Raw genomic sequence first — 54,965 nt, forward strand, 5'->3', positions numbered from 1 at the left:
CCCCCCCCCGCGGCCCGCCCCTCTTGCTCCGGCAAGCGGGGCGGGCCGCTCCGCATATCGGGCGTGACGGTCCGATTGTCGGGTCGTTACTCCGTTTAGGCCGCGAACGCGTGGCCGGGACGGAGGGGAACGATGCCGGTCAGTCCGTACACCAAGGAGCGCCTGGAGGAGGCCGCCGGCTCGTCGCGGACGATGTCCGAGGCGCTGCGCAAGCTGGGGGTGGATCCGCGGACCACGACGCGCCGCTACGTGCGCGAGCGCATGCGGAGGCTGGGAGTGGACACGTCGCACTTCCAGAGGGAGGGGACGCGGTGGACCATCGAAGCCCTCGAAGCCGCGGTGGCCGCGTCGACGAGCGTGAACGGCGTATTGCCGTATCTCGGTATCGAGCTCGTGGGAGGCCACCACACGAACATCACCCGCCGCATCAAGGCCCTCGGGATCGACACGTCGCACTTCGCACGGCCCTCACCCACCGGAGGCACCGCGCGGGGCAACCGTCGCAGACGCACGCCCGCGGAAGTCCTGGCCCCGGATTCGCCCCGTCGCATGCCCAGCGGTCTGCTCAAGCGAGCCATGACCGAACTGGGAGTGCGGGAGCAATGCGCGTGGTGCGGAACCGGGCCGCTGTGGCGAGGGCGTCCCCTGCCGCTGGAGGTCGATCACATCAGCGGCGACTGGCGCGACAACCGGATCGAGAACCTGCGGCTGCTGTGCCCCAACTGCCATGCGACCACGGACACCTACCGCGGCCGCGGCAAGGGGCGGCGGTCATGAGCGAGCCGCTCCGCTACACACGGGAACTCCTGTCGGAAGCCGCGGAGAACTGCGAGACCATCGGGGAGGTCATCGCCTTCGTCGGAGCACGCCCCTACCGCGATCTCCGCCGCCACCTGTTCAAGCGCTTCGATGACCACGGCATCGATGTCACCCACATTCCGCGCGCCCGCAGCGGGCCTCGCCCCAGGCCCACGCCGGACGAGGTCGGAAGAGCGGTGGCCGAGAGTACGTCGATCGCTGGGGCGCTGCGCGCCCTGGGGCGGCCGGAGAACAGCCGATCGCGCGCTCTGCTGCGGCAGTGGATCCAGGTAGACGGGTCCAGCACCGCCCATTTCCTCGGCCAGGCCCACCAGCGGGGCAGACCCGGGCCCACCCCCGTCAAGGCCGCCGCCGACATCCTCGTCAGGCACGACGGGCCGCATCGCACGAGAACCGCCCTGCTGCGCCGAGCGCTGCGCGAGGTCGGCGTACCCGAACTCTGTGCCGAGTGCGGAACCCCGCCCGAATGGCGCGGGCGGGCCATGACGCTGGAGGTGGACCACGTCAACGGTGACCGGCACGACGACCGGCGCGAGAATCTGCGCCTGCTGTGCCCCAACTGCCACGCGACCACGGACACCTGGTGCCGGGGCGGCCGCAGGGCTCTGTAGGGCGTCACGTGCGACATCACCTCACGTTCCGCCGTCGCCGCGTTGCCTATACGATGCTGGCAGCTCTGGCGGCCGTTGCTGAATGGTATAAGCGGAGGTTTTAGGTGCCTCTGGGCGGAAGCCCATGTGGGTTCGAATCCCATCGGCCGCACCAACCTTGCAAACGAAGGCTTGGATCTCGCCTCGCGGGACCCAAGCCTTCGCCGTAGGTACGAGCCTCAGCCCAGCAGTTCGCGCACCACCGGCGCCAGCGCCCGGAACGCCTCCCCGCGATGGCTGATCGCGTTCTTCTCCGCGGCCGAGAGCTCCGCGCACGTGCGGGTCTCGCCGTCCGGCTGGAGGATCGGGTCGTAGCCGAAGCCGCCGGAGCCCGCAGGGGCCGTGCGGAGGGTGCCGCGGAGCCGGCCCTCGACGACGCGTTCCGTGCCGTCGGGCAGGGCGAGGGCCGCCGCGCAGGCGAAGTGGGCCGCGCGGTGCGGGGCCGCGATGTCGCCGAGCTGGGCGAGGAGCAGCTCCAGGTTCGCGGCGTCGTCGCCGTGGCGGCCGGCCCAGCGGGCGGAGAAGATGCCGGGGGCCCCGCCGAGGACGTCCACGCAGAGCCCGGAGTCGTCGGCGACGGCGGGCAGCCCGGTGGCCCGGGCGAGGGCGTGCGCCTTGAGCAGGGCGTTCTCGGCGAAGGTGACGCCGGTTTCCTTGACGTCGGGAATCTCGGGATAGGCGTCGGCGCCGACGAGTTCGTGCGGGAGCCCCGCGTCGGCGAGGATCGCCCGCAGTTCGGTGATCTTGCCGGCGTTACGGGTGGCGAGGATGAGGCGGGTCATGGCGTCCAGTATCCCCACCACCCGGCCGCGGGCGCGGCCCCGCTACGGCGTGCAGACCTTCGTCAGCTCCCCCGCCGCGTCCGTGACGGGGCTGACGTCCGGTGTGGAGTCGCCGTTCTCGATGGCCTCGCGGACGTTGTCGACGGCCTTGTCGAGGTCGTCGACGGCCTTGTCGACGTCGGTGTCGTCGGTCTTCTCACCGATCTTGTCGAGGTTCTTGCCGATGTCGTCGAGGGCGCGGTCGGCCTCGGCGGGGTTGTCGGCCGCGTTCTCGGCGGCCTGCTGCAGGTCGGTGACGCTGTCGGCGATCACGTCCGCGGTCTGGACGCAGTCCATGGCCTTCGAGACGGCGTCGCAGCCGACGAGGCCGACGCCGGCCGGGACGACGATGAGAGCTGTGGCGACAGCGGTGGCGATACGGCGGTGGCGCGCGGCCATGGTTCGGTCCCTCCCCAGGGTACGGACGAGCGCACGGTTCTGCCCGTGCGCCCGTACTCGTAAGAACGTGCTGCGAGGGGGTATTGGTTGCCTCGCGCGGCCGACGTCGTCCCCCATCGCCTGCCGGTGCGGCTAGAGCGTGGCCTCCAGGGCCGCGCGCTGGTGGGCGGCGAGGTCGTCGCAGCCGGCGACGGCGAGGTCGAGGAGCGCGTTCAGTTCCTTGCGGTCGAAGGGCTCGGCCTCGGCGGTGCCCTGGACCTCGACGAAGCGGCCGTCGCCGGTGCAGACGACGTTCATGTCGGTGTCGGCGCGGACGTCTTCCTCGTAGCAGAGGTCGAGGAGCGGTTCGCCGCCGACGATGCCGACGGAGACGGCGCTGACGGTGCCGGTGAGGGGCTTGCGGCCGGGCTTGACGAGCTTCTTGCCCTGGGCCCAGGTGACGGCGTCGGCGAGGGCGACGTAGGCGCCGGTGATGGCGGCGGTGCGGGTGCCGCCGTCGGCCTGGAGGACGTCGCAGTCGAGGACGATGGTGTTCTCGCCGAGGGCCTTGTAGTCGATGACGGCGCGCAGGGATCTGCCGATGAGGCGGCTGATCTCGTGGGTGCGGCCGCCGATCTTGCCGCGGACGGCCTCGCGGTCGCCGCGGGTGTTGGTGGAGCGGGGCAGCATCGAGTATTCGGCGGTGACCCAGCCCTCGCCGCTGCCCTTGCGCCAGCGGGGGACGCCTTCGGTGACGGAGGCGGTGCAGAAGACCTTGGTGTCGCCGAAGGAGACGAGGACGGAGCCCTCGGCGTGCTTGCTCCAGCCGCGTTCGATGGTGATCGGGCGGAGTTGTTCGGGGGTGCGGCCGTCGATTCGAGACATGGCGTTGAGCCTAGCCTTTCAGCGGTCTGCGGGGTGCCGCCCGCCGTGGCTTCGCCCCTGGCCCCCCGGGGGCCCTCGCCGCCCCTCGCCCCCTCTTGCCGCCGGCCCTTGTCGCTGCCCTTGGTGGCGGTTGTCTCTTGCCGCCGTTCCTCGTTGCTGCCCTGGTGGCGGCTTCCTCTTGCCGCCGGCCCCCGTTGCTGCCCTGGTGGCGGCTTCCTCTGCGGTCGGCCCTCGTTGCTGCCCTGGTGGCGGCTTCCTCTTGCCGCCGGCCCTTGTTGCTGCCCCTGATCGCGCTGCGCGCTCGTCCTCAATCGCCGGACGGGCTCCATCATCGCGCTCCGCGCTCGTCCTCAAACGCCGGACGGGCTCCAATTCGGCCGCGGCCCGCGCGCGCCCCACACACCGGACCGGCTCGATCCCCCTGCCCACACCCGTCCTCACGCACCGGACCGGCCCGATTCCCCTCGCCCCTCGCACTCATCCCCACACACCGGACCGGCTCGATCACCAACTCGACCCGCACCCGTCCTCGCACACCGGACCGGCTCGATCCCCGCCGCGCCCGCACTCATCCCCGTACCCACCAGACCGGCCCGGCCCCACCCCTGCCCACGCTCACCCCCACACACCAAACCAGCCCCACCCCCGCTGCGCCCCCGGACTGGCTTGTCCCGTCCCCCTCGCGCGCTCGCGCGGAAGGCCCCCGCCGCGGCTTGCGGCGAGGGCCTTTCGGCGTGGGAGGGGTCAGGCGGTCACATCATGTCTTCGATGTCCGCGGCGATCGGGTCGGCGTCGGTGCCGATGACGACCTGGATCGCGGTGCCCATCTTGACGACGCCGTGGGCGCCGGCGGCCTTCAGGGCGGCGTCGTCGACCAGGCCGGGGTCCTTGACCTCGGTGCGGAGGCGGGTGATGCAGCCCTCGACCTCTTCGATGTTGTCGATGCCGCCGAGCCCGGCAACGATCTTCTCAGCCTTGGTGGCCATGGTGTTTCTCCCTGAGTTGCTTGTGGCGCGGGTCCGGGGTTCGCCCGGGAGCGCAGCCAGAGGACGCGGCCTCGACGCACCGTAGGTCCGCGTCGTCACGGTAACGCACGGTTGGACCATCTTCGCGGGCGGTTGCGGCAGTCGTGCCCAATGATGACGGTCATGGTGTCGGCCCGTTCCGGGGTCGGCACACCCACCGTGCCGTGACTGGTCTACACCAGTTTTCCACGACCGCCGACGACCGCCAAACCTGGCCCGTCCGGGAGGACGCCGATGAGTTCCGACGCCACCGCGGCGCCACGGAAGAAGTGGTGGAACGGCCTGTTCCAGGGCCTGCAGAAGATGGGGCGGAGCCTTCAGCTGCCCATCGCCGTCCTGCCGGCCGCCGGCATCCTCAACCGGCTCGGCCAGCCGGACGTCTTCGGCGACGACGGTCTGGGCTGGACGAACGTCGCCAAGGTCTTCGCCGCGGCGGGCGGCTCGCTCCTCGACTCCTCGCTCGGGCTGCCGCTGCTGTTCTGCATCGGCGTCGCGATCGGCATGGCGAAGAAGTCGGACGGCTCGACGGCGCTGGCGGCCGTCACCGGTTTCCTCGTCTACTTCGCGGTGCTCCGCGCCTTCCCCGACGACTGCCCCGAAGACACGACGTTCGGCGGCGCCGGGATGTGGGGCGGGGTCTGCGTCGCGGAGGACGGCACGGTCGCGCAGGCCGCGTACCAGAATCCGGGGGTCTTCGGCGGCATCGTGATGGGGCTGCTCGCGGCCTGGTTCTGGCAGCGCTACCACCGCGTGAAGCTGGTGGACTGGCTCGGCTTCTTCAACGGCCGCCGCCTCGTGCCGATCATCATGGCGTTCGTCGGCCTGGTCTTCGCCGGGCTCTGCGTCTGGATCTGGCCGCCGATCGGTGACGCGCTGACCAGCTTCTCCAAGTGGCTGGTGGATCTGGGGTGGCTGGGCTCGGGCATCTTCGGCGTCGCCAACCGCGCGCTGCTGACGGTCGGACTGCACCAGTTCCTCAATACGTTCGTGTGGTTCCAGTTCGGGGACTACACGAAGCCGGACGGCACGGTCGTGCACGGTGACATCAACCGTTTCCTCGCGGGCGACCCGACGGCGGGGCAGTTCACCTCGGGGTTCTTCCCGATCATGATGTTCGCGCTGCCCGCCGCGGCCCTCGCGATCACGCACTGCGCGCGCCCGGAGCGGCGCAAGGTGGTCGGCGGCATGATGCTCTCGGTGGGCCTGACGTCGTTCGTCACGGGGATCACCGAGCCGATCGAGTACTCGTTCCTCTTCATCGCCCCCCTCTTGTACGCGATCCACGCGGTGCTGACCGGCGTCTCGATGGCGGTGACGTGGGCGCTGGGCGTGAAGGACGGTTTCAGCTTCTCGGCGGGGCTGATCGACTACGTCATCAACTGGAGCCTGGCGACGAAGCCCTGGTTGATCATCCCGATCGGGCTCTGCTTCGCGGTCGTCTACTACTTCCTCTTCCGGCTGGTCATCACCAAGTTCGACCTGCACACGCCGGGCCGCGAACCGGAGGAGGAGTCGGAGGCGGAGGACAGGGCGCAGACCAAGGCCTGATCCGGCGTCCGGGCCCCGCCTTTGCCCTGGCCACCCCTGGCTACTCGGGCCGGCGCCCGACGGGGCATGACACCATGGGGCAGAGGCTTCCCCGCCGTAAGCGGAAGGTCCTCGGACTTCGGGTCCGAGGACCTTTCGTCTGCCATGTCGGGATATGGCCGACCCCACAGGAATCGCGGGTTCCTTACGTCACCTTCACCGTGCTACAACAGGTCTACACCAGTGAGTGGTGTAGACCACGGCGTGCTGTCCACCCCCAACTGTCCCCGACAGCGCCCGCACATGGAGGAAGTCATGAGTACGGCCACCGCCAAGGCGGCGCCCGCGAAGAAGCGGGGCTCCGGCCTGTTCCAGGGCCTGCAGAAGGTGGGCCGCAGCCTGCAGCTGCCCATCGCCGTTTTGCCCGCCGCCGGCATCATGGTCAGGCTCGGGCAGGACGATGTCTTCGGCAAGGACGGCCTCGGCTGGGACAAGGTCGCCGCGGTCTTCAACAACGCCGGCGGCGCGATCACCGGCTCCCTGCCGATCCTCTTCTGCATCGGCGTGGCCATCGGCTTCGCCAAGAAGTCGGACGGCTCCACCGCGCTCGCGGCCGTCGTCGGCTTCCTCGTCTACAGCAAGGTGCTGGAGGCCTTCCCGGTCACCGAAGCGGTGGTCAAGAAGGGCGAGGACGCTCCGGCGGTCTTCAACAACCCCGGTGTCCTCGGCGGCATCATCATGGGTCTGCTCGCCGCGGTGCTGTGGCAGAAGTACCACCGCACCAAGCTGGTCGACTGGCTCGGCTTCTTCAACGGCCGCCGCCTCGTGCCGATCATCATGGCCTTCGTCGGCATCATCGTCGGTGTCTTCTTCGGCCTCGTCTGGGAGCCCATCGGCCACGGCATCGAGAACTTCGCCGAGTGGATGACCGGCCTCGGCGCCGGCGGCTCCGCGCTCTTCGGCGGCATCAACCGCGCGCTGATCCCGATCGGCATGCACCAGTTCGTCAACACCATCGCCTGGTTCCAGCTCGGTTCGTTCAACGACGGCGGCGACGTCGTCCACGGTGACATCGCCCGCTTCCTCGCCGGTGACCCGTCCGCCGGTATGTACATGTCGGGCTTCTTCCCGATCATGATGTTCGGTCTCCCGGCCGCCGCGATAGCCATCGCGCACTGCGCACGCCCCGAGCGCCGCAAGGTCGTGATGGGCATGATGGTCTCGCTGGCGCTGACCTCGTTCGTCACCGGTGTGACCGAGCCGATCGAGTTCACCTTCATGTTCATCGCCCCGGTCCTGTACGTGCTGCACATCGTGCTCACGGCCATCTCCATGGCGGTGACCTGGGCGCTCGGAGTGCACGCCGGCTTCAACTTCTCGGCCGGCTTCATCGACTACGCGCTCAACTGGAGCCTGGCGACCAAGCCATGGCTGATCATCCCGATCGGCCTGGTCTTCGCGGCGCTGTACTACTTCGTCTTCCGGTTCGCGATCCTCAAGTTCAACCTCACCACCCCGGGCCGCGAGCCCGAGGAGGAGATCGAGGACCTCACGAAGGCGTAGCCCTCACCGCGTCACCTCGCACCGCAGGGGGAAGGCCCCGGAACCGGCTCGGTTCCGGGGCCTTCCCCCTGCGTCGTGCCGGGCGTCGTGCAGGTCCCGTACGGGTCAGATCTCGTACGTCGCACCCGGCGCCGCCAGGGCCACCGGCCCGGCGTACGCCGTTCGGGCGTCCGCCAGGTTGACCTGGGGGTCCGTCCATGGGGGGATGTGGGTCAGCACGAGGCGGCCCGCACCGGCGCGAGTGGCGCACTCGCCTGCCTCGCGGCCGTTCAGGTGCAGGTCCGGGATGTTCTCCTTGCCGTCCGTGAACGCCGCCTCGCAGAGGAAGAGGTCGGTGCCCGCGGCCAGGTCGTCCAGCGCGCCGCAGGTGCCGGTGTCCCCGGAGTACGTGAGGGACCTGCCGCCGTGCTCGACGCGGATCGCGTACGCCTCCACGGGGTGCCGCACCTTCTCGGTGCGCACCGAGAACGGGCCGATGTCGAACGAGGCGGGCTTGACCGTGTGGAAGTCGAAGACCTCGCTCATCGAGGACGCGGAGGGCGTGTCGGCGTACGCGGTGGTGAGCCTCTGCTCGGTGCCCTCGGGACCGTAGACCGGGATGGGGGCGCAGCGTCCGCCCTCGTGCCGGTAGTAGCGGGCCACGAAGTACGCGCACATGTCGATGCAGTGATCGGCGTGCAGATGGCTGAGGAAGATCGCGTCGAGGTCGTAGAGACCGACGTGGCGCTGCAGCTCGCCGAGGGCGCCGTTGCCCATGTCGAGCAGCAACCGGAAGCCGTCGGCCTCGACGAGGTAGCTCGAACAGGCCGAGTCCGCGGACGGAAACGACCCCGAGCAGCCGACGACGGTGAGCTTCATGAAGCTGGGACCTCCGCGCTGGCGTGGACTGACAAGGGAGCTGTGGACCGACAAGGGGAGCCGGGGGGTGCGGTCCGTCGAGCGTAAGGCGCAAAAGGCCTGGTCGCTCCTCCGCCGTGGGCCGTTGTGGGCGAACTCACCTGCGGTGTCACCGGTTCGGGGGGCGTACGGACGCAGTGGGGCGGCGTGAAGCGTGTGACCGGGGGTGTTGTCGGCCGGGTTGGTGTATGCGCAGGTGACCGGGGGTGGCGGGCGGTGCGGTGAGCGCGCCGGTACCGTCGGTGCCATGGACACGTCTTGGTGGCTCGCGCTGGCGGCCGTGGTGGTGCTCGCCGTGGTCGCCACGGTGGTGGACGGCTGGGGGCGCGGGGCCCGGAAGCGGAGTGCCCGGCCGCCGGGTCCTTCCCGGCCTCCGCGGGGGCCGCGGGGGCGGTTGCCCGCGCCGCGGCCGGCGGAGATCTGGTGGGCGCGGGTGCCGTACGAGGACGGGCCGGGGGCGAAGGACCGGCCCTGTCTGGTGCTCTCGGTCCGCGGTCAGCGGGCGCGCGTCGCGAAGATCACCAGCCGGTACCACGAGGAGCGGGCGGGGGTGGTTCCGCTGCCGCCGGGTTCGGTGGGCGACGCGCAGGGCCGCGCGAGCTTCCTGGAGACCGACGAGCTGCGCGACGTACCGCTGTGGGACTTCCGGCGCAGGGTCGGCACGGTGGACCCGGCGCTGTGGGACCAGGTCAAGTACCTGGCCAGGTGACGACGGCACCGGACGCACCGAAACATGCAACTGTTTCGGCCCGTCCCTCCGGCATTCACGCCAGAACCGGGCCGAGCCAAGCCCAGCCCGCCCGGCGTCCACGTCAAAACCGGACGAACCAAGACGTCCCAGCCCGCCCGGCGTCCACGCCAAAACCGGGCGGAGCCAACAGTTCAGCCCGTCCGGCGTTGGAGGACGAACCGGCGGAGCCGGTGATACGACCGCCGGTCAGCACCGGCACCGGAAGCGCCGACCGCCGGAAGCGTGCCCCCGTCCCCCCGGGCGGTCAAGCCCACAGCTGGCCCTGGAGCGTCTCGATGGCCGCCTCGGTCGTCGGCGCGGTGTAGACGCCGGTCGAGAGGTACTTCCAGCCGCCGTCGGCGACGACGAAGACGATGTCCGCCGCCTCCCCCGCCTTGACGGCCTTCCGGCCGACGCCGATCGCGGCGTGCAGGGCCGCGCCGGTGGAGACGCCCGCGAAGATGCCCTCTTGCTGGAGGAGTTCGCGAGTGCGGGTGACCGCGTCGGCCGAGCCGACGGAGAACCGGGTGGTGAGGACCGAGGCGTCGTACAGCTCGGGGACGAAGCCCTCGTCGAGGTTGCGCAGGCCGTAGACGAGGTCGTCGTAGCGCGGCTCGGCGGCGACGATCTTGATGTCGGGGTTCTGCTCGCGCAGGTACCTGCCGACGCCCATGAGGGTGCCGGTGGTGCCGAGACCCGCGACGAAGTGGGTGATGGAGGGGAGGTCGGCGAAGATCTCCGGGCCCGTCGTGGAGTAGTGGGCGCCCGCGTTGTCCGGGTTGCCGTACTGGTAGAGCATCACCCAGTCCGGATGCTCGGCCGACAGCTCCTTGGCCACGCGGACCGCGGTGTTGGAGCCGCCCGCCGCGGGGGACGAGATGATCTCGGCTCCCCACATGGCGAGCAGGTCGCGCCGCTCCTGGGAGGTGTTCTCCGGCATGACGCACACGATGCGGTAGCCCTTGAGCTTGGCCGCCATGGCGAGCGAGATGCCGGTGTTGCCGGAGGTCGGCTCCAGGATCGTGCAGCCGGGCGTCAACCGGCCTTCCTTCTCGGCCTGTTCGACCATGTGCAGGGCCGGCCGGTCCTTGATGGAGCCGGTCGGGTTGCGGTCCTCCAGCTTGGCCCAGATGCGGACGTCCGCCGAGGGCGAGAGCCGCGGCAGGCGTACGAGCGGCGTGTTGCCGACCGCGGCGAGCGGGGAGTCGTAGCGAGGCATCCCTGATCGGGCCTAGACCATGCCGCCGGCGACGGCCGGCAGGATCGTGACGCTGTCGCCGTCGGCGAGCTTCGTGGAGATGCCGTCGAGGAAGCGGACGTCCTCGTCATTGAGGTACACGTTCACGAAGCGCCGGAGCTTGCCGTCGTCGACGATGCGCGCGGCGATGCCCTCGTGCCGGGAGTCGAGGTCGGTGAGGAGCTCGGCGAGGGTGTCGCCGCTGCCCTGCACGGCCTTCTCGCCGTCGGTGTAGGTGCGGAGGATGGTCGGGATGCGGACCTCGATGGCCATGCTGAGGGCTCCTGTCGGGAGTCGAGAGGCGGGGAGTCGAGAAGCGGAGATTCGAGGAGTTCGGGGTGGCGGGCGCGCGTGCGGCGCCGGCCGGGGGTGCCGCGCGCGGTGCGGGCGTGCGGCGGCGCGGCCCCCGGGGCCGTGCGGCGGAACGGTTCAGCCGGAACAGATGGCGCTGGCGAGGCGGCACAGGTCGACGTGCAGCCGCGCCACGAGCAGCAGGGCGCTCGGCGTCTCTTCGCTCACGTCATGGGGAACCATGCGGTCATCGTATCGATTCCCGGTCCGGGTCCTGGAATGTGATCTCGTATCGCGGACGGTCGGTGTTCAGCATGCGGGCGCGCGCCACCCGGGAGGGGCTCTGCGGCGGGCTCAGTACGCCTCGACCACCCGCACCTCTTCCTCCGTGATCTCGCCGTCCACGATGCGGTACGAGCGGAACTGGAAGGGGCCCGCGTCGTCGGTGTCCGCGGTGGAGACGAGGACGTAGTGGGCGCCGGGCTCGTTGGCGTACGTGACGTCGGTGCGGGAGGGGTACGCCTCGGTCGCGGTGTGCGAGTGGTAGACGATCACCGGCTCCTCGTCCCGGTCGTCCATCTCGCGGTACAGCTTGAGCAGGTCGCCCGAGTCGAACTCGTAGAACGTGGGCGAGCGCGCCGCGTTCAGCATCGGGATGAACCGCTCGGGTCGGCCGGCGCCCGCCGGGCCCGCGACGACGCCGCATGCCTCGTCGGGGTGGTCCTGGCGCGCGTGCGCGACGATCTGGTCGTGGAGGGCCTGGGTGATGGTCAGCATGGGAGCCAGGATAAGCAGAGGGCCCGAACCGTACCGGAGTGTGGTACGGCCGGGCCCACATGCTGGACAACAGCCTCTGTGACCAGGCCTTTCGCGGCCAGGTCGGTCACGACCAGGTCAGGCAGGACCAGGTCGGCCGGGGTCAGTCCTTGGTGACGGGACCGCCGTCGGAGGAGGCGGCCACGCCGGTCTTGCGCTTGTTGAACGCGGCGGCCTGCGGGTTGCGCTTCTTGAGGACCAGGTAGGAGACGCCGAGGATCGCGGCCCAGAACGGGGCGGCGTACAGCGAGATCCGCGCGTCCTTGTCGATGCCCATCATCACGATGACCATGCCGATGAAGAGCAGCGCGAACCAGCTCGTGTACGGGGCTCCGGGCGCCTTGAAGGTGGACTGCGGCAGCTCGCCGCGGTCGGCCTTGCGGCGGTAGCGGATCTGGCTGCACAGGATCATGATCCAGGCCCACATGCCGGAGATGGTCGCGAAGGAGACGACATAGTTGAACGCCTCGCCCGGCCACTGGTAGTTGATCCAGACGCCGACCAGCATGAAGGCGGCCGAGGCCGTGGTGCCGATCAGCGGCAGGCCGTTCTTCGTGAGCCTGGTGAAGAACTTCGGGCCCTGGCCGTTGAGCGCCAGGTCGCGCAGCATGCGGCCGGTGGAGTACATGCCGGAGTTGCAGGAGGAGAGCGCGGCGGTGAGGACCACGAAGTTCACGATCGCGGCGCCGACGCCGAGGCCCATCTTCTCGAAGGCGGCGACGAACGGCGAGACGCCGGGCTGGAAGTGCGTCCACGGGACGACCGACAGGATCATGATCAGCGCGCCGACGTAGAAGACGGCGATGCGCCACGGCACGGTGTTGATGGCCTTGGGCAGGACGGTCTTCGGGTCCTTGGACTCGCCGGCGGTGACGCCGACCAGCTCGACGGCGAGGAAGGCGAACATCACGATCTGCAGCGTCATCAGCGTGGAGCCGATGCCGTTGGGGAAGAAGCCGCCCTGGTTCCACAGGTGGGCGACGGTCGCGGTGTCACCGGCGTCGGAGAAGCCGATGGTGAGGATGCCGACACAGATCAGGATCATGCCGATGATGGCGGTGACCTTGACCATCGAGAACCAGAACTCCAGCTCGCCGAAGAGCTTCACGGAGATGAGGTTCGCGCCGTACAGGATGACGGTGAAGACCAGCGCGTAGGCCCATTGCGGGAACGAGTCGTGGGTCCAGTACTGCATGTACTGGGCCGCCGCGGTGACTTCCGTGATGCCGGTGACGACCCAGAAGAGCCAGTACGTCCAGCCGGTCACGAATCCGAAGAACGGACCAATGAACTCGCGCGCGTACTCCGCGAAGGAGCCCGACACGGCGCGGTACATGAGGAGCTCGCCGAGCGCCCGCATGATGAAGAAGATGACGAGGCCCGCGATGGCGTACGCCAGGATGAGGCTGGGGCCCGCCTTGTGGATGGCCTTGCCCGCGCCGAGGAAGAGGCCGGTGCCGATGGCGCCGCCGATGGCGATCATCTGGATCTGCCGGGCGCCCAGACCGCGCTGGTAGCCCTCGCCCTCGCCGGAGGAGCCCTGGACGACACCATTGCCGCCGTGCTCGTCGTGATGCTCTTCGACCTGCACTGAGGTCATGGTGACGCCTTTCTCCATGCTGATCCGCGCCGCTTCCTGCGGTGTGCCGCGGATCAGGTCCTGATCCCCCCGGATATGGATGGAGTGCTACCGACGGTCTGCCGGCCCGAGCGCCCCCGGCGACATGGGTGGCGTCGCCGAGCGGTCGTGAAGATTTATCACGGTGGCAACAGTGAGGGAATGAGCCACTTGTGGCACACACCACAAGGAAAAGCGGACAAGATGCCACACATGCGGGTGAAAGTGGGCAACGACTTGACGCGATCGTTATCCGGATTTGAGCATCCGATGAGCGAACGGCCCGCCGCGTGAACAGAAGCTGTCCACTACAACAACTTTTGCTGCATTCTGCACCGAACTCGCGTCGGACCTAGTTCATCAACGTCCCGACCAGCGTCTCCTGCAATCCGCCCAGCCAGAGGTAGGCCATCACCATCGGCTTGCGCGGGTCGGAGTCGGGCAGCCGGTACAGCAACTCGGCGTCGTCCTCGTCGGCGACTTCCAGCCGCGTGCCGATCGCGAGCCGGAGGTCGTTGAGGGCTCCGAGCCAGTTCCGGGACTCCTCGACCGTCAGTTTCAGGACAGTTTCGCCCTCGCCCGCCGACATCGCCGCGTCGAGCGAACGGATCACGACGAGGGCGTCGTCCCGCTTCTTCGCCCGCAGGTCGTTCTCCGTGAAGCGGCGGAACTCGGACGAATAGGCGCGCAGCTCGTCCTCGTCCCCGGCCTCGCTGCCGGGCCCGCCGTACGCGTCGGGCAGCAGGCGCCGCATCACCGGATCGGCCGGCGGCTCACTCGGGCCCTCCGCGAACAGCTCGGCGAGGGGGTCGTCCGACGGCTCGCCGCCCGGCCCGGGGCCGATCAGCTCCAGGAGCTGCACGGCGAGGGAGCGGATGATCGAGATCTCGACCTCGTCGAGCGCGACGGCCGCGCCGCCCCCGGGGATCGGTTCGAAGTGTCCTGGCATCAGATGCGTCGCTGCTTCCGGTCCGTCCGCCGCCGACGGGTCCGCCCGTCCGCGGTCCCCGCCCTCACGGCCCTCACTTGCGGTCCTGCTGGAGCGTGGCCCACAGGCCGTACCCGTGCATGGCCTGCACGTCGCGCTCCATCTCCTCGCGCGTGCCGCTGGAGACGACCGCCCGGCCCTTGTGGTGCACGTCCATCATCAATTTGTCGGCCTTGTCCTTCGAGTACCCGAAATAGGTCTGGAAGACGTACGACACGTAGCTCATCAGATTGACCGGGTCGTTGTGCACGAGCGTGATCCAGGGAACGTCCGGCTCGGGGGCGACGTGCGCCTCTTCGTCCGATTCCGGGCGGGTGATCTCTGCGGGAGCCGTACTCACATGGCCCATGCTGCCACCCCGGAGGGCCCCTCGCACAAACGGGCCCGGGAAATCGTCAAAGTGACGAGATGCGGGTAGCATCCTTCGTATGAACACAGCGGACCTAGGGCTGCCGGTGGATGTTCCGTCGACGGCGCTCTTCACGGACCAGTACGAGCTGACGATGCTGCAGGCCGCGCTGAAGGCGGGCACCGGCGACCGGCGCTCGGTCTTCGAGGTCTTCACCCGCAGGCTGCCCGAGGGGCGGCGCTACGGCGTGGTGGCCGGAACGGGCCGGGTGCTCGACGCCGTCGAGAACTTCCGCTTCGACGCCGGCGTGCTGGGCTTCCTGCGCGAGCGGAACATCGTCGACGAGACGACGCTCGCCTGGCTCGCCGACTACCGCTTCACCGGCGACATCTGGGGCTACCCCGAGGGCGAGGTCTACTTCCCCGGCTCGCCGATCCTGCGGGTCGAGGGGTCCTTCGCGGAGTGCGTGCTCCTGGAGACCGTGATCCTCTCCATCCTCAACCACGACTCGGCGATCGCCGCCGCCGCCTCGCGGATGTCCTCCGCCGCCGGCGACCGCCCGCTGATCGAGATGGGCGCCCGCCGCACCCACGAGCTGGCCGCCGTCGCCGCCTCCCGCGCCGCCTACGTCGGCGGCTTCGCGACCACCTCCGACCTGGCCGCCGGGTTCCGCTACGGCATCCCGACCGTCGGCACCAGCGCCCACGCCTTCACCCTGCTGCACGACAACGAACGGGACGCCTTCCGGGCCCAGGTCGACTCGCTCGGCCGCGGCACCACCCTGCTCGTGGACACCTACGACGTGACCGAGGCCGTCCGGATGGCCGTCGAGGTCGCGGGGCCCGAGCTCGGCGCCGTGCGCATCGACTCCGGGGACCTGCTCCTCGTCGCCCACCGGGTGCGCCAGCAGCTCGACGACCTCGGGGCGACGGAGACGAAGATCGTCGTGACGTCCGACCTCGACGAGTACGCCATCGCCTCGCTCGCGGCGGCGCCCGTGGACGCGTACGGCGTGGGCACGCAGCTCGTCACGGGCTCCGGGCACCCCACGGCCTCGATGGTCTACAAACTGGTGGCCCGCGCGCACTCGGCGGAGCCCGGGGCCCCGCTCGAACCGGTGGCGAAGAAGTCGCTGGGCGCCAAGAGCTCCATGGGTGGCCGGAAGTGGGCGGCGCGGCGCGAGGACGCGTACGGCGTGGCCGAGGCCGAGGTGATCGGCACCGGAGCCGTGCCGGACGGGCTCGTCGAGCACCAGCTCCAGGTCGAGCTGGTCAAGGGCGGTGAGGTGCTCGCCCGTGAGCCGCTGGACGCGGTCCGCGACCGGCACGCCGCCGCGCGCGCCCGGCTGCCCCTGTCGGCGACGCAGCTCTCGCGGGGCGAGGCGGTCATTCCCACCGAGTACGTCTGAGTCCCTCTTCCCGCAGGGCACACGCAGTCTCTACGCTCGTAGTCTCTCCAGCAGAAGGAATCCGCCATGCGCCGCGCGCTGATCGTCGTAGACGTCCAGAACGACTTCTGTGAGGGCGGCAGCCTCGCGGTCGCCGGTGGCGCCGACGTGGCCGCCGCCATCACGGAGCTGATCGGGCAGGCCCCGGCCTGCTACCGGCACGTGGTGGCCACGCGGGACCACCACGTCGACCCGGGGGCGCACTTCTCCGACCACCCCGACTACGTGGACTCCTGGCCGCCGCACTGCGTGGCGGGCACGGAGGGCGTCGGGTTCCACCCGAACTTCGCTCCCGCCGTCGCCTCCGGCGCCATCGACGCCGTCTTCGACAAGGGGGCGCACTCCGCCGCCTACAGCGGGTTCGAGGGGGTCGACGAGAACGGCCTGTCCCTGGCGGAGTGGCTGCGGTCGCGGGAGATCACCGAGGTGGACGTGGTGGGCGTCGCCACGGACCACTGCGTGCGGGCCACCGCGCTCGACGCGGCCCGGGAGGGGTTCGGGACCACCGTGCTGCTCGACCTGACCGCGGGGGTCGCTCCCGCGACCACGGAAGCGGCTCTGGTCGAGCTCCGCTCCGCGGGGGTCGAGCTCACGGGCAAGCCCGTCGTGTGACCGCCTCGGGGCCCGGCCCGGTCCGGCGCTTGAGCGCCCGCACCGGATGCCACAGCTCCCGCGCGTCGTCCGGGGCCGTGCGCCATATGAGGCCGTCCGGGTGGTGCAGGACCGCCGTGACCTCGTCCGGGGTCGGGGGCGCCGCGTTGCCCCGGAGGTAGACCGCCCGCAGGCCGAGGTTGCGGACCCGGGTGAGGGCCCTGGCGCGGTTGACGGCGTGGACGATCACCCGGACCGCGCCGCCGCGCGGCGCGGGTCCCGGCAGGGTCAGCGCCACCACCACGCTGCCGTTCGGCAGCTTGCAGAAACCTCCTGCGGACATCCCCGGTCACACCCCTGTCAATAAGAGAACCACACGACGCACCTAAACACGATCGGCCGCCGCCCGCTAGAGGGCGACGGCCGATCATGGTTTGACCTGCGGAAACGCTACTTACTTCGTGGAGGGGCCGACCTGGACCGTGATCGTCGAGCCGTCCTTGGGCTGCTCGAGGATCTTGATCCGGGTGTTGGTGTCAGTGACCTTGACACTTCCCGTGGGGTTCTCCTTGTACCAGTAGGTGCCCTTGTGGTCGTCGAAGACCGAGACACCCTTGCGCTTCAGGAGCTTCAGCGGCACGTCCGCGTTGTGGAGCGTGAACGAGTCGGTGCTGTACTTGCTGAACGGCGCGTCGTACGGCTGGATCTTGTTGCGGAGGAGCGTGCCGTCCTTCCACTTCATCGGCTTGGCGTGGGCGTCCACCGGAAGGATCAGACCCTGGCCCGGGTGGGCGCTGGTGTTGTTGTCCTTCTGCGAGGTGTCCCACTGCCAGACCATCAGACCGGTCTGGTACGGGTAGTGCTCGACCCAGTCCGGACGGGACTTGGAGAAGCCGAAGTTGTACGGGCCGACCTCAAGGGTCTTGTCGTACGACACGTACTGGCGGTTCTCGGCCAGGTAGTACTGGTCGTACTTCTTGGTGAAGGACTCGCCGATGCGCGAGAAGCCCTTCGACGTCCAGCCGTTGTCGTCGCCCTCGGCGCCGTCCTCGAAGACCTTCGCGCCGTCCGCGGTGACCGCCAGGGCGTCGGCCGCGAAGCCCTTGCCGCCCGCGCCGCCGTCGGTGGCGTAGCGGAAGCGGATGTCGATCTTCTTGCCGGCGTAGCCGTCGAGCGGGAAGGCCAGCTTCTTGTACGCGCCCGAGACACCGGTCAGCGCGGGCTTGTCACCGGCGTCGCGGGTGATCGGCTTGCCGTCGGCGGTGCCGTCCACCGGCGTCCAGTTGGCGCCGTTGTCCGTCGAGACCTCGGTGTAGAGGTAGTCGTAGTTGGCCTCGATGTCCCACCAGCCCTGGAGCGACAGCTCGGCCTTGGACTTGCCGGTGAGGTCGACGGAGCGCGTCAGGGTGTTCTTGAGGTCGTCGCCCTGGTCGCTCCACCACTGCTTGGAGCCCTCGGCGGGCTTCACGACGGTGGTCTTGACGGACTTCTTCGGCAGGTCGACGACGAGCGCCTGGCGGTGCCGGGTGTTGTACGCGGAGACGCCCAGCTTGTGCTCGGACTCCGTCGCGGCCTTCGCCTTGGCGTAGTCGAGCCAGCCCAGCTGGAACTTGTCCCAGGCGGTCATGTCGCCCGGCATGTCACCGATGGCGTCCTTGCCGGTGCCGAGCCAGGAACCGGCCGACATCAGCGACCAGAAGCCGACCGAGTTCTCCCCCTTGCCCGAGGTGTCGTACAGGTCGGGCAGGCCGAGGTCGTGGCCGTACTCGTGGGCGAAGACGCCGAGGCCGCCGTTCTCCGGCTGCATCGTGTAGTCGCCGACCCAGATGCCGGTGTCGCCGATCTGCGTGCCGCCGGCCTTGTTGTTGCCGGGGCCGGTCTTGCCCGCGTCGTTGCCGTAGGCGTACCAGCGGTGCGCCCACAGGGCGTTCTCGCCCTCGGCGCCGCCGCCGGCCGACTCGTCCTCGCCCGCGTGGACGATCTGGAAGTGGTCGATGTAGCCGTCGGACTCGTTGAAGTCGCCGTCGTTGTCGAAGTCGTAGCGGTCCCAGAGGTCGTACTTGGCCAGGTCCGCCTTGATCTGCGCGTCCGTGCGGCCCTGGGCCTTCTGGTCCTTGGCCCAGGCGCTCACGCCGTCCTTGACCGCGTCCCAGACGTTCGGGCAGTTGGTGTCGCCGCAGTAGTTCGAGCCGTAGCGGGCCTCGTTGTAGTCGACCTTGACCCAGTCGGAGACCTCGCCGTCGACCGAGTAGCGGCCGGAGGAGGTCTTCTCGTAGTAGGTCTTCAGCGAGTGCTTCTGCTTGCCCTTCTTGTCCTTGCCCTCACCGAAGTACAGGTCCTGGAAGTGGGCGCGGTCGTAGTCCTTCTGCCAGGCCGTGCTGTTGTCCTTCTTGCGGTCCGGCTTGGCTATCTTGTTGTGCAGCGGGCCGGGCTTGCCGCCGTACTTCTTGACCGGCGCCTCGGGGCCCTCGGGGCCGTCCGGGTCGTACATGGTCGTGTCGTCGACCTTGTCCCCGAACTCGACGAGGATCGTGAAGATCTTGTCGGTCTTCTCGCGGCCCAGCTCGACGTACTTCTTGTCGTCGAGCTTGACGACCTGGGAGCCGCCCCGCTTCTGCACCTTGGCGTCGCCCGCGACGACCTGCTGGAGGGCCGCCTTGCGCTGCTGCGCCTGCTGCTTGCTGAACGGACCTTCGAGGTCGTGGTCGACGTGCGCCTTCGGGCGCGCAGGGTCCTGCCGGTCGACGGCGGGCGCCCCGGAGGGGCTCCCGTCCCCCGGTGCGGCCGTGGCCGTGCTCGCCGAGTAGGTGGCGGCGGCAGCGGCCACCGCCACGGCCACCGCCGCGGCTCTGAACGTCCGTGTTCTCGTTGTCACTTGATCTGGTTCCTCCCCACGCGCCCGCGCGAATGGCGGACCGAAATCCCGGTCGGAGGAGGTCCGCGCGCGATGTACGCGTCACAAGTGACGACATTCGACCGGAAGTACGGGAGAAAAGACAGACCTTGACTTGAACAGGCCAAGTGCACTATGCAGTCCCGCGCATCCGGTATGCGGACAGGACGCGCCCCCCACGGGCAAGGCCAACGGGCGCGCCCGCCCGTCCACTTGGTGGACGCCATGAACCCGTGCGCCCCCCATGCTCCGGCACCGTGGGTTAGGTCACGCTTACCGCCCGTTCCCGTAGGGCATGCAGCGTCATAGAGTCAATCGACGGTGCGTCACAGCGCGCGGCGGCACATCCCAAGTCGCCACCGTCGGGCCCCCTTTGATTCGTGTACAGCCGTACCCACATCCACCTTCACCCCCGTGGTCAAAAGCCTGGGGGACCCCTGCCGAGGACGGATCACGTCATGCCTCGTCCCATGCCACGTCCGACCACCGCACAGATCGCCTACGGATCGCTGACCGTCGTCTTCTCCACCCTCGCCATGCTGCTGCTGTCCCGGACCGACTCGGGCGCCGGTGTCGCGGTGATAGCCCTGGCCGCGCTCGGCCTCGGCCTGCTGGTGGCGATGACGGTCCCGCAGCCCCGGCCGGTGGCGCCCGCCGTGCGCACCGTGCCCGCGGCCTCCCCCGCCGAGCGGCGCGCCCCCGTGCTCGCCGAGTCCGTACGCGAACCGGCGGGCCCGTAGTCCACGGACCCGCCGGCGGGGGACGCCACCGCATGAGCAGAGCTACGTGCTGACCACCACCGTCTTCGCGGCCTTGTCGTGCAGGCCCTGCTTGTAGGGCTTGTCGAAGAAGCTCCAGCCGCCGCAGATCGCCGTCCAGATGCACGCACAGCAGAAGGCGAACGGCAGCCAGAGCACCGCTGCCCTGGCCAGCGCCGTCTGCATGCTCGGGGTCGCGCCGTCGTTGAGGTTCGCGACGCGCATCCCGAGCCACTTCTTGCCGAGCGTCTGCCCGGTCCTGGAGATCATGAAGGTGTCGTAGGCGATGTAGAGCACGGCGGCCAGCAGCGACTGGCCGAACGAGCGGCCCGAGTTCACCTCGTCCGGGTCGATGTCGTACTCGGACGTGCCGAACGCCCAGGACAGCAGGCCCACGACGATGCCCACCAGAATCATGTCGATGATGCGGGCGAGCACACGCTTTCCGCTGTCGGCCAGGGGCGGCATCCCGGCGAGGGGGTCCTGGCCGCCGTAGCCTCCCGGCCCTCCGCCGTAGGGCCCACCGTCGCCCGGCCCCGGAGGGACGCCCCCGTAAGGCGCGCCGCCGCCCGGCGGCGGGGTGTCGTAGGGGGAACCGCCGCCGGACGGTGGCGGCGTGTCGTACGGGGAGCCGCCGCCGGGCGGTGGCTGGCGCGGCGGCTGTTTCCTGAACGGGTCGCTGTCGTCGCCCGGTGGCGGCGGGTACTGCGGCGGTTCGGTGCTCATGGCCCGAGTCGACCGCCTCGGCCCCCGCTCCGCATCCGGCGAGCGGCTGACCGGGTTACCCGCCGTTCCACGTGGGGTCCGGCCGCGATCGGCGTATCCGCTCCCCGTACGGACGGCGTGCGGCCGACGGGGGCCCGCCCCGAGGTCAGCCCGCCACGAACGTTCCTGCCGCCTTGTCGTGCCAGCACTGCCGCCACGGGCGGTCGAAGAGGCACCACAGGACACCGACGACGCCGATGACCAGGACGCCCGGCACGCTGTACACCAGCCAGCGCCGCAGCGCCGCCCGGAGGGTCGGCGTCTCGTGCTCCTCGATGTCCCGCACCTCGATCCCGCACACCTTCTTGCCCAGGGTGCGGCCCCACTTGGCGGTGGGCAGCGCCTCGTACACGACGCCGAAGAGCAGCAGCACGGCGAGGACGATGCCGAGGTGGCCCGCGGTGGTGCCGTCGAGCAGCCAGACCGTGGTCTTCTCCCCCGACAGCTTCGCCGCGTCGATCTTGCCGTCGATGTGGTCCGCCGCGTCGGCGCCGAGCGGCAGCGCCGCCGCTCCGGTGACCGCGGCGAGGACGGCGGTGTCGATGAGCCGCGCCGCGAAGCGCCTGCCGAGCCCGGCGGGCCGTGCCGACGCCTGGGCCCGTGCCGCCGCGAGGAACGGGTCCTCGGTCACCGGCTTCCACGGCAGGACCGGCTGCGCCTCGCCCGGGGCGGCGGGGCCCGAACCGGCGAGCTGGTGCACCTGCTGCGCCCACGAGGCCGACCCGCCGCCGGGCCCCGAGGTGACGGGCGCCGGGGCGCCGCCCTGCTGCGGGACGTGCGGCTGCGGCGCGGCGGGAGCCTGCTGCGAGGCCGCGGCCTGGGGCGGCACGGAGGCCTGCGGAGCCGACGCCTGCGGGGCGGCCGCCTGGGGCGGCACGGAGGCCTGCGGGGGCGTCGGCTGCGGCGGCGTCGCGGGCGCGCCCCGCTCTGCCCCGCCGTGGCCGCCGGCGCGGATCGCCATGGTGCCCTCGGCGCCCGGCGAAGCGGCGGGCGTGGACCCGGCGGCCGGCCGCGCCGGTCCCGACGGGCGGCGGAACGTCACTGTGCCCTCGCCGGTGGGCGGCTGCGCGGAACCGGGCGCGGCGTCGCCCGGCTTGACGGCGCGGAGGGTGACGGTCCCCGGGTTGCTCCCGTCCTCGCCCGGCTCCGGCTGCCCGGCGGGCTCCGGGGGCTTCGCCGTCCCGGCGCGCGGCGCGGGCTCGCTCGGCACACGCGGGTCGGGCTGCCCCGGGGCGCCCCACGCGACGCGGCGCTCCTGCTCCGCGCCGAGGCCGTCCTGCCGGGTGGCGTCGGCCTGCCAGGCGGTCGCGGGCTCGGGGCGCGCGCCGTGCCGTCCGGCCTCGGGGTCCTGCTGGGCGGGCCGTTCGGCGGGGGCCGCCGGGGGCTCCTCGTCGAAGAAGTGCGGGCCCGTCTCCTCGACGGGGTGCGCGACCGCGGCCGTCGCGCCGGGCGGGACCGGCAGGGGCTCACCGTCGGACGGCGCGGGACGGCTCGTACCGGGCACCCAGGCGGCACCGTTCCAGTACCGGACATATCCGGGAATGGACGGGTCGGGGTAGTAGCCTTCGCGGGGCCTGTCGTCGCCTGGGGCCGGAGTAGGGGCGCTCATGTCCGTCGTCCCGTATCTGTTCGGGGGTCTGTTGAGAGGTCCACATCTATCAGACCTCCGTATCCCCACGGGCGGCTCCCGTCCTACGGATCACCTTCCGGGCACGCTCCCCACACGACCCCCACGGGCTCCGCACGCCCCGCGCCACCGCCTCCTCACGCCCGTCCGGAGAAAAAATCCGCGTACTCGCGTAACGCTTCGGCGATCTGGCGCTCTCCACTCGTACGGGTCCGTTCCAGGACCCCGTACCGCGAAAGGAAGCGCACCGACATGCACTCCGTGGTGGAACGCGAACTCGAACTCAAACTGGTCGTGTCACCGGGGCAGGCCGTGCCCGTCCCGGCCCGGCTCACCTACCGCACCGACGATCCCTACGCCGTCCACATCGTCTTCCACATCGGTTCCGAGTGCCCGGTGCGCTGGACGTTCGCCCGCGAGCTGCTCGTGGAGGGGGTGTTCAGGACGTGCGGCCACGGTGACGTGCGGGTATGGCCCTCGAAGGTGGACGGGCGCGGGGTCGTCATGATGGCGTTGACCTCGCCCGACGGCGAAGCCCTCCTGGAGGCTCCGGCGTCCGCCGTGTCCGCCTGGCTGGAGCGCACCCTGCGGGTGGTCCCCCCGGGTTCTGAGGGCGAGCGGCTCGGTATCGACAGCGGCCTCACCGAGCTGCTCGCTCCCACTTCGGGCCGCGCGGACGAGCGGTGGCCGCGGGAGCCGTGGCCCTCGGACGAGTCCACGGACGGGTGAATCTGTCCCGCCGTCACGGGGGCGGCGGGGCACGTCCTCAGAACAGCTTGCCGGGGTTGAGGAGCGAGTGGGGGTCGAAGGCCGCCTTGACGGCGCGCTGCATCTCCACTCCCACCGGGCCGATCTCGCGCGCCAGCCATTCCTTCTTCAGCACCCCGATGCCGTGTTCGCCGGTGATCGTGCCGCCGAGTTCCAGGCCGAGGGCCATGATCTCGTCGAAGGACTCGCGGGCGCGCCTGCCCTCGTCGGGGTCGGCCACGTCGAAGCAGACGGTGGGGTGGGTGTTGCCGTCGCCCGCGTGCGCGCAGACCCCGATGGTCAGGCCGTACTTCTCGCCGATGCGTTCGACGCCGTCGAGCATCTCGGCGAGCTTCGAGCGCGGCACGCACACGTCGTCGATCATCGTGGTGCCCTTGACGGCTTCGAGTGCGGTGAGCGCGAGCCGCCGCGCCTGGAGCAGCAGTTCCGACTCGGCGGCGTCCTCCGCGGGGACGACCTGGGTGGCGCCCGCGGCCTCGCAGAGCGCGCCGACGGCGGCGAGGTCGGCCGCGGGGTCGGGGGTGTCGAAGGCGGCGAGCAGGAGCGCCTCGGTGGTCTCGGGCAGGCCCATGTGGGCCAGGTCGTTGACGGCCTTGACGGTCGTGCGGTCCATGAGTTCGAGCAGGGAGGGGACGTGACCGCCCTCCATGATCGCGCAGATGGCGTCGCAGGCGGCCCTCGACGAGCCGAACTCGGCGGCGAGGACGAGCTGTTGCGGCGGCTGCGGCTTCAGGGCGAGGACGGCGCGGACGACGATGCCGAGGCTGCCCTCGGAGCCGACGAAGAGGCGCGTGAGGTCGTAGCCGGCGACGCCCTTGGCGGTACGCCGTCCGGTGCTCATGAGCCGTCCGTCGGCGAGGACGACGTCGAGCCCGAGGACGTACTCGGCCGTGACCCCGTACTTCACGCAGCACAGGCCGCCGGACGCGGTGCCGATGTTCCCGCCGATGGTGCACGTCTCCCAGCTGGAGGGGTCCGGCGGGTAGTGGAGGCCGTACTCGGCGACGGCTCGGGAGAGCGTGGCGTTGACGACGCCCGGTTCGACCACCGCGGTCCGGTCGACGGGGCTGATCTCCAGGATGCGGTCCATCTTGACGAGGGACAGCACGATGCAGCCGTCCGAGGCGTTGGCGGCGCCCGACAGGCCCGTCCGGGCGCCCTGGGGCACCACGGGGACGCGCAGTTCGGTGGCGGTGCGCATGACGTGCTGCACCTGTCCGACGGTGCGCGGCAGCACCACGGCGGCGGGCACGCCCGCCTCGCAGAAGCTCGCCATGTCGTGGGAGTACGCGGACGTGACGTCCGGGTCCGTGAGGACGGCCTCGGCGGGCAGGCCCTCCTGGAGGAGTGCGACGAGGTTGCGGCTCATGATCACAGCCTCGCACCCGGGGCCATCGGTGTGAACCCGTGTGCGACGCCGATCCACGTGCCGGGGTGTGCTCTTCGTATTGACGCACAGTGACGTCATGAAGCTCTCGATGAAGCAGGTGCTCGTCGCCTCCGTCGCGGGGAGTCTCGTGCTCGGCGGCGTCCTGGTGCTCTCGTCGTCCGGCGGCGACGATCCGGTCCGGCCCGCGCTCGGCCCCTCGGGGCGCGCGATGGCGGCCGTCGGCGCGGGCAGGCCCGCCGCGCTGCCGGATCTGGCGGCGCTGATCCGGGAGCGCGAGGCGCATCTGCGGGCGCACCCCCGTGACGGGCACTCCTGGGCGGTGCTCGGCTCGGCCTATGTGGCGCGGGGTGAGCGGACCGCCGACTTCCGGTACTACCCGAAGGCCGAGAAGGCGCTGCGGACCTCGCTGGAGGCCGGGCCCGAGCGCAATCCGGAGGCGCTGACGGGCCTCGCCACGCTCGCCAACGCCCGCCACGACTTCCGTGCCGCGCGCACCTTCGGCGAGCGGGCGGCGCGGCAGGCGCCGAAGCGGTGGACGGTGTACCCGGCGCTGATCGACGCCTACAGCGGCCTGGGTGACGTCAAGGCCGCCGACAAGGCCCTGGACAAGCTGAAGGCGCTGGGTCCGCGCTCCGCCGTCAAGGTGCGCGCCGGGTGGTTCTACCGCGACCGCGGCTGGCGCGAGGACGCGAACTCCGCCCTCTCCTCGGCCATGGCGCTCGCCGACACCCCGGCGGAGCGGGCGGCGGCCGCCTACCGCCTCGGGCAGACGGCGTGGGAGCGGGGCGAGCCGCGGGTGGCCCTGCGGTACTACAAGGCCGCGCTCGCCGCCGACGCCGACCACCATCCCTCGCTGGCGGGTGAGGGGCGCGCGCTCGCGGCGCTCGGCCGTACCTCGCAGGCGCTGCGGGCCTACCGCTCGGCGCTCGCCCGGCAGCCGCTGCCCGAGTACGCCCTGGAGCTCGGGGAGCTGTACGAGTCGCTGAAGCTGCGGCCCGCGGCGCGGGCGCAGTACGCCGACCTGCGGAAGCGGGTGCGGGAGGTGAGCACGGGCGGCGTCAACGAGCAGCGCGTCCTCGGCCTCTACGAGGCGGACCACGGGGACGCGGACATCGCAGTGCAGCGGCTCACGGCGGAGTACGCGGTGCACCCCAACCCGGAGACGGCGGACGCGCTCGGCTGGGCGCTGCACCGTTCCGGGGACGACAAGGCGGGCCTGAAGTACGTCACCAAGGCGATCAAGAAGGGCCCGCGCAGCGCCCTCTTCACCTACCACCGGGGCGAGATCGAGCGGGAGCTCGGCAAGGAGGGGGCGGCCCGCCGCCACCTCCGCGAGGCGCTGCTGATCAACCCCTACTTCTCGCCGCTGGCCGCGCCGGCCGCGCGGGCCGCGCTGAAGGACCTCGGCGAGCCGGCGCCGGGCGGGCCCGAGCAGGTCTACGCCCCGCCCGGCGAGAAGCCCGACCCCCTGCCGAAGCCGAAGCCGTCCAAGCGCCGGGCGGCCCCGGACGACTCCGCCTGACGCGGGGCCCTGCTGCCGGGCCGGTGTCAGGGGGCGGGCGGGCCCCACGGGGCTTCGAGTGCCGCGCGCAGGGCGTCGGCGAGGTCCTTGCCGATGCGCTCGGCGAGGCGTTCCTCCAGCCGGGCGAGGACGTCGTGGGCGGTGCGGTGCGCGCTCCGGCCCGCCGGGGTGCGCCTGATGAGCCGCTGCCTGGCGGAGGCGGGGTCGGGGACCTGCTCCAGGAGTCCGGCGGCGACGAGGCCGTGCACCGCCTGGTGCGCGGTCTGCCGGGTGACGGCCATGCGGCGCGCCAGCTCGGAGACCGTGGTGCCCTCGTCGTCGAGCACGGCGAAGAGCTGCGCCTGCGTGGGCGACACGGGGGCGGAGCCGCCGGCCTCCATGGCGGCGAGCAGGCCTTCGTCGAACCAGCGGCGGGCGTCGCCGAGGAGCTGGGGGAGGTTGCGGCGGGTGGGCGGCATGGTTCCTCGCTGACTGCTGCTGCGCCGGTGGTTGCCCGATCGGGCCCTCGAATGTCAGGCTACCTGACGTTCGTCGATCGAGGAGCAGTCATGACCATCGAGTACGCCACCCGCCACCGCGCCGCGTCCCGCATCCCCGCGGAGCCCGGGAGGCCCTACTTCATCGAGAAGGGCGAGGGCGACCGCGCCCATCTGTTCGGCGACCTCGTCACGGTCTACGCGGGCGGCGAGCAGACGGAGAACACCTTCAACTTCTTCACCGTCGAGGGCCCCAAGGGCGACCTCATCCCCGCCCATGTGCACGCCGACACCCACGAGGTCTTCTACGTCACCCAGGGCGCGGTCCGGCTCTTCGTCGAGGACACCGAGGGCGTCCAGCAGGAGAAGCTGCTCACCCCCGGCGACTTCGGCTTCGTGCCGAAGAACTGCCGCCACGCCTACCGCATGGAGCGCCACCACAGCCAGGTCGTCGGCGTCGCCGCGGGGCCCGGCGGCACCTTCGAGCGGTTCTTCGAGAACCTCGGCGCCCCCACGGAGCAGCACGGCCTGCCGCGGCGCCCGCTCGTCCCGGAGCCCGCCAAGTTCGCGAGCGTCCCCGAGCAGTACGACGTGAGCTTCCTGCCCGACCACCGGTGGCGCACCCGGTGACCCGGCGGACAGGCGGGGAATCCGCGCCTGCCCGCCGGACGTGCGGCGGCGCCTACAGGTTGCCGCGGCGCTCCTGCTCCCGCTCGATCGCTTCGAACAGGGCCTTGAAGTTGCCCTTGCCGAAGCCCATCGAGCCGTGCCGCTCGATCATCTCGAAGAAGACGGTCGGCCGGTCCTGCACGGGCTTGGTGAAGATCTGGAGCAGGTAGCCGTCCTCGTCGCGGTCGACGAGGATCTTCAGCTCGCGCAGGGTCTCCACGGGCACGCGGGTCTCACCGGCCCACTCGCCGAGCGTGTCGTAGTACGAGTCGGGGGTGTCGAGGAACTGGACACCGGCCGCGCGCATCGTGCGCACGGACTCCACGATGTCGTTCGTGGCGAGCGCGATGTGCTGGACGCCGGCGCCGCCGTAGAACTCCAGGTACTCGTCGATCTGCGACTTCTTCTTGGCGATGGCCGGCTCGTTGATCGGGAACTTCACCTTCAGCGTCCCGTCGGCCACGACCTTCGACATCAGCGCGCTGTACTCGGTCGCGATGTCGTCGCCCACGAACTCCTTCATGTTCGTGAAGCCCATGACCTTGTTGTAGAAGCCGACCCACTCGTTCATCTTGCCGAGCTCGACGTTGCCGACGCAGTGGTCGATCGCCTGGAAGGTCCGCTTGGCCGGGGGCTCGACGATCGGCTTGGCGGAGACGAAGCCGGGCAGGTACGGGCCGTCGTAGTCGCCGCGCTGCACCAGCGTGTGGCGGGTCTTGCCGTACGTGGCGATGGCAGCGAGGACGACCGTGCCGTTGTCGTCCTTCACCTCGTAGGGCTCGGTGATCCCGCGCGCGCCGTGCTCCACGGCGTAGGCGTACGCGGCACGCGCGTCCGGCACCTCGATGGCCAGGTCGACGACGCCGTCGCCGTGCTCGGCCACGTGCGAGGAGAGGAAGTGGCCCCAGTCGCTGGAAGGCTTGATGACGGAGGTGAGGACGAAGCGGGCGCCGCCGTTCGTCAGCACGTAACTGGCGGTCTCGCGGCTGCCGTTCTCCGGTCCGGAGTAGGCCACGAGCTTCATGCCGAAGGCGGTGGAGTAGTAGTGCGCGGCCTGCTTGGCGTTGCCGACGGCGAAGATGACCGCGTCCATTCCCCTGACCGGGAAGGGATCGGCCTCGCGGGCGGTCACGGGGGTGGTGTGGGTGGTGGTCTCAGTCATGGCCCGAGGCTCCCGCCGATCCACAAGGTGCGCAATAGTTCGCGTTTTCAGTGGTCAAACTGTCCAGTGCAAGGCCAGGATGGCCGGGCTATCTGTACATGATGACCACCACGGAGGCCCCATGGCGATCGATCATCTGGACGGCAGGCTCATCGTGCTCCTCGCCCGCGAGCCCCGGATCGGGGTCCTGGAGGCCTCGCGCAGGCTCGGCGTCGCGCGCGGCACGGTGCAGGCGCGCATGGACCGCCTCCAGTCCCACGGGGTCATCCGGGGTTTCGGTCCCGAGGTCGACCCCGCGGCCCTCGGCTACCCGGTCACGGCCTTCGCGACGCTGGAGATCAAGCAGGGCCAGGGGGCGGACGTGCGCGCCCATCTGGCGGGCGTCGCCGAGGTCCTCGAACTGCACACCATCACGGGCCACGGCGACATGCTCTGCCGTCTCGTGGCCCGGTCCAACGCCGATCTCCAGCGGGTGATCGACCGGGTCGTGGGCTTCGAGGGCATCGTCCGCGCCTCCACGGCGATCGTCATGGAGAACCCCGTCCCGCTGCGGATCATCCCTCTGGTGGAGCAGGCGTCCGAGGATCATCCATGAGTTACAAAGAAACCGTTGCAACGGAGTCTTTGCAACTCTAGGCTGACGTCATGACGGAACAGCCGGAGCCCCGGAAGATCCACACGCTCAGCCCTCGCTCCCTGCGGGGGCTCGCCCATCCCCTGCGGGTACGGCTGCTCGCCTCCCTGCGGCTCGACGGCCCCGCGACCGCGTCCCAACTGGCCGAGCGCCTGGGCGAGTCGAGCGGCGCCACCAGCTACCACCTGCGCCAGCTCGCCGCGCACGGCTTCGTCGAGGACGACCCCGAGCGCGGCAAGGGACGCGAACGCTGGTGGCGCTCGAGCCACCAGGGCACGTACTTCGACGAGTCGCTGCGCCACGACCCCGACCCGGCCGTCCGCGGCGCCGCCGACCTCTACCTCCACGAGCACGCGACGCTGCACGCCCAGGAGCTGTCCACCTGGCTCGGCACGATGGCCGAGTGGCCGAAGGAGTGGACCGAGAGCGCGGACATGAGCGACTACACCCTGCGGCTGACGCCGGAGCTCACCGCCGAGCTGAACCAGAAGCTGGAGGCGCTCATCGAGAGCTACCGCCCGCTGGCGGTGGACGCGGACACCCCGAATTCCGCCAGGGTCCGGATGCACACGCACATCTTCCCGACCCGTTCCGCCGAGTGAGAGGACCCCGCCATGCACCCCGACATACACCTGCTGCTGCACCACGCCCGCTCCGCCGAGCTGCGAGGAGCGGCGCCGTTACGGACACGGCGCCCCCGGCTCCGTACGCGGCTGGGCTGGGCCATGGTCGAAGTGGGGCTCCGGCTGGTCAGCAGCTCGGGACGGCGCCGCCCTTCTTCAGGGCTCGCAGTGCGTCGACCGTCCCCTTCAGCGTGGTGACGGGGATGAGCCGCAGGCCCTTCGGCTTCTCGGCCTCCGCGTCCGCGCACTCGGCCTTCGGGACCAGGAAGACCGTGGCCCCGTCGCGGTGGGCCGCCTGGGTCTTCAGGGCCACGCCGCCGACCGGGCCGACCTTGCCGGACGCGGTGATCGTGCCGGTGCCCGCGATGTCGCGGCCGCCCGTCAGGTCGCCGCCGCTGCCGTCGCCGTCCAGCTTGTCGATGATGCCGAGCGACAGGAACAGGCCCGCGCTGGGCCCGCCGATCTTGCCGAGGTCGGCCTCGACCTTCGCCTTGCCGGCGTCGTCCACGCCCTCCGCCCGGAGGTGGGCGAGCGCCGCCTTCGTGGCGTCGTCCTGCGACTTCCTCATGTCGCCGAGGTTGTGCTCCTCGACTTCCTTCACGTTGTCCCCGGTCGGGTAGACCGAGTCCTTCGGCATCACCGCGCGGTCCGTGCGGAACCATCCGTCGAGCACGTCACCGAGCCGCACGTCCATCTGCGGGCCCGTGGCGACGATCGTCGTCATCCGCAGCGAGCCCTCGGTCTTCCGGGTGGGCACCCCGGTGATGGTGAGCACCGGCTTCCCCTCGTGTTTCCCGAGGACGTCCGCCGTCCCGCCCGGCTGGGCCACGGCGAACGGCAACGGCGCGAGCCCCGCGACAGCGAGCAGAGCCACCACGGGCAACGCGCAGACGGCGAGGGCCTGGGGGCGCGTGAGACGAGAGAGGGAGAACGACACGGAATCAATCTAACGCGCCACCCCCACGCCCTATGGAGCCCGCCCACCACACTCATGAAGCCCGCCCGGCGAAGACCAAGCCCGCCCGGCAATAGCAAAGCCGTCCGGCGCTTGAGGACGAGCCAGGCGCAACCGGCGAAGACCAAGCCCGCCCGGCGCTTGAGAACGAGCCAGCCGCAACCGGCGAAGATCGAGCCCGTCCGGCGCTTGAGGACGAGCTCGGCGCAGCCGGCGATGGACCGAGCCAAGAGGAACCGCTCAAACCGCGCGGTCAGCGCAACGCGTCGGCGACCTCGCGCGCCGCGTCCACCACCCGCGGCCCCACCCGCTCCGGCACGGAGTCCGCCAGCATCACCACGCCCACGCTGCCCTCTATGCCCGTCACCCCGACCAGCGGCGCCGCGGCCCCGCTCGCGCCGGCTTCGAGTTCGCCGTGGGTGAGCGCGTACCCGGGGTCGGTGACCAGGTTCTGCCGGGCGGCGAGGATGGCGCGCCCGGCGGCGCCCCGGTCGAGGGGGTGGCGGAACCCCGTGCGGTAGGCGACGTGGTAGTCCGTCCACGTCGGCTCGACCACGGCGACCGCCAGGGCCTCGGAGCCGTCCACGAGGGTCAGATGGGCCGTCGCCCCTATGTCCTCCGCGAGCGAGCGCAACGCGGGCAGCGCGGCCTCGCGCACCAGCGGGTGCACCTGGCGGCCGAGCCTGAGCACGCCGAGCCCGACGCGGGCGCGGCCGCCGAGGTCACGCCGGACGAGGGCATGCTGTTCGAGCGTGGCGAGCAGGCGGTACACCACGGTGCGGTTCACACCGAGCTTGTTGGAAAGCTCGGTGACCGTGAGCCCATGGTCGGTGTCGGCCAGCAGCTTGAGGACGCGCAGTCCTCTGTCGAGCGTCTGGGAAGTCTCCGCGGTCACGACGCCCACTCCTTAAGTGAGGGACGGCGGCCTCCTTACGCGGCGGTTGCGCCGCCGGTCCCGTGGGCGACGCGCGTCAGAGGCCGCCGGTCGGAACTCCGGCTGCGCTCCGCGGCGGCGCTGCCACGGGGCGTGTGCGTAGCCGGGACATTAGCGAGGCCGTCCCGCTCAGCGGAAGACTCCGTCCAGAATCCGGGCACGGGTACGCCCTGAGCGCCCCCCATTGCCCCGTTACGCGGGGGGAGCAACAAAAACCTCGTACGCCACACGCGTCACTTCATGCGCGTGGCCCACTCCTGCACTTTCTCGATGCGCTGCCGCAGCTGCCCCGCCGTGGCCTCCGCGCTCGGCGGCCCGCCGCAGGTGCGCCGCAGCTCCGTGTGGATCACGCCGTGCGGCTTGCCGCTCTGGTGCACGTACGCGCCGACCATCGTGTTCAGCTGCTTCCGCAGCCCGAGGAGTTCCTTGTGGGAGACCACCGGGCGCCGCTCGGCGGGCAGTTCGAGGAGGTCGGCCTCCTCGTCCGGCTTCTTCCTGCTGTGCGCGATCTGCCGGGCCTGCCGCTTCTGGAGCAGCATCTGCACCTGGTCGGGTTCGAGGAGCCCGGGGATGCCCAGGTAGTCCTGCTCCTCCTCGCTGCCCGGGTGCGCCTGCATGCCGAACTCGGCGCCGTCGAAGAGGACCCGGTCGAAGACGGCCTCGGACTCCAGGGCCTCGAAGGAGAACTGCTCCTGCTCCCCGGTGTCCTCGTCCTCCTGCTTGTTCGCCTCGTCCATCTCCTTCTCGGACTCGGCGTAGGGGTCCTCCTCCCCCTCCTTCTTCGGCTTGTCGAGCGCGTGGTCGCGCTCGACCTCCATCTCGTTGGCGAAGGTGAGCAGGTCGGGGACGGTCGGCAGGAAGACGGACGCCGTCTCGCCGCGCCGCCTGGACCGCACGAAACGGCCGACGGCCTGTGCGAAGAAGAGCGGCGTGGAGATGGTCGTGGCGTACACGCCGACCGCGAGGCGCGGCACGTCGACGCCCTCGGACACCATGCGGACGGCGACCATCCACCGGTCGTCGCCCTCACTGAAGTCGTCGATGCGCTTGGAGGCGCCCGCGTCGTCGGACAGGACGACGGTCGCCTTCGTGCCCGTGATCTCCCGGATCAGTTTGGCGTAGGCGCGCGCGGAGTCCTGGTCGGAGGCGATGACGAGGCCGCCCGCGTCCGGGATGGCCTTCCTGACCTCGCTGAGCCGCTTGTCGGCGGCCTTGAGGACGTTCGGCATCCAGTCGCCGCGCGGGTCGAGGGCGGTGCGCCAGGCCTGCGACACGGCGTCCTTGGTCATCGGCTCGCCGAGCCGCGCGGCGATCTCGTCACCGGCCTTGGTGCGCCACCGCATGTTGCCGGAGTACGAGAGGAAGATGACGGGCCGCACGACGCCGTCGCCGAGGGCGCTCCCGTAGCCGTAGGTGTAGTCGGCGGAGGAGCGCCGGATGCCGTCGTTCCCCTCCTCGTACGTGACGAAGGGGATCGGGTTGGTGTCGGACCGGAACGGCGTGCCGGTCAGCGCCAGGCGCCGCGTCGCCGGCTCGAACGCCTCCAGGCACGCCTCACCCCAGGACTTGCTGTCGCCCGCGTGGTGGATCTCGTCGAGGATCACGAGCGTCTTGCGCTGCTCGGAGCGGTTGCGGTGCAGCATCGGCCGCACGCCGACACCGGCGTACGTGACGGCGACGCCGTGGTACTCCTTGCTGAGCGGGCCCGCGCTGTACTCCGGGTCCAGTTTGATGCCGATGCGGGCGGCGGCCTCCGCCCACTGCTTCTTCAGGTGCTCGGTGGGCGCGACCACGGTGACCTGCTGCACGACATGGTGGTGCAGCAGCCAGGACGCGAGGGTGAGCGCGAACGTCGTCTTGCCGGCGCCGGGGGTGGCGACGGCGAGGAAGTCTCGCGGCTGCTCCTGGAGGTACCGCTCCATCGCCCCCTGCTGCCAGGCACGCAGCTTGTTGGCGGTGCCCCAGGGGGCGCGGCCGGGGAAGGCGGGCGAGAGGTGGTGGGAGGAGTTGGCGGCGGCGCTGGTGGTAGTCACGGTCTCCGGGTTTTGACTTCTCGGGTACGTACGACAACCGGGCCACCCTACCGGTGCGGGCCTGACGCCCCGCCGCTCCGACGACGCCCGTCGGCCAGGGTGCGACAGGGGTCACACCGCACCGCCGGGCCGCCGTGCCGGAGCGTCACACGAGGTCTCTCAGGGTGTCCGCTCGCGCAGCCGCGTGCCCACCCAGGCGCCCACCAGGGCGACCGCCGCCATCGGCAGGAAGACCGCCACGAACGCGGCCGGGTGCGAGCCCGTGACCCCGTCGGCGCCGTGGCCCGCGCCGACCGTGCCGCCGCCGAGCGCGGCGAAGGCCGCACCGCCCGCTGCCAGCAGGAGGACGTTCGAGAGGCCGTCGGAGATCTGGAGGGCCGCCGAGTTCGCGCCGGCGTCCTTCGGGGGCGAGAGCTTGAGCAGCAGCACGCTCGTGGACGCGATGACCATGCCCATGCCGAAGCAGCCGAAGCCCCACGCGACGGCGACCACCCACACCGGCACGGCCTCGACGAGGACGGTCGGCGCGGCGAGGATCGAGGCGGCCACGAGGATCATGCCGGTGACCATGAGCCGTGCCCGGTAGGGCTCCACGCGGGGCCGCGACTGCACGTACGAGCCGAGCGCCCAGGTCGCCCCGCCCACGGCGAGCGAGAGTCCGGCCAGGGTCGGGCTGAGCCCGCGCTGCGTGACGAGCATCAGCGGGACGAAGGACTCGGCGGCGATGAACGACCCGGCGGCGATCCCGCGCAGCAGCACCACGGACGGCAGCCCCCGGGCCGCCCGGTAGGTGCCGCGCGGCAGCAGCCCGAGCACGGCGGGCACGAGGACGACCGCCCCGAGGACGGCGGGCACCACCGAGAGCCAGTGCAGGTCCTGGGCCGCGTACTGGAGGAGCGCCGCGCCCAGCGAGATGCCGAGCGCGAGGCGGATGCGCCGCCGGTCGAAGGGGACCACGGGCGCCTGCGGGTCGAGGGGGCCCGACGCGGTCCGCCGGATCGCGGGCAGCGCGAGGGCGAGCGGCGCGACGACGAGGACGGGGATGCCGACGAAGACCCAGCGCCATCCGAGGTGTTCCGTGACGGTCCCCGCGATCAGGGGCCCGACCACGGACGGCACGACCCAGCTCGCCGCGAACGCCGCCATGATCGCCGGCCGCAGACGCTCGGGATAGGCGCGGCTGACCACCACGTACAGCGCGACGATGACGAGGCCGCCGCCGAGCCCCTGCACGGCGCGGCCCGCGATGAACATCCACATCACCCCGGCGGTCCCGCTCAGCAGCAGCCCCGCCGCGAACATCGAGATCCCGGCGGCGAGCGGCCCCAGCGGTCCGCTCCGGTCGGCCCACTGCCCGCTGAACACCATGCCGAAGAGGCTGGTGGTGAAGTACCCGGAGAACGCGAAGGCGTACAGCGAGACGCCGTCCAGCTCGCGGGCCGCCACCGGCATCGCCGTCCCGACGGCGGTCGCCTCGAAGGCGATGAGGAGGACGACGGAGACGATGCCGATGCTCAGCGCGCGGTAGGGCGCGCGGAGCACGCCGCCGGCGTCTCCTGGGCTCGGCGGGGCCGTGGGTTCGGCGGTGACGGGGGTGTCGGGGGCGGTGTCGGTCATGGACGCCAGCGTAAGTGGCGTCCATGCCGTTCACCCCTGTCCGGGGCGGGGACCTCGGGGGTCCTTTGGTCCTAGGTCGGCCCCAGGTCCCTCAGTCGCGAGAGGCGTACGTGAGGAAGTCGGACCAGGCGTTGGGGGTGAGGGTGACGCAGGGCCCGTCGGCGGCCTTGGAGTCCCGGACGTGGATGGTCCGGGGGGTGGCGGCTATCTCTACGCAGTCCCCGGACTCGTTGCTGCTGCTGTGGCTCCTCTTCTGCCAGCCCTGAGCCACCTCGACGCAGTCGCTGGGATCACTGCTGCTGTAGCTGCTCTTCCGCCACTCCAAGGCGACCTCGACGCAGCTATCACCTTCGCTGCCGCTGCTGTAGCTGCTCTTGAACCAGCTCAGTTCGGATACGTCCCCGGCGTGGGCCTTGCGGATCATGTTTCCCCCAGCAATTCCTCGATGAAGGCCAGCGACTCCGGCGGTGAAAGGGCCTGGGATCGGATGATGCCATACCGCAATTCAAGGACTCGGAGCTGCTTCAGCTCTGACACCGGGCGACCGCTGAACGCTCCCTCGGAGCGCCCTACAGCTGTACCGTCCCCGAACTTCAGCACTTCGATGCAGCCGTCCACTCCGGCGTGCTGCTCGCAACTTATGGGCATCACCTGGATCTCGATGTTACGTAGCTGGCTGACCTCCAGCAGGCGTTCGAGCTGCTGACGCAAGACCTGCCTTCCCCCGAGGGGGCGCCGGAGCGTCACCTCCTCCTGGATGAAGCTGAACTCAGGAGCTGGAGATCGCTTGAAGATCGACTGCCGAGCCATGCGCGCGGCCACCACACGCTCCACCTCGTCCTGCGAGTATGCGGGCCTCCGCATCCCGAACAGGGCCCGGGCATAGCCCTCGGTCTGCAACAGGCCGTGCACGGAGTGGTTGTTGTACAGGTGCAACTCGACCGCCCGCTCCTCCAGCTTCGCCAGTTCCCGCACCCGCTTCGGGTACCGCGCCTCCCGCATAGGCTTCTTCAGCGCCGAGACGAAACCCCCCGCCCCCACCACCTCATCCACCTTGTCCAGATACTCCGGCCGGGGAATCCGCGCCCCCCGCTCGATCTTCCGGACCAGGTCCTCCCCGTAGCCGATCAGTTCCGCGAACTCCGCGACCCGGAGGCCGGCCACTTCCCTCCGCAGTCTGAGCTGCTGGCCGACCATCTCCACGGCCGAGCTGATCTCGTCCTCGGGGTCGACGTCCCACCCGGGCTCGTCCACGCCGTCGCTGCTCTCCACGCGCCACCTCCACCGTCCCGTCCCGGTCCAACGCGCTCACGTACCCGAACGGCTACCGGTACAGCGCGGACAGGTCAGGACAAGCGCCGGACAAACGCGGTACGCCCACCACGCACCGCTGTCCACCGTACGCACGGGAGGCCACTCTGAGTGACGTGAACCAAGAAACCACCCGGGCTCAAACCCTGGCCCCTGCCCACCAGTTCACGGTCCTCCTCTCCGCGACACGAAGAGGCGCGAGGTTGGCCCGGCTCCTCGCGAGGGAACAACTGCGCAGTTGGGAACGGACGAGCGAGGACGCCGAGCTCATCGTCGCCGAGCTGGCGAACAACGCCGTCCAGCACGGCCACGTGCCCGGCAGAAGCTTCCGGCTGGTGCTCGCGGTCGACGAGAAGAACACGCTCCGTATCGAGGTGACGGACGCCCGCGCCGACCGGAGCCCGCCGCTGCACCCCCGGCGCCCCTCCCCCGAGGCCGAGTCCGGCAGGGGCCTGCTGCTCGTCGAGGCGCTCGCCGACCGCTGGGGCGCGGACCTGGGCCCGCTGCCCCTCACCCCCTGCAAGACGGTCTGGGCGGAGCTCGACGCGCCGCGCGGCACGTAGCTCAGCCCATGGTGCGGGCCCCGTCCAGGGACTCGCGGATGATGTCGGCGTGCCCCGCGTGCTGCGCGGTCTCGCCGATGATGTGCAGCAGGGTCCGGCGCGCCGTCCACGAGCCGCCGGGCTCCCACCAGGGAGCCTCCGGCAGAGGGTGGGACACGTCCAGGTGGGGCAGGCCGCTCACCACCTCGTCCGTGCGGGCGGCGACCGCCTCGTACGCGTCGAGGACGCCCGCGAGCGTCTCGCCGGGCTGCATGCGGAACTCCTCGGCCCGCTGGGCCCAGTCCTCGTCGGTCATGTCGGTGAACGAGGGCAGAGCCGACAGGCCGTCCCGGATGAAAGCGGTCCACGCCCGCTCGACCGAGGTGACGTGCTTGATGATGCCGCCCACGCACAGTTCGCTCGCCGTCGTCCGCAGCCCCGCCTGCTCGTCGGTGAGGTCGCGGGCGGTACGGCGCAGCATGGTCCGGTGGTGAGCCAGTGCTTCCAGCAGGTCGGCACATTCGCCGGTGACCGTCGGCTGGTCGAGGTTCGCGGTGTCGGGCATGGTGGCCGCCTTCCGTTGGTGCTGCTCCTTCGGACACCCAGCACGTTAGAAGCCAACTAGGCCAAGGCCTGGCCTAGTTGGCGGCGGGCATGCGACAGCGGGTGCAGCTCTCCCCGGGGGACGCCTGCGGTTCGGACCGTGAGGTCTTAGTCGCGCTGGTCAGTCGTACGTCAGCCCGCCCGCTCATAGGTGAGGACGGTCTTCGGGTGGTTGCCGATCTTGCGTAGGCGCAGCGGGCCGTCCGAGGACTTCACGTCGAAGTCGTACTTGAGCTCGTCCAGCGGGCAGTTGACGGTCCTGGTGCCCTGTTCGAGCTTGAAGTTGCTCATGGACAGGTCGTGCTGGTTGCTGCCGGTGACAATGGCGCTGCCCTTGCACCGCGGGCCGGTGCGGGTCTCGATGACCACGCGTGCCCATCTGCCCGGCTCGACCTGGTGGATGCTCAGCTGCTGGCTGCCGTCCGTGGCTCGCCACCGGCCCACGAACCAGGGGTGGATGGGCTTGTACTCCGTGGCCGCCTTGGCGAATCCGGAGCCTTTGCGCCAGGTCAGCGTGGTGGTTCCCCAGAAACTGCGATCGACGAAGTCCACTCGGGCGCCACCGTCGCGGATGCGGGCCTTCGGCCAGACCATGTTGTTCTTGGTCGGGTCGGTGGTCCAGGAGGAGAGGTCCCCGGTGGCGACGGCCGCGATCACCTCTTGCGGTTCTTCGCCGTCCCTGCAGTACTTGCCGAAGCCGGCCGCGAGCCACACGGTGTCCCGGTACGCCTTCGCCCTGATGCCCTGGCACGGTTCGGCGCCGGTCTCATAGACCGTCTTCCGGGCGGACCAGGCCTCGTCAGAGGCGTGGCGATGCTGTGCCTCCAGGCCGCGGCGAGTGAAGCGGAGGGACACCTGCCGGCCGTCGGACAGTTCGAGGACGGTGTGGTCGTCGTCGTCCTCGACGACCCGTGAATCAGGCTTGTCCTCCGGTTCGCGGTGGGACTTCGTGTGCTTCGCGGTGCTGCCGGACGGTCCCCCGACCGATTGCTCGGCGCAGCCGCCGGCGGCTGCGCCGAGCATCAGCACCGCTACCGCCCACGCCGCTGCGCTCCTCGTTCTCATGCCGTGTCTGCTCCCCTGCACGCCGTGCCGCGATGCCCGGGCCGGTGGGTGGCACGAACTCGGCGATGCTAGTCGGTGGGCGGCCCGCCCCGCTCGGCCCCCCGGCACGGTGCGGCCCCGGCGGTTCCGTCACTCGTCGAAGACGGCGGCGACCGCACCCGGGTCCGGGCCGCCGCCTCCCGCGCCCCCGCTCCCCGATCAACGACCCCATCGGCGTCGCCTCCCCCCAGCCACACGGCAGAGACCCGGCCACGCCGCCATCACCCACCACCACGATCTTCCGGCTCGAACCATCCGGGGGCCGTCCCCGGAAGAGAGCCGCACCCTGCGACAGCCGTCTTTCGTGAACGGCGCGTGGCAGTCCCGTTGCGGCACGCGGTGATCTCTTGAGGGGCCCGCCGGACCGCCGATACGTTCAAGGTGTCAGGTCGGCGGAGGGTGGATGTCGACGACATGGCCGTGTGCCCGAGTGGCTGAGGGGCTGGACTGCAAATCCAGTGACGCGGGTTCGATTCCCGCCACGGCCTCTGGAAGGGGCGGGATCAGCTCACCCGGGCCGCTTCCCGCCCCGCGAGGATCGCGTCGACCGTCTCCTCCACCGACATCTCCGAACTGTCCAGCCACAGGCCGATCCGGGGCGTGGTCTCGCGCATGCCGGTGTCGAGGTCCTCGACCGTCCACGCGCCGTAGCCGGTCTTGCCGCGGCCCGCCTCCCGGGCGGCGACCACGTCGGGGCGCGGGGCGAGCACGACGACGTACAGGGGGCGGGTGCAGATCAGGTCCGCGTACGTCTTCAGCTCCTCGCCGAGGATGACGTCCTGGACGACGGCCGTGAAACCGGCGTCCGCGTACGCGTCGGCCGTCGACGCCGAGAGGCGGTAGCGGAGGCGGAGTTGGGCCTCGGCCTCGGCTCCCGCGCCCGGCTCGTACTCCAGGCCGCCGGAGACGATCATCCGCCGGTAGACGTCACCCCGCACGTGCGCGGCCTTCGGCAGCCGCTCGGCGAGCGCCTGCGCCACCGTGGACTTGCCGGAGGCCATGATGCCGGTGACGACGACGACACCGGACAGGTCGGCCGGGGCGGAGATGGGGTCAGAGGGGGTCATGGAAGCCATGGGGGCCATGGTGCCACCGGCCCGCCCGGCCGGGCCTCCCGTTATCCGGACCCGGCCGCGCGGGGACGCCGCTACTGCGCCACCGCCGCCTGCGGCCGGATCGGGAGGCGGTTGACCGGGCGGCCCGTCGCGGCCCGGACCGCCGAGGCGATGGCCGCAGGGGACGTCACGACAGGGACCGCGCTCGCCGCCTTCGCACCGAAGGGAGCGACGACGTCCCGCTCCTCCACCAGCTTCACGATGCGGATGTCCGGGGTGTCCAGGGCGGTGGGCAGGGCGTAACCGGTCAGGTCGGGGTGGCGGACGATGCCGCGCGGGGTGCGGAGGTTCTCCGTGAGCGCCACGCCGACGCCCTGCGTGACGCCCGCCTCGATACGGGTCTTGAGCTGGGCGGGGTTGAGGATGCGGCCGACGTCCTGGGCGACGGAGAGCTCCACCACCCGTACCGACCCCATCTCGATGTCGACGTCGACGACCGCGCGGATCGCGCAGAACGCCATGCCGACGAAGGCGTCGCCCTGTCCCGACTCGTCGAGCGGCTCCGTCGGATGCGGGCGGCACTGGGCCGTGGCCCAGAGCTCCTTGCCCTCAAGGGCCTCCGTGACCGTCGTAGACAGCACGCCGTCGTACGAGGTGATCTTGCCGTCGTTGATCTGGAGCAGTTCGGTGGACATCCCGAACTTGTGGGCGAGCGGCTGGAGCAGCTGGGTGCGGACCATCTTCGCCGCGCGCTCCACCGCGCCGCCCGACACCCAGGTGTGCCGGCCGCGGCAGCTCGGGCCCGCGGGCGGCTGGTCGGTGTCCACGGGGGCGACGCGGACGTCGTCGATGCCCAGCGTCTCCTGGACGATCTGCCGGGCCAGCGTGGTGAAGCCCTGGCCGGTCTCGACGGCCGCGCAGATCACGGTCGCCGCGCCGTCGTGGACCTTCACCGTGGCGGTGGAGACCTCGTCGGTGCCCTCGGCGCCGAGGAGCTGGACCATGCCGAGGCCGTAGCCGACGCCCCGCCGGACGGCGGCCGGTTCGCCCGCGCCCTCGGGGCCGCCGGGCAGCAGCCACTCGTCCTCGGGGGTGTCCTTGGGCAGGTCGGGCAGGGGCGAGTCCCTGACCGCGGCGAGGAGTTCGGCCACCGGGGCGGGGCAGGTCACCGTCTGGCCGGTGGGCAGGATGTCGCCGGTGGCCATGGCGTTGCGCAGCCGCAGCTCGGCCGGGTCGATCCCCAGCTTCTTGGCGATCTTGTCCATCTGGGCCTCGTACGCGGCGCACACCTGCATGGCGCCCTCGCCGCGCACGTGTCCCGACGGCGGGTTGTTCGTCCGCACCGCCCAGCCCTCGATGAAGGCGTTCGGGACGACGTAGGGGCCGCAGGCGAAGGAGACGGCCGCGGCCAGGGCCTCCGACGAGGTGTCCGCGTACGCGCCGGCGTCGAGCAGGATCTGCGCCTCGACCTTGACGAGGCGGCCCTCGGCGTCCGCGTGGTGGCGGTAGCGCAGAAGGGTCGGGTGGCGGTGCGCGTGGCCGAGGAAGGACTCCTCGCGGGTCGCCGTCACCTTGACCGGGCAGCCGGTGCGCAGCGCCAGCAGCCCGAGGGGCAGCTGGAAACTGGCGTCCTCGCGGTCGGCGGTCGCGCCGGGCACACCGGTGACGACGACCTTCACGCGCTCGGGCGGGATGCCGTAGCAGGCGGCGGCGCGGTCGCGGTCGGCGTGCGGGTCGGTGGAGGCGATGTACAGCTCCACTCCGCCGTCCGGGCGCGGCACCGCGAGGCCCGCCTCCGCGCCGATCGGCGCCGGGTCCTGGCGGCCGATGCGGTACAGGCCCTCGACGACGAGTTCGCCCGCGGCGGCGGGGTCGCCGTGGCGCAGCGGGATATGCCGGATCAGGTTGCCGTCGGGGTGCAGCGGCTCGGCCTCGAAGGCCTTCTCGGGGTCCGTGACCGGTTCGAGCACCTCGTACTCGACGATGACGGCGGCGGCGGCCATCCGCGCGGTGTCGGGGTGGTCCGCGGCGACGGCGGCGATGGCCTCGCCGTGGTGGCGCACGACGTCGGAGGCGAAGACGGGCCGGTCCGGCGTCCTGCGGCCGTGCAGCGCCTCGCCCGGCACGTCCTCGTGCGTGATGACGGCGCGCACGCCCGGCATGTCGAGCGCGTGGCTGGTGTCGATGGAGACGATGCGCGCGTGCGCGTGCGGGGAGCGCAGGACCGCCGCCCACAGCAGGCCCTCGGCCCACAGGTCGGCGGCGTAGGGGAAGGTCCCCTCCGTCTTGGCGCGGCTCTCCGCCGACGCCAGGGACGCGCCGATGCCCTGCGCGGGCTCGGGCTCCCGCCCGGCGGCGGGATCGGCCGCGGTGCTGGTCTCGCTGCTCAACTCCGGCCTCCGTCCCGGCCGTACGGCCCCTGTGGTCCTTCGGGTCCCTCGTGGCCGTGGGGTTCTTCGTACGGGTGCGGCGCCTCGTACGGGTGCGGCGCCTCGTACGGGCCCGCGTGGGCGCCGCCGTACGTCGCGTCGTACCCGCCCTCGTAGGGGCCCTCGTGCTGGTGGACGCCGCCCGCGCCGGGTCCGGCCTGGTGCGGGATGCGGGCCCCCTCGGCGTGCTCGCCGCCGTGCCCGTCGGCCGCCGCCTCGTCCGCCGCCTGCTCGGCCGCGGCGGAGGCCGCGCGCTCGGCGACCACCTCGCGCACGGCGTCGAGCACCCCGCGGTAGCCCGAGCAGCGGCAGAGGTTGCCGCAGAGCGCGCGGCGGGTCTCCAGGTCGGTGGGGGCGGGGTTGCCTTCGAGGAGGTCGTGCACGGTCATGGCCATGCCCGGCACACAGAAGCCGCACTGGACCGCGCCGCAGGCCCCGAGGGCCCGCTGCACGTCAGAGGGCTGCCCGTCGACGGCCAGGCCCTCGACGGTACGGACCTCGCTGCCCTCGGTGGTCGCGGCGGGCACCAGGCAGGAGGCGACGAGCCGCCCGTCGACCTGGACGTTGCACGCGCCGCACTCGCCCTGCGAGCAGCCGTCCTTGGCGCCCGCGAGGCCGAGCCGCTCCCGCAGGACGTAGAGCAGGGACTCGCCGATCCAGGCGTCGGCGACGGGGCGGTCGGTGCCGTTCACGCGCAGGACGTAGGAGACGAGGGGGTGGTCGTCGTGGAGGGGGGCGGCCGGGGGCTCCGCGGGTTCGTCCGCGACGGCCGCCTCGGCCGCCCCGGTCGCGTCCGCCGCCTCGTCGGCGCCGGCCGCGGCTTCCGTCTCCGGTCCCTCGGTCTCCCCGCCGTCGGCCTCCCGGCCCTCGGTCTCCTCGGTCCGCTCCGCTTCCGGCGCGGCGGACTCGGGGTCGGCCGCGGGCTCGGCGGGCTCCGCGGATTCGGGCTCCGTGGCTTCGGCGGGCTCGGCCGGCGCGAAGTGCCCCGCGGGTTCGGCCGTGTCGGAGGGCGCGGCGGGCTGCTCGGCGTCGTGGCCCTCACCCGGCCCGGCGTGCTCGGTGTGTTCGGCGTGCTCGGGGTGCTCGGGGTGCTCGGGGTGTTCGACGTGCTCGGCGGCGTCCGTGGGAGCGTCCTGCTCCACGGGTACGCCGACGGGCGCTTCGGCCGCTTCCGGGTGCCCGGGAGCCTCCGGGGCCCCGGCCGCCCGGTCCGCGTGCCGGTCCGAGGCCGGCCTGTCGACCGCGGGCACGCTGATCGCCCGCAGCAGCGTCGTCCGCTCGAACGGGTTCTCCCCGTCCTGGCGGTCGCCGTCGGCGGGGGCCTGCTCCGGGGCCTGCCGCTCCGGGGCCTCCTGGAGCCGCTGCCCGGTGTCCTGCGCCCGCGCGTCCCACGGCGCGCCCGCGCCCGCGCCCGTCGCCCACGGCGCGGGCGCGCCGCCCGGCAGGGTCTCGGGGGGCGTGCCGCCGCCCGCCCAGGCGCTGAGCCGGGCCGCGGCGGGCGGGATGCCGTCCGCCGCCAGGGACGAGGCGGAGTACTCGCCGGACTCGTCCGGCAGATCGCCGCCCGCCACCGGGATGGACCACTGTCCGGTGACGTCGTGTCCGGTGGCGTCGTGCGCCGCGCCGTCGTGGCCGTACTGCTGCTCGTACCCCTGGGCGTAGCCCTGGTGCTGTCCGTAGTCCTGGCCGTACGGCTGCTGTCCGGGCGCGTCGTTCCCGGTGAAGGTCCACTGCCCGGTGGCCCCGGGGTCGTAGCCGTGGTGCTCCGGGTGGCGCGGCTCGGGCTCCTGAGCCGTGGCCGCGTCGGGCCACGGCCCGGCGCCGGCCGCCCCCGTCACCTCGGGCGGCATGACCCAGGCGCCCGTGGCCGCCGGGTCGGTGGCGTCCGCGGTGGTGGGGGTGATCGTTATCGGCGGCGGCACGTAGCCGTGTCCGGGCGCGGCGAGCGGGGCGTCCAGCATGCCCTCGGGGAGCTGCACGAACGCCGTGGCGTCCGAGTCGTACTCACCCTGCGGATGCGGCTGCCAGCCGCCGCCGTCGGTGCTCCGTTCATCGCTCACGACAGCGCCCTCCCCAGTGCTCGTCGGGCCAGCGCGGCGACGGTTCGCCGCAGGTGCAGTACGGCGGGCGACAGCGGCTGCTCGGCGCCGTCGGCCGCCGGTGGCTGGTCCGGGATGCAGGCGGAAGCCACGTACTCGCCGAAGGCGGTGACCGCCTCCGGCACGAGGCTGCCGCGCCCGCCGTCCCAGTCGATCAGGGAGGCCACCCACTCCTCGGCCTCCAGGGGGCGCAGCGGCATCGGCGCGATGGCGCCCACCGCGCACCGCACGCCGCGCCGCGCGGGGTCGAGCACCAGCGCCACGGAGGCTGTCGCCCTGCCGGGGCCGGTGCGTCCCGTCGCCTTGAGGAAGACCTGGGGGGCGTGCAGCAGCGGCACGCGCACGAAGCCGATCAGCTCGCCGGGGCGGAGCATCTCCATGCCCGCGAGCAGGTGCGACACGGGGATCTCGCGGCGTCCGCCGCCGGGCCCCGCGATGATCAGGACGGCTTCGAGCGCGGCGAGCACGGGCAGGGCGTCGCCCGTGGGCGCGGCCGAGGCGATGTTGCCGCCGAGGGTGCCCGCGTTGCGGATCTGAGGCGGTCCCGCGGCGCGCGCGGCGGCGGCGAGGGCGGGGATCAGGGCGGCGAAGTCGGGGCGGCCCATACGGGCGTGGGTGAGGCCCGCGCCGAGGAGCGCGTGGCCGTCCTGGTACTGCCAGCCGCGGATCTCGCTGATGCGGCCGAGGCCGACGAGGGCGGCGGGGCGGAGCTGCCCGGAGTTGACGGAGGCCATCAGGTCCGTGCCGCCGGCGACGGGCACGGCGGCGGGCATGGCGGTGAGCGCCGCCACCGCCTCGTCGAGGGTGGCGGGCAGCTTCACCGACTGCGGTGCCTGTGCCGCCCGCGGTGCGTGCGTGGTCAAAACCGGCTGCCCCTTCCCGATGCCCGGCCGCGTCCTTCACGTACGACGCGTACATGAAGTGCTCGCCGTTCGCGACGTGTCACCGTTACGCCTGTTCCGCCGTACGGTACGTGCTCACAGCCCGGACGTGGCAACTCTGGCACATCTTCGCCGGGCCCCGACGCGGGGGTCCGCTAGGGGGCATTCGTCCGCAGACCAGGGGGATATGCCGTTTTCGCACCGCCTTGACGGTCGGGGGGATTCGCCCCGCTCCGGTGGCACTTGGGTGCCGGCCGACGCCGTGGGCCTCGCCGGGGCCCCTGCGGCCACGCTCGCGCGCGGGCCGCAGGAAGCGCCGGCGGCTGCCTCACACGTTCGGGGGCGGCCCCTCGATCGGGCGTCCGAGCACACCCGGGCGCCGCTGGTGCGGCAACGGGCCGCCGGGCGGGCGGTAGTCGACGCCGAGGGCGTCAAGTCGCGCGTAGTGGGCGGCCATCCGCCGTTCGAATCCGGCGAAGTCCCGCTGGGCGGGCGCGGGCAGCCTGCCCCAGGCGACCTCGCTGAAGGCGGCGAGGCGCGGGAACACCTGGTAGTCGACGCGCCCCTGGTGTTCCATCACCTCGGTCCAGACGTTGGCCTGGGTGCCGATGACGCGCGCGGCCTCCTCCTCCGTCAGTTCGGCGGGAACGGGTTCGAAGCGGTAGACGTCCTCCAGGGTGCGGACGAAGCCGATGGGCATGGGCTCGTCGGGGCCGCCGTGCTGCCGGTGGTCCAAGTACACGTGCTGCTCGGGGCACATGATGACGTCATGGCCCGAGCGGGCCGCGGCGATGCCGCCCCGGTAGCCGCGCCAGGAGGAGACGGTGGCGCCCTCGGCGAGGCCGCCCTCCAGGATCTCGTCCCAGCCGACGAGCCGCCGCCCGCGGGCCGTGAGCCACTGGTCGAAGTGGCGGATGAACCAGCTCTGCAGGCCGTCCTCGCCCTCGACGCCCAGCTCCTTGACGCGGGCCTGGGCGGTGGGCGAGGCCTTCCACTGGTCCTTGGGGCACTCGTCGCCGCCGACGTGGATGTAGGTGGACGGGAAGAGGTCGAGGACCTCCTCGAACACGCCCTCGTAGAAGCGGAGCACTTCTTCTGTGGGGGCGAGCACGTTGGGGTTGACGCCCCAGGTGTCCCAGACGGTCAGCGACCCGGTGTCGACGACGTCCGTGTTGCCCAGGTGCGGGTAGGCGCTGATGGCGGCCTGCGAGTGGCCCGGGATCTCGATCTCGGGGACGACGGCGATGTGCAGCGAGTCGGCGTAGGCGACGATCTCGCGGATGTCGTCCTGCGTGTAGTACCCGCCGTGCGGGCGCTCCTCCCAGAGCGGCGACATGCGGTGCCCCCACTTGGAGCGGGCGCGCCAGGAGCCGACCTCGGTGAGCTTCGGGTGGCGCTTGATCTCCACGCGCCAGCCCTGGTCGTCGGTGAGGTGGAAGTGGAAGACGTTGAGCTTGTGCGCGGCGAGCAGGTCGAGGTAGCGCAGGACGCCGTCCTTCGGCATGAAGTGCCGGGAGACGTCGAGCATCATGCCGCGCCAGCGGAACCGCGGGGCGTCCTCGATGGCCACCTCGGGGACCGACCACGCGCGCGCGGGGTCGAGCGGCGCGCGCCGGAAGGCGTCGGGGCCCAGGAGCTGGCGGAAGGTCTGCGCGCCCCAGAAGACGCCCGCGGCGGCGCCGCCCTCGATGCGGAGCGTGCCGTCGTCGACCGTGACGCGGTACGCCTCGGCCGCGAGGTCGGGGTCGATCCGCAGCTCGACGCCGCCGCGGCCCTCGCCACCCCGCGCCTCCCCGGCGGGCTCCTCGGGGAAGCGGAGCCCTGTCGCGGCGCCGACCGTGGCGCGCAGCCACCGCGCGACGCCCTCGGTGCCGGGTCCGGCGCGGAGGACGGTGTCGTCGTCGAGCGGGAGTGAACCTGGGGTGGGAGCCACCCAGCGGGCGCTGTTCGGCGCCGGGATCAGCTGCTCAAAGGTCATGCCACGGAAGGCTGTCACGCGATTGCGCAACGCAAAAGGGGCGTTGCGGCACGCGCAACGCCCCCTTCGGCCAGGGCGGGGAACAAGCCCCCGAGGGCTGCTTCTCGGACTACTTCTTGCCGTCCTTGCCGCCCTTGTCCTTGTCGCCGCCGGCGCCCATGGACTCGTAGATCTCCTTGCACATGGGACAGACGGGGTACTTCTTGGGGTCGCGGCCGGGGACCCACACCTTGCCGCAGAGCGCGACGACGGGGGTGCCGTCGAGCGCGCTCGCCATGATCTTGTCCTTCTGGACGTAGTGCGCATAGCGCTCGTGGTCGCCGTCACCGTTCGACACCTGGGGTGTCGGCTCTACGAGGGTCCCCGTACCTGCCCCGCGCTCGGGCTCGGGCTCAAGAGTGCTCATGGTTGCCAAGGGTACTCACGCGGGCCGGGTACCGGCAGCGGTCGGCCCGGGGAGCCGTTCCGGGCGCGCCCGCCTCGCCCGCCGGCCGTCAGTTCATCGAGGCGTCGTCCGGATAGGTCGCCACCATCGCCAGTTCGCTGCGCTGGCGTCTGAGGACCGCGCGCCACAGCCGCTCCGGGTCCGGGGACGAGACGTCGCCGGGCTCGGACTCGACCACGTACCAGGCGCCGTCCGCCAGTTCGGTCTCCAGCTGGCCGGGGCCCCACCCGGAGTACCCGGCGAAGATCCGCAGGCTGCCGAGGGCCGGGGAGAGCAGCTCGGGCGGGGCCTCCAGGTCGACCAGGCCGATCGCGCCGTGCACCCTGCGGAAGCCCACGAGGTCACCAGCACCGCCGCCCCCGCGCGGCCGGGAACCCGCGGCGGACGCCTCGTCGCCGGGGACCACGGCGACGCCGAGCGCCGAGTCCAGCGAGACGGGGCCGCCCTGGAAGACGACGCCCGGAGCACCGGCCAGGTCTCCCCAGCCCTCCAGGATGTCGGCGACGTCGACCGGAGTCGGGCGGTTCAGGACCACGCCGAGCGAGCCCTCCTCGTCGTGGTCGAGGAGCAGCACCACCGCGCGGTCGAAATTGGGGTCCGCCAGGGCCGGTGTGGCCACGAGCAGCCGCCCTGTGAGGGAGGACACCTCGGTCATGAACGACATGATCCCGCATCTTCCCCCCGGACGGGGAGGCTATGGGCGTACGGGAGTGAATGCAGCTCAGGGCGCAAGGAGGCGGATGGAGCGCACACGGGGAGCAGTGACCCTAAGTGTCCGGATACGTACGGTTCGTGTTGTCACGAACTCCTGACCCGCTCCGGACGCCCTCACCCTTACGGAAGGGGGGTACGCGGCCATTACGCTTGCCCTTTGGTCCCCCCGTCCATTCAATCGGAACGCGAGATTCATGACCGTCACCGACGATGTCCTGCTTGTCCACGGCGGAACCCCGCTTGAGGGCGAGATCCGTGTCCGCGGCGCGAAGAACCTCGTGCCCAAGGCCATGGTCGCCGCGCTGCTCGGCAGCGCCCCGAGCCGGCTGCGCAACGTCCCCGACATCCGCGACGTCCGTGTCGTGCGCGGCCTGCTGCAGCTGCACGGCGTGACGGTCCGCCCCGGCGAGGAACCGGGCGAGCTCGTCATGGACCCGTCGCACGTGGAAAGCGCGAATGTCGCCGACATCGACGCCCACGCGGGCTCGTCGCGCATTCCGATCCTCTTCTGCGGCCCGCTCCTGCACCGCCTCGGGCACGCCTTCATCCCCGGCCTCGGCGGCTGCGACATCGGCGGCCGGCCGATCGACTTCCACTTCGAGGTGCTCCGCCAGTTCGGCGCGACCATCGAGAAGCGCGCCGACGGCCAGTACCTGGAGGCCCCGCAGCGGCTGCGCGGCACCAAGATCCGCCTGCCGTACCCGTCCGTGGGCGCCACCGAGCAGGTCCTGCTCACCGCCGTCCTCGCGGAGGGCGTGACGGAGCTGTCGAACGCCGCGGTCGAGCCGGAGATCGAGGACCTCATCTGCGTCCTGCAGAAGATGGGCGCGATCATCGCCATGGACACCGACCGGACCATCCGGATCACCGGTGTCGACAGCCTCGGCGGCTACAACCACCACGCCCTCTCGGACCGCCTCGAAGCCGCCTCCTGGGCCTCCGCCGCCCTGGCGACCGAGGGCAACATCTACGTGCGCGGCGCCCAGCAGCGCTCGATGATGACGTTCCTCAACACCTACCGGAAGGTGGGCGGCGCCTTCGAGATCGACGACGAGGGCATCCGCTTCTGGCACCCGGGCGGCTCGCTCAACGCGATCGCCCTGGAGACGGACGTGCACCCCGGCTTCCAGACCGACTGGCAGCAGCCGCTCGTCGTCGCCCTGACGCAGGCCGCGGGCCTGTCCATCGTCCACGAGACGGTGTACGAGTCGCGGCTCGGCTTCACCTCCGCGCTCAACCAGATGGGCGCGCACATCCAGCTCTACCGCGAGTGCCTGGGCGGCTCCGACTGCCGCTTCGGCCAGCGCAACTTCCTGCACTCGGCGGTCGTCAGCGGCCCCACGAAGCTCCAGGGCGCCGATCTGGTCATCCCCGACCTGCGCGGCGGCTTCTCGTACCTCATCGCGGCCCTCGCGGCGCAGGGCACGTCCCGCGTCCACGGCATCGACCTGATCAACCGGGGCTACGAGAACTTCATGGACAAGCTCGTCGAGCTGGGCGCGAAGGTCGAGCTCCCGGGCAAGGCGGCGCTGTAGCGCCGCCGGACCTCTGAACGGCACGCAGAAGGGGCGGCCACCCGCAACGGGTGGCCGCCCCTTCGTACAGCTGCTCGGGGCTTACTTGCCCTTGGCGGCTTCCTTCAGCTTGGAACCGGCCGAGACCTTGACGCTGTAGCCGGCCGGGATGTTGATCGGCTCGCCGGTCTGCGGGTTCCGGGCGGTGCGAGCGGCACGGTGGGTGCGCTCGAAGGTCAGGAAGCCGGGGATGGTGACCTTCTCGTCGCCCTTGGCAACGATCTCGCCGACGGTCTCGGCGAACGCGGCCAGCACGGCGTCGGCGTCCTTGCGGGTCACCTCTGCGCGGTCGGCCAGCGCGGCCACCAGCTCACTGCGGTTCATGTTTGTACTCCCGTGTTCTTTTGCCGTTGAGGCGTGCCACGCGGCAGGGCCGCATGATGGGCACAGCGAAGACGATGCTGCCAGGGTCCTCGGACAGTCCCCGGACCCGGGTCTGACGTCAGACCCTCGCGCCCGATTACGCATCCTGCCCCCACCTGCGGCGGTAAAGCCAATCCGGTGCCCTCGCGGGTCACACGGAAAGCGTCCGCCGTCCCCGAAAGTGGGGCGCGGAGGGAGGCCTGCTGCCAAGCCACCCTAGAGCGGCCTTGTGGGGCCAGGGTCCCGCGACGCGCCGTTGGCCTAGACCGTGGGCCCTGTCACAGTGGCTCCCACGGCCTTGGCGGCGGTGCGCACGGCTCCGGCCACCGCGCCCGCGACCTTGTCGTTGAAGACGCTGGGGATGATGTAGTTCCGGTTCAGCTCGTCCTCGGCGACGACGTCGGCGAGGGCGCCCGCGGCGGCCAGCATCATCTCGGTGTTGACCGTACGCGACTGGGCGTCGAGCAGGCCGCGGAAGACGCCGGGGAAGACCAGGACGTTGTTGATCTGGTTCGGGAAGTCCGAGCGTCCGGTGGCCACGACCGCCGCCGTCTGGCGGGCGATCGCGGGGTCGACCTCGGGGTCCGGGTTCGCGAGCGCGAACACGATGGCTCCCTCGGTCATGGCGGCGACGTCGTCGCCGTTCAGGACGTTCGGGGCCGACACGCCGATGAAGACGTCCGAGCCGACGACGGCCTCCTTGAGGGTGCCCGTGAGGCCCTCGGGGTTGGTGTTGTCGGCGATCCAGCGCAGCGGCGAGTCGCTGTCGGCGTCCTTGAGGTCCTCGCGGTCCGCGTGCACGACGCCGTGGATGTCGGCCACGACGGCGTTCTTGACGCCCGCGGCGAGGAGCAGCTTCAGGATGGCCGTGCCCGCCGCGCCGGCGCCGGACATGACCACGCGCACGTCGCCGATGCTCTTGCCGACCACGCGCAGGGCGTTGGTGAGCGCCGCGAGGACGACGATGGCCGTGCCGTGCTGGTCGTCGTGGAAGACGGGGATGTCGAGGGCCTCGCGCAGCCTGGCCTCGATCTCGAAGCAGCGGGGCGCGGAGATGTCCTCCAGGTTGATGCCCGCGAAGCCGGGGGCGATGGCCTTGACGATCTCGACGATGGCGTCGGTGTCCTGGGTGTCCAGGCAGAGCGGCCAGGCGTCGATGCCCGCGAAGCGCTTGAAGAGGGCCGCCTTGCCCTCCATGACCGGCAGCGCGGCCTTCGGGCCGATGTTGCCGAGGCCGAGCACGGCCGAGCCGTCCGTTACGACCGCAACGGAGTTCCGCTTGATGGTCAGGCGGCGGGCGTCCTCGGGGTTCTCGGCGATGGCCATGCAGACCCGGGCGACGCCGGGGGTGTAGACCATCGAGAGGTCGTCACGGTTCCGGATGGGGTGCTTGGACGCCATCTCGATCTTGCCGCCGAGGTGCATCAGGAACGTGCGGTCGGAGACCTTGCCCAGCGTGACGCCCTCGATGGTGCGGAGCTGCTCGACGATCTCGTCGGCGTGCGTCGTGGAGGACGCCGCGATCGTCACGTCGATCCGCAGCATCTCGTGGCCGGAGGCCGTGACGTCGAGGCCGGTGACCGAGCCCCCGGATGACTCGACGGCCGTGGTGAGCTGGGAGACCGCGGTTCCGCTCGCGGGCACCTCCAGCCGGACCGTCATCGAGTAGGAGACGCTGGGCGCCGTTGCCATGGCCGACTTCCTCTGCTTTCACCTTGTAGCTCTTGCCGTCCGATGTTCGCACCTACCGCTGGGTACGCGGTAGCCGCCCCGGATTGAGAACGTTTTGTTCACCGGCCATTGGAGCCCGTTTTCGGAAACTGGTTTCCACCATACGAGAAGCTGCCGGAAACAGAAAGAGGCCCACGCCACCATGTGACGTGGGCCTCTCTACGTTCATGACACCGACCCGCCATGCTCGCCTCGCGGCAAGTGGTCGCTCGTAGCGACGATGGTTGGGCCCGGGGGCTTGGATCGAGCCGGTGCCACATCCAAGGTAACACCGCTCCCTCGAAGAGGTGGACCCCTCAGCCTCCCTAGTCCCGCAGCAGATCCGGCACGCCCTCCGCGTCGGGTTCGTCGCGCTCCCCCGACACCACCGTGAGCTGCTGCGTCGCCCGCGTCAGCGCCACGTACAGGACACGCAGGCCCGCCGGGGACTCGTCGGCGATCTCCGCGGGCGAGACGACGAGCGTCGCGTCGTACTCCAGGCCCTTGGCCTCCAGGCTGCCGAGCGCGACCACCCGGTCGCCGAGCCCGTCGAGCCAGCGGGCGGCCTGCTCGCGGCGGTTCATCGCCACGACCACGCCGACCGTGCCGTCGACCCGGTCCAGGAGCCGCGCCGCCTCGTCGCGCACCGTGGCGGCGAGGTCCCCGTCCCGTACGACGGCGAAGCGGGGCTCCACGCCGGTGGAGCGGACCGCCGACGGCGACTCGGCGCCCGGCATCGCCAGGGCGAGGACCTTCGCGGCGAGTTCCGCGATCTCGGAGGGGTTGCGGTAGTTCACCGTGAGGGTGAAGCGGCGGCGCGGACGGGTGCCCAGGGCCTCGTCGCGGGCCTCGGCGGCCTCGTCGGGGTCGGACCAGGAGGACTGCGCCGGGTCGCCCACCACCGTCCAGGTGGCGTGGCGCCCGCGGCGGCCCACCATGCGCCACTGCATGGGCGTGAGGTCCTGCGCCTCGTCGACGATGACGTGGGCGTACTCGGTGCGCTCGGCCGCCAGGCGCTCGGCGCGCTCGCGCCGGCTCTCCTCGCGCTGCGGCATCAGCTCTTCGAGCCCGGTGAGCAGGTCGAGCGGGTCCAGGTCCCGCTTCTTCCTCGGCCGGTGCGGCGTTCCGAGGATCGCCTGCAGCTCGTCGAGCAGCGCCACGTCGTGCACGGACAGGCCCTCGCGCCGCAGCGAGCGGGCGACCTTGCGGACCTCGCCCGGGTTGAGGACCCGGCGCGCCCAGCGGCCGAGCCGCCGCTCGTCGCCCATGGCGGCCAGGACGGCGCGCGGCGTCAGCTCCGGCCACCAGGCGTCGAGGAACCGGATGAAGTCGTCCTCGGAGGTGATGTCGTCGTCGAAGGACGAGCGCAGCTCGGCGGCCAGCTCGGGGTCGCTGTGGCGCCCCGCGGCCCCCGACTGCGCCCACAGGGCGTCCAGGAGCAGCTTGCGGGCGCGCGGGCGCAGCAGGTTGACCGGGGCGGTGCCGCCGAGCGCCGCGCGGCGGATGCGGTCGAGGTCCGCGGCCTCCAGCTCCAGGCGGCGGCCGAAGGCGACCACCCGCAGGCGCGTGGGGGTGGTCCTCGTCGCCTCGTCCCCGGCTTCGCCGCCGGCCTCGGGCTCCGGTTCGCCGAAGGCGAGCTGTTCGTCGACCGCCGGCCGCGGACGCCGGTCCCCTCGCGGCGCCGGTCCCTGCTCAAGGGCGCCCCGCGCCGCCTTGCGCAGCACCTTCAGCATGCGCGACGAGCCCTTGACGCGGGCCACCGCGGGCGAGTCGTACACCGTGGCCTCGGCGCCGTCGACCAGCGAGCCGACCGCGCGGATCGCCACCTGGCCCTCTTCGCCCAGGGAGGGCAGCACGCCCTCGGTGTAGGCGACGAGGAGCGGGGTCGGCGAGACGATGAGGATGCCGCCCGCGTAACGGCGGCGGTCCTGGTAGAGCAGGAAGGCCGCCCGGTGCAGCGCCACGGCCGTCTTGCCGGTGCCGGGGCCGCCCTCCACGTACGTCACCGAGGCGGCGGGCGCCCGGATCACCTTGTCCTGCTCGGCCTGGATCGACGCCACGATGTCCCGCATCGAGTGGCTGCGGGCCTGGCCGAGCGCGGCCATCAGGGCGCCGTCGCCGATCACCGGCAGCTCCTCGCCGCCGAGGCGGGCGGTGATCTCCGGGCGCATCAGGTCGTCCTCGACGCCGAGGACCCTGCGGCCCTTGGAGCGGATGACGCGGCGGCGCACCACCCGGCCGGGGTCGACCGGGGTCGAGCGGTAGAACGGCGCGGCGGCGGGCGCGCGCCAGTCGATGACCAGCGGAGAGTAGTCGGAGTCCAGGACGCCGATGCGGCCGATGTGCAGGGTCTCGGCGATGTCGGCGTGCTTGCCGGTCTCGTCCTCCCTGATCGCGCCCTCGGCCGGCTCGACCGCCGTGTAGGCGCCGTCGGGGCCCTTCTTGCCGTCCTTGCCCTGGAGCAGGTCGATGCGGCCGAAGAGGAAGTCCTCGAACTCGTTGTTCAGCCGGTTCAGGTGCACCCCGGCCCGGAAGACCTGCGCGTCGCGCTCGGCGAGCGCGCCCGGCGTGCCGACCTGCCCGCGCTTGGCCGCGTCGTCCATCAGGAACTCGGCCTCGTGGATCTTCTCCTCGAGGCGCCGGTAGACCTGGTCGAGATGGTGCTGCTCGACCCCGATCTCGCGGTCGCGTGTGCCTGA

At 71.6% G+C, this 54,965-nt stretch carries 52 protein-coding genes and 2 tRNA genes (1 of these 54 running past the window's edge); 17 read left to right on the forward strand and 37 right to left on the reverse strand.

Annotated features, from left to right (window positions below; genetic code table 11):
• Positions 1–132 precede the first annotated feature (132 nt).
• The 3 genes from DCW30_RS06450 to DCW30_RS06460 all read left to right on the forward strand — a co-directional run bounded on the left by DCW30_RS06450 (position 133) and on the right by DCW30_RS06460 (position 1,584).
• Complete coding sequence (locus tag DCW30_RS06450) at positions 133–777, forward strand: HNH endonuclease (protein WP_076685952.1); 645 nt, start codon at positions 133–135, stop codon at positions 775–777.
• Positions 774–1,430: an HNH endonuclease gene (locus tag DCW30_RS06455; protein WP_076685951.1), complete on the forward strand. Its 657-nt coding sequence runs from the start codon at positions 774–776 to the stop codon at positions 1,428–1,430. Before DCW30_RS06450 ends, DCW30_RS06455 begins: the two co-directional genes overlap by 4 nt.
• Before the next feature lie 68 nt (positions 1,431–1,498).
• Positions 1,499–1,584 (forward strand) — tRNA-Leu (locus DCW30_RS06460).
• A 64-nt stretch (positions 1,585–1,648) separates the two neighbouring features.
• On the opposite strand, the gene rdgB is transcribed toward DCW30_RS06460, so the two are convergent.
• The 4 genes from rdgB to DCW30_RS06480 all read right to left on the reverse strand — a co-directional run bounded on the left by rdgB (position 1,649) and on the right by DCW30_RS06480 (position 4,659).
• Positions 1,649–2,251, reverse strand: coding sequence for an RdgB/HAM1 family non-canonical purine NTP pyrophosphatase (gene rdgB, locus DCW30_RS06465; protein ID WP_076689266.1), 603 nt, complete (start codon positions 2,249–2,251; stop codon positions 1,649–1,651).
• A gap of 42 nt (positions 2,252–2,293) precedes the next feature.
• Positions 2,294–2,689, reverse strand: coding sequence for a prefoldin domain-containing protein (locus tag DCW30_RS06470; RefSeq protein ID WP_062776263.1), 396 nt, complete (start codon positions 2,687–2,689; stop codon positions 2,294–2,296).
• Positions 2,690–2,821: 132 nt separating this feature from the next.
• Positions 2,822–3,553 carry a ribonuclease PH gene (gene rph / locus DCW30_RS06475; RefSeq protein WP_062776261.1) on the reverse strand — a complete coding sequence of 244 codons (732 nt, stop codon included), beginning with the start codon at positions 3,551–3,553 and terminating at the stop codon, positions 2,822–2,824.
• A gap of 752 nt (positions 3,554–4,305) precedes the next feature.
• Complete coding sequence (locus DCW30_RS06480; protein ID WP_257788604.1) at positions 4,306–4,659, reverse strand: PTS sugar transporter subunit IIB; 354 nt, start codon at positions 4,657–4,659, stop codon at positions 4,306–4,308.
• Positions 4,660–4,812: 153 nt separating this feature from the next.
• Between DCW30_RS06480 and DCW30_RS06485 the strand changes: the two genes are divergently transcribed.
• Entirely contained in the window at positions 4,813–6,126 is a 1,314-nt protein-coding gene (locus DCW30_RS06485; RefSeq protein ID WP_062776257.1) for a PTS transporter subunit EIIC, read from the forward strand.
• 294 nt (positions 6,127–6,420) lie between these two features.
• The gene (locus DCW30_RS06490; protein WP_062776255.1) at positions 6,421–7,668 is read left to right on the forward strand and encodes a PTS transporter subunit EIIC; all 1,248 of its coding nucleotides are present in this window, start codon (positions 6,421–6,423) and stop codon (positions 7,666–7,668) included.
• 105 nt (positions 7,669–7,773) lie between these two features.
• Here DCW30_RS06490 and DCW30_RS06495 read toward each other — a convergent pair whose 3' ends face one another.
• On the reverse strand, positions 7,774–8,526 hold the full coding sequence (locus tag DCW30_RS06495) for an MBL fold metallo-hydrolase (RefSeq protein ID WP_076685949.1): 753 nt from the start codon (positions 8,524–8,526) through the stop codon (positions 7,774–7,776).
• Between the two features lie 286 nt (positions 8,527–8,812).
• On the opposite strand from DCW30_RS06495, the gene DCW30_RS06500 reads away from it, so the two are divergent.
• The gene (locus DCW30_RS06500; RefSeq protein WP_062776250.1) at positions 8,813–9,274 is read left to right on the forward strand and encodes a type II toxin-antitoxin system PemK/MazF family toxin; all 462 of its coding nucleotides are present in this window, start codon (positions 8,813–8,815) and stop codon (positions 9,272–9,274) included.
• Positions 9,275–9,560: 286 nt separating this feature from the next.
• Here the strand turns inward: DCW30_RS06500 and DCW30_RS06505 are convergent, their stop codons facing one another.
• From DCW30_RS06505 to clpS, 7 genes are all read right to left on the reverse strand, one after another.
• The gene (locus tag DCW30_RS06505; protein WP_076685947.1) at positions 9,561–10,514 is read right to left on the reverse strand and encodes a PLP-dependent cysteine synthase family protein; all 954 of its coding nucleotides are present in this window, start codon (positions 10,512–10,514) and stop codon (positions 9,561–9,563) included.
• A gap of 12 nt (positions 10,515–10,526) precedes the next feature.
• Positions 10,527–10,805, reverse strand: coding sequence for a MoaD/ThiS family protein (locus DCW30_RS06510; protein ID WP_062776246.1), 279 nt, complete (start codon positions 10,803–10,805; stop codon positions 10,527–10,529).
• A 156-nt stretch (positions 10,806–10,961) separates the two neighbouring features.
• Positions 10,962–11,066, reverse strand: coding sequence for a putative leader peptide (locus tag DCW30_RS38075; RefSeq protein WP_324611537.1), 105 nt, complete (start codon positions 11,064–11,066; stop codon positions 10,962–10,964).
• A 111-nt stretch (positions 11,067–11,177) separates the two neighbouring features.
• A complete protein-coding gene (locus DCW30_RS06515; RefSeq protein ID WP_062776244.1) occupies positions 11,178–11,600 on the reverse strand; it encodes a M67 family metallopeptidase in 423 nt (140 codons plus the stop codon).
• Positions 11,601–11,742: 142 nt separating this feature from the next.
• Entirely contained in the window at positions 11,743–13,239 is a 1,497-nt protein-coding gene (locus tag DCW30_RS06520; protein ID WP_076689262.1) for an amino acid permease, read from the reverse strand.
• A gap of 370 nt (positions 13,240–13,609) precedes the next feature.
• A complete protein-coding gene (locus tag DCW30_RS06525; protein WP_062776242.1) occupies positions 13,610–14,206 on the reverse strand; it encodes a DUF2017 domain-containing protein in 597 nt (198 codons plus the stop codon).
• A gap of 73 nt (positions 14,207–14,279) precedes the next feature.
• Positions 14,280–14,594: an ATP-dependent Clp protease adapter ClpS gene (clpS, locus tag DCW30_RS06530; RefSeq protein WP_062776238.1), complete on the reverse strand. Its 315-nt coding sequence runs from the start codon at positions 14,592–14,594 to the stop codon at positions 14,280–14,282.
• Positions 14,595–14,673: 79 nt separating this feature from the next.
• On the opposite strand from clpS, the gene DCW30_RS06535 reads away from it, so the two are divergent.
• Positions 14,674–16,002, forward strand: coding sequence for a nicotinate phosphoribosyltransferase (locus DCW30_RS06535; RefSeq protein WP_062776235.1), 1,329 nt, complete (start codon positions 14,674–14,676; stop codon positions 16,000–16,002).
• Between the two features lie 66 nt (positions 16,003–16,068).
• Entirely contained in the window at positions 16,069–16,653 is a 585-nt protein-coding gene (locus tag DCW30_RS06540; protein ID WP_076685945.1) for an isochorismatase family protein, read from the forward strand.
• On the opposite strand, the gene DCW30_RS06545 is transcribed toward DCW30_RS06540, so the two are convergent.
• Positions 16,631–16,975: a hypothetical protein gene (locus DCW30_RS06545; RefSeq protein WP_062776231.1), complete on the reverse strand. Its 345-nt coding sequence runs from the start codon at positions 16,973–16,975 to the stop codon at positions 16,631–16,633. The genes DCW30_RS06540 and DCW30_RS06545 overlap by 23 nt on opposite strands.
• Positions 16,976–17,086: 111 nt before the next feature.
• Complete coding sequence (locus DCW30_RS06550; RefSeq protein ID WP_076685943.1) at positions 17,087–19,507, reverse strand: immune inhibitor A domain-containing protein; 2,421 nt, start codon at positions 19,505–19,507, stop codon at positions 17,087–17,089.
• A 488-nt stretch (positions 19,508–19,995) separates the two neighbouring features.
• Between DCW30_RS06550 and DCW30_RS06555 the strand changes: the two genes are divergently transcribed.
• A complete protein-coding gene (locus DCW30_RS06555; protein ID WP_076685941.1) occupies positions 19,996–20,265 on the forward strand; it encodes a hypothetical protein in 270 nt (89 codons plus the stop codon).
• 42 nt (positions 20,266–20,307) lie between these two features.
• Here the strand turns inward: DCW30_RS06555 and DCW30_RS06560 are convergent, their stop codons facing one another.
• Positions 20,308–21,009: an RDD family protein gene (locus DCW30_RS06560; protein ID WP_076685939.1), complete on the reverse strand. Its 702-nt coding sequence runs from the start codon at positions 21,007–21,009 to the stop codon at positions 20,308–20,310.
• A gap of 145 nt (positions 21,010–21,154) precedes the next feature.
• Entirely contained in the window at positions 21,155–22,657 is a 1,503-nt protein-coding gene (locus tag DCW30_RS06565) for an RDD family protein (RefSeq protein WP_119271275.1), read from the reverse strand.
• 270 nt (positions 22,658–22,927) lie between these two features.
• Between DCW30_RS06565 and DCW30_RS06570 the strand changes: the two genes are divergently transcribed.
• Positions 22,928–23,404 carry an SsgA family sporulation/cell division regulator gene (locus DCW30_RS06570; protein ID WP_076685937.1) on the forward strand — a complete coding sequence of 159 codons (477 nt, stop codon included), beginning with the start codon at positions 22,928–22,930 and terminating at the stop codon, positions 23,402–23,404.
• 37 nt (positions 23,405–23,441) lie between these two features.
• Here DCW30_RS06570 and DCW30_RS06575 read toward each other — a convergent pair whose 3' ends face one another.
• On the reverse strand, positions 23,442–24,812 hold the full coding sequence (locus tag DCW30_RS06575) for an FAD-binding oxidoreductase (protein WP_076689260.1): 1,371 nt from the start codon (positions 24,810–24,812) through the stop codon (positions 23,442–23,444).
• Between the two features lie 97 nt (positions 24,813–24,909).
• On the opposite strand from DCW30_RS06575, the gene DCW30_RS06580 reads away from it, so the two are divergent.
• On the forward strand, positions 24,910–26,355 hold the full coding sequence (locus DCW30_RS06580) for a tetratricopeptide repeat protein (RefSeq protein ID WP_076685935.1): 1,446 nt from the start codon (positions 24,910–24,912) through the stop codon (positions 26,353–26,355).
• Positions 26,356–26,381: 26 nt separating this feature from the next.
• Here the strand turns inward: DCW30_RS06580 and DCW30_RS06585 are convergent, their stop codons facing one another.
• Positions 26,382–26,813, reverse strand: coding sequence for a MarR family winged helix-turn-helix transcriptional regulator (locus DCW30_RS06585; protein WP_076685932.1), 432 nt, complete (start codon positions 26,811–26,813; stop codon positions 26,382–26,384).
• A 90-nt stretch (positions 26,814–26,903) separates the two neighbouring features.
• Between DCW30_RS06585 and DCW30_RS06590 the strand changes: the two genes are divergently transcribed.
• Entirely contained in the window at positions 26,904–27,461 is a 558-nt protein-coding gene (locus DCW30_RS06590; protein WP_076685930.1) for a quercetin 2,3-dioxygenase, read from the forward strand.
• 52 nt (positions 27,462–27,513) lie between these two features.
• Here DCW30_RS06590 and hppD read toward each other — a convergent pair whose 3' ends face one another.
• The gene (gene hppD, locus DCW30_RS06595) at positions 27,514–28,662 is read right to left on the reverse strand and encodes a 4-hydroxyphenylpyruvate dioxygenase (protein ID WP_076685928.1); all 1,149 of its coding nucleotides are present in this window, start codon (positions 28,660–28,662) and stop codon (positions 27,514–27,516) included.
• 121 nt (positions 28,663–28,783) lie between these two features.
• Here hppD and DCW30_RS06600 point away from each other — a divergent pair, with 121 nt between their 5' ends.
• Both DCW30_RS06600 and DCW30_RS06605 read left to right on the forward strand, forming a co-directional pair.
• Positions 28,784–29,257 carry an Lrp/AsnC family transcriptional regulator gene (locus tag DCW30_RS06600; RefSeq protein ID WP_062776204.1) on the forward strand — a complete coding sequence of 158 codons (474 nt, stop codon included), beginning with the start codon at positions 28,784–28,786 and terminating at the stop codon, positions 29,255–29,257.
• Between the two features lie 50 nt (positions 29,258–29,307).
• A complete protein-coding gene (locus DCW30_RS06605; protein WP_076685926.1) occupies positions 29,308–29,898 on the forward strand; it encodes an ArsR/SmtB family transcription factor in 591 nt (196 codons plus the stop codon).
• Between the two features lie 148 nt (positions 29,899–30,046).
• On the opposite strand, the gene DCW30_RS06615 is transcribed toward DCW30_RS06605, so the two are convergent.
• From DCW30_RS06615 to DCW30_RS06640, 6 genes are all read right to left on the reverse strand, one after another.
• Positions 30,047–30,856 carry a S16 family serine protease gene (locus DCW30_RS06615; protein WP_076685922.1) on the reverse strand — a complete coding sequence of 270 codons (810 nt, stop codon included), beginning with the start codon at positions 30,854–30,856 and terminating at the stop codon, positions 30,047–30,049.
• Between the two features lie 271 nt (positions 30,857–31,127).
• A complete protein-coding gene (locus DCW30_RS06620; RefSeq protein WP_062776326.1) occupies positions 31,128–31,769 on the reverse strand; it encodes an IclR family transcriptional regulator in 642 nt (213 codons plus the stop codon).
• Positions 31,770–32,041: 272 nt separating this feature from the next.
• Complete coding sequence (locus DCW30_RS06625) at positions 32,042–33,841, reverse strand: DEAD/DEAH box helicase (protein WP_076685920.1); 1,800 nt, start codon at positions 33,839–33,841, stop codon at positions 32,042–32,044.
• 159 nt (positions 33,842–34,000) lie between these two features.
• Complete coding sequence (locus tag DCW30_RS06630) at positions 34,001–35,458, reverse strand: MFS transporter (protein WP_076685918.1); 1,458 nt, start codon at positions 35,456–35,458, stop codon at positions 34,001–34,003.
• A gap of 91 nt (positions 35,459–35,549) precedes the next feature.
• Positions 35,550–35,882 carry a DUF397 domain-containing protein gene (locus DCW30_RS06635; RefSeq protein ID WP_076685917.1) on the reverse strand — a complete coding sequence of 111 codons (333 nt, stop codon included), beginning with the start codon at positions 35,880–35,882 and terminating at the stop codon, positions 35,550–35,552.
• The gene (locus DCW30_RS06640) at positions 35,879–36,730 is read right to left on the reverse strand and encodes a helix-turn-helix domain-containing protein (RefSeq protein ID WP_062776192.1); all 852 of its coding nucleotides are present in this window, start codon (positions 36,728–36,730) and stop codon (positions 35,879–35,881) included. Before DCW30_RS06640 ends, DCW30_RS06635 begins: the two co-directional genes overlap by 4 nt.
• A 155-nt stretch (positions 36,731–36,885) precedes the next feature.
• Between DCW30_RS06640 and DCW30_RS06645 the strand changes: the two genes are divergently transcribed.
• Positions 36,886–37,332: an ATP-binding protein gene (locus tag DCW30_RS06645; RefSeq protein ID WP_076685914.1), complete on the forward strand. Its 447-nt coding sequence runs from the start codon at positions 36,886–36,888 to the stop codon at positions 37,330–37,332.
• 1 nt (position 37,333) lies between these two features.
• On the opposite strand, the gene DCW30_RS06650 is transcribed toward DCW30_RS06645, so the two are convergent.
• Both DCW30_RS06650 and DCW30_RS06655 read right to left on the reverse strand, forming a co-directional pair.
• Positions 37,334–37,876, reverse strand: coding sequence for a DinB family protein (locus tag DCW30_RS06650; RefSeq protein ID WP_076685912.1), 543 nt, complete (start codon positions 37,874–37,876; stop codon positions 37,334–37,336).
• Positions 37,877–38,046: 170 nt separating this feature from the next.
• Entirely contained in the window at positions 38,047–38,979 is a 933-nt protein-coding gene (locus tag DCW30_RS06655; protein ID WP_123985619.1) for a hypothetical protein, read from the reverse strand.
• A gap of 455 nt (positions 38,980–39,434) precedes the next feature.
• Here DCW30_RS06655 and DCW30_RS06660 point away from each other — a divergent pair.
• Positions 39,435–39,506, forward strand: a tRNA-Cys gene (locus DCW30_RS06660).
• Between the two features lie 15 nt (positions 39,507–39,521).
• Here the strand turns inward: DCW30_RS06660 and DCW30_RS06665 are convergent.
• The 7 genes from DCW30_RS06665 to DCW30_RS06695 form a co-directional block, all read right to left on the reverse strand.
• The gene (locus DCW30_RS06665; RefSeq protein WP_237283429.1) at positions 39,522–40,094 is read right to left on the reverse strand and encodes an AAA family ATPase; all 573 of its coding nucleotides are present in this window, start codon (positions 40,092–40,094) and stop codon (positions 39,522–39,524) included.
• A 71-nt stretch (positions 40,095–40,165) separates the two neighbouring features.
• Positions 40,166–42,463, reverse strand: a complete 2,298-nt coding sequence (locus DCW30_RS06670) for a xanthine dehydrogenase family protein molybdopterin-binding subunit (protein WP_076685907.1) — start codon at positions 42,461–42,463, stop codon at positions 40,166–40,168.
• Entirely contained in the window at positions 42,460–44,562 is a 2,103-nt protein-coding gene (locus DCW30_RS06675; protein ID WP_237283428.1) for a 2Fe-2S iron-sulfur cluster-binding protein, read from the reverse strand. Before DCW30_RS06675 ends, DCW30_RS06670 begins: the two co-directional genes overlap by 4 nt.
• The gene (locus tag DCW30_RS06680) at positions 44,559–45,464 is read right to left on the reverse strand and encodes an FAD binding domain-containing protein (protein WP_062776181.1); all 906 of its coding nucleotides are present in this window, start codon (positions 45,462–45,464) and stop codon (positions 44,559–44,561) included. Before DCW30_RS06680 ends, DCW30_RS06675 begins: the two co-directional genes overlap by 4 nt.
• A 346-nt stretch (positions 45,465–45,810) precedes the next feature.
• A complete protein-coding gene (locus tag DCW30_RS06685) occupies positions 45,811–47,460 on the reverse strand; it encodes a beta-N-acetylhexosaminidase (protein ID WP_076685905.1) in 1,650 nt (549 codons plus the stop codon).
• A gap of 109 nt (positions 47,461–47,569) precedes the next feature.
• On the reverse strand, positions 47,570–47,866 hold the full coding sequence (locus DCW30_RS06690; RefSeq protein WP_076685902.1) for a DUF3039 domain-containing protein: 297 nt from the start codon (positions 47,864–47,866) through the stop codon (positions 47,570–47,572).
• Positions 47,867–47,954: 88 nt separating this feature from the next.
• The gene (locus DCW30_RS06695) at positions 47,955–48,569 is read right to left on the reverse strand and encodes a YqgE/AlgH family protein (protein ID WP_076685900.1); all 615 of its coding nucleotides are present in this window, start codon (positions 48,567–48,569) and stop codon (positions 47,955–47,957) included.
• A 244-nt stretch (positions 48,570–48,813) separates the two neighbouring features.
• On the opposite strand from DCW30_RS06695, the gene murA reads away from it, so the two are divergent.
• Positions 48,814–50,154, forward strand: coding sequence for a UDP-N-acetylglucosamine 1-carboxyvinyltransferase (gene murA / locus DCW30_RS06700; protein ID WP_062776173.1), 1,341 nt, complete (start codon positions 48,814–48,816; stop codon positions 50,152–50,154).
• A gap of 81 nt (positions 50,155–50,235) precedes the next feature.
• On the opposite strand, the gene DCW30_RS06705 is transcribed toward murA, so the two are convergent.
• The 3 genes from DCW30_RS06705 to DCW30_RS06720 form a co-directional block, all read right to left on the reverse strand.
• Positions 50,236–50,517, reverse strand: a complete 282-nt coding sequence (locus DCW30_RS06705) for an HU family DNA-binding protein (RefSeq protein WP_016645140.1) — start codon at positions 50,515–50,517, stop codon at positions 50,236–50,238.
• Positions 50,518–50,817: 300 nt separating this feature from the next.
• Positions 50,818–52,248 carry an NAD-dependent malic enzyme gene (locus tag DCW30_RS06715; protein WP_076685898.1) on the reverse strand — a complete coding sequence of 477 codons (1,431 nt, stop codon included), beginning with the start codon at positions 52,246–52,248 and terminating at the stop codon, positions 50,818–50,820.
• A gap of 344 nt (positions 52,249–52,592) precedes the next feature.
• On the reverse strand, positions 52,593–54,965 hold the 3' portion of the coding sequence (locus DCW30_RS06720; protein ID WP_076685895.1) for a HelD family protein. 6 nt of this gene lie beyond the right edge of the window; the window shows 2,373 of its 2,379 coding nt (coding positions 7–2,379); the start codon falls outside the window, past its right edge; it ends in the stop codon at positions 52,593–52,595.

It is taken from the genome of Streptomyces alfalfae (genome assembly GCF_004127445.1).
GTDB classification, from domain to species: domain Bacteria; phylum Actinomycetota; class Actinomycetes; order Streptomycetales; family Streptomycetaceae; genus Streptomyces; species Streptomyces alfalfae.

What these genes read in the sequence shown, in the direction of transcription:
- DCW30_RS06605 (WP_076685926.1), top strand. Translation starts at nt 29,308, where the DNA reads ATGACGGAACAGCCGGAGCCCCGGAAGATCCACACGCTCAGCCCTCGC.
- DCW30_RS06500 (WP_062776250.1), top strand. Translation starts at nt 8,813, where the DNA reads ATGGACACGTCTTGGTGGCTCGCGCTGGCGGCCGTGGTGGTGCTCGCC.
- rph (WP_062776261.1), bottom strand. Translation starts at nt 3,553, where the DNA reads ATGTCTCGAATCGACGGCCGCACCCCCGAACAACTCCGCCCGATCACC.
- DCW30_RS06570 (WP_076685937.1), top strand. Translation starts at nt 22,928, where the DNA reads ATGCACTCCGTGGTGGAACGCGAACTCGAACTCAAACTGGTCGTGTCA.
- DCW30_RS06655 (WP_123985619.1), bottom strand. Translation starts at nt 38,979, where the DNA reads ATGAGAACGAGGAGCGCAGCGGCGTGGGCGGTAGCGGTGCTGATGCTC.
- DCW30_RS06630 (WP_076685918.1), bottom strand. Translation starts at nt 35,458, where the DNA reads ATGACCGACACCGCCCCCGACACCCCCGTCACCGCCGAACCCACGGCC.
- DCW30_RS06685 (WP_076685905.1), bottom strand. Translation starts at nt 47,460, where the DNA reads ATGACCTTTGAGCAGCTGATCCCGGCGCCGAACAGCGCCCGCTGGGTG.
- DCW30_RS06515 (WP_062776244.1), bottom strand. Translation starts at nt 11,600, where the DNA reads ATGCTGACCATCACCCAGGCCCTCCACGACCAGATCGTCGCGCACGCG.
- DCW30_RS38075 (WP_324611537.1), bottom strand. Translation starts at nt 11,066, where the DNA reads ATGGTTCCCCATGACGTGAGCGAAGAGACGCCGAGCGCCCTGCTGCTC.
- DCW30_RS06525 (WP_062776242.1), bottom strand. Translation starts at nt 14,206, where the DNA reads ATGCCAGGACACTTCGAACCGATCCCCGGGGGCGGCGCGGCCGTCGCG.
- DCW30_RS06715 (WP_076685898.1), bottom strand. Translation starts at nt 52,248, where the DNA reads ATGGCAACGGCGCCCAGCGTCTCCTACTCGATGACGGTCCGGCTGGAG.
- DCW30_RS06540 (WP_076685945.1), top strand. Translation starts at nt 16,069, where the DNA reads ATGCGCCGCGCGCTGATCGTCGTAGACGTCCAGAACGACTTCTGTGAG.
- DCW30_RS06450 (WP_076685952.1), top strand. Translation starts at nt 133, where the DNA reads ATGCCGGTCAGTCCGTACACCAAGGAGCGCCTGGAGGAGGCCGCCGGC.
- DCW30_RS06580 (WP_076685935.1), top strand. Translation starts at nt 24,910, where the DNA reads ATGAAGCTCTCGATGAAGCAGGTGCTCGTCGCCTCCGTCGCGGGGAGT.
- hppD (WP_076685928.1), bottom strand. Translation starts at nt 28,662, where the DNA reads ATGACTGAGACCACCACCCACACCACCCCCGTGACCGCCCGCGAGGCC.
- DCW30_RS06470 (WP_062776263.1), bottom strand. Translation starts at nt 2,689, where the DNA reads ATGGCCGCGCGCCACCGCCGTATCGCCACCGCTGTCGCCACAGCTCTC.
- DCW30_RS06485 (WP_062776257.1), top strand. Translation starts at nt 4,813, where the DNA reads ATGAGTTCCGACGCCACCGCGGCGCCACGGAAGAAGTGGTGGAACGGC.
- DCW30_RS06510 (WP_062776246.1), bottom strand. Translation starts at nt 10,805, where the DNA reads ATGGCCATCGAGGTCCGCATCCCGACCATCCTCCGCACCTACACCGAC.
- DCW30_RS06650 (WP_076685912.1), bottom strand. Translation starts at nt 37,876, where the DNA reads ATGCCCGACACCGCGAACCTCGACCAGCCGACGGTCACCGGCGAATGT.
- DCW30_RS06695 (WP_076685900.1), bottom strand. Translation starts at nt 48,569, where the DNA reads ATGTCGTTCATGACCGAGGTGTCCTCCCTCACAGGGCGGCTGCTCGTG.
- DCW30_RS06490 (WP_062776255.1), top strand. Translation starts at nt 6,421, where the DNA reads ATGAGTACGGCCACCGCCAAGGCGGCGCCCGCGAAGAAGCGGGGCTCC.
- DCW30_RS06520 (WP_076689262.1), bottom strand. Translation starts at nt 13,239, where the DNA reads ATGACCTCAGTGCAGGTCGAAGAGCATCACGACGAGCACGGCGGCAAT.
- DCW30_RS06690 (WP_076685902.1), bottom strand. Translation starts at nt 47,866, where the DNA reads ATGAGCACTCTTGAGCCCGAGCCCGAGCGCGGGGCAGGTACGGGGACC.
- DCW30_RS06585 (WP_076685932.1), bottom strand. Translation starts at nt 26,813, where the DNA reads ATGCCGCCCACCCGCCGCAACCTCCCCCAGCTCCTCGGCGACGCCCGC.
- DCW30_RS06480 (WP_257788604.1), bottom strand. Translation starts at nt 4,659, where the DNA reads ATGGTCCAACCGTGCGTTACCGTGACGACGCGGACCTACGGTGCGTCG.
- DCW30_RS06455 (WP_076685951.1), top strand. Translation starts at nt 774, where the DNA reads ATGAGCGAGCCGCTCCGCTACACACGGGAACTCCTGTCGGAAGCCGCG.
- DCW30_RS06635 (WP_076685917.1), bottom strand. Translation starts at nt 35,882, where the DNA reads ATGATCCGCAAGGCCCACGCCGGGGACGTATCCGAACTGAGCTGGTTC.
- DCW30_RS06555 (WP_076685941.1), top strand. Translation starts at nt 19,996, where the DNA reads ATGCCACGTCCGACCACCGCACAGATCGCCTACGGATCGCTGACCGTC.
- DCW30_RS06560 (WP_076685939.1), bottom strand. Translation starts at nt 21,009, where the DNA reads ATGAGCACCGAACCGCCGCAGTACCCGCCGCCACCGGGCGACGACAGC.
- DCW30_RS06600 (WP_062776204.1), top strand. Translation starts at nt 28,784, where the DNA reads ATGGCGATCGATCATCTGGACGGCAGGCTCATCGTGCTCCTCGCCCGC.
- DCW30_RS06575 (WP_076689260.1), bottom strand. Translation starts at nt 24,812, where the DNA reads ATGAGCCGCAACCTCGTCGCACTCCTCCAGGAGGGCCTGCCCGCCGAG.
- DCW30_RS06665 (WP_237283429.1), bottom strand. Translation starts at nt 40,094, where the DNA reads ATGGCTTCCATGACCCCCTCTGACCCCATCTCCGCCCCGGCCGACCTG.
- DCW30_RS06535 (WP_062776235.1), top strand. Translation starts at nt 14,674, where the DNA reads ATGAACACAGCGGACCTAGGGCTGCCGGTGGATGTTCCGTCGACGGCG.
- DCW30_RS06495 (WP_076685949.1), bottom strand. Translation starts at nt 8,526, where the DNA reads ATGAAGCTCACCGTCGTCGGCTGCTCGGGGTCGTTTCCGTCCGCGGAC.
- DCW30_RS06565 (WP_119271275.1), bottom strand. Translation starts at nt 22,657, where the DNA reads ATGAGCGCCCCTACTCCGGCCCCAGGCGACGACAGGCCCCGCGAAGGC.
- DCW30_RS06705 (WP_016645140.1), bottom strand. Translation starts at nt 50,517, where the DNA reads ATGAACCGCAGTGAGCTGGTGGCCGCGCTGGCCGACCGCGCAGAGGTG.
- clpS (WP_062776238.1), bottom strand. Translation starts at nt 14,594, where the DNA reads ATGGGCCATGTGAGTACGGCTCCCGCAGAGATCACCCGCCCGGAATCG.
- rdgB (WP_076689266.1), bottom strand. Translation starts at nt 2,251, where the DNA reads ATGACCCGCCTCATCCTCGCCACCCGTAACGCCGGCAAGATCACCGAA.
- DCW30_RS06505 (WP_076685947.1), bottom strand. Translation starts at nt 10,514, where the DNA reads ATGCCTCGCTACGACTCCCCGCTCGCCGCGGTCGGCAACACGCCGCTC.
- DCW30_RS06590 (WP_076685930.1), top strand. Translation starts at nt 26,904, where the DNA reads ATGACCATCGAGTACGCCACCCGCCACCGCGCCGCGTCCCGCATCCCC.
- murA (WP_062776173.1), top strand. Translation starts at nt 48,814, where the DNA reads ATGACCGTCACCGACGATGTCCTGCTTGTCCACGGCGGAACCCCGCTT.
- DCW30_RS06545 (WP_062776231.1), bottom strand. Translation starts at nt 16,975, where the DNA reads ATGTCCGCAGGAGGTTTCTGCAAGCTGCCGAACGGCAGCGTGGTGGTG.